The organism is Suilimivivens aceti (genome assembly GCF_025567405.1).
Taxonomy (GTDB): Bacteria; Bacillota; Clostridia; order Lachnospirales; family Lachnospiraceae; genus Suilimivivens; species Suilimivivens aceti.
On the sequence record NZ_JAOQKJ010000010.1, the window covers coordinates 1 to 57,671 of the forward strand.

A 57,671-nucleotide genomic window follows, 5' to 3' on the forward strand; every position below is an offset into this window, starting at 1 on the left:
GTTTTGGAAGATATTTTATGAAAAAGGCTCCAAAGGAAATAAATTCAGTATTTGGATATCGGACTTCGATGTCTATGAAGAACAAAGACACATGGGAATTTGCTCATAAATATTGTGGTAAAGTCTGGTATGTCTGTGGAATGGTTATGTTGCCGATAACAGTAATATTCATGCTTTTAGTGATTGGAAAAAATGAAGATTGTGTTGGGAGTATAGGAGGAATTATCTGTGGTGTTCAACTTATTCCTTTAATTGGGTCTATTCTACCAACAGAGATAGCATTAAAAAAGAATTTTGATAAGAATGGAACAAGACGATAAATTCCAGTTTGCCGAAATATATTTCTAACTTTCCCTATTTTACAGGCTTTCCAGCCTGTGCATTAGCGAAACGATATGTATTTTCCCTTATTTTTGCCCTTATGAGATAATCGTAAGGGAAATAAGGGAAAGTTTTATTTAGTCATTGCCTGCCACTTTATCAAGTAACCTTGCAGATTCCCGCTTGGCTTTTCTTGTAGAGTGTGCATAGACATTCATGGTGGTACTGACATCTGAGTGCCCTAACAGTTCCTGCACATCCTTTGGTGCTGCTCCATTTGCCAGAAGGTTGCTTGTGTAGGTGTGTCGCAACTGGTGAAAATGAAATCCTTCAAATCCATCCAGTTTCTGAGCAATCTTCCTGCAAACAATTCCTAACGTGCTTGGCAGTTCCAAACTTCCATCCGGTCTTAAGCAGACAAAGGATATTTCCTTATAATCTTCTGGAACATTCTCTGTTCCGTCCAGATGATAGAACTCATAGTAAACTCTGTTTTTGTCTTTTACTTCTCTGTAGTAGTTTTTATGGTAAAGTTCTCCGTACTGCATTCGGTTTTTAAGTTGTTCCTTTCGGGCATTGCGAAGAATCTCTGCCAGTGTATCTCCAAAATCAACAATCCTTACCTTTTTTCGTTTGGTTGGTCCGATGATATTCTTGTGCCTTGAACCATCATATCGGATACTGCGTCTGATTGTAAGGCACTGTTCTTCAAGATTCACATCCTGCCATGCCAGACCACAGGCTTCACCGATACGAAGTCCTGCATAATAAGCTATCTGGATTGGAAGTATTGCCGGTGGATTGTAATTCTGTAGAAATTCAATCAGTCTTTCATAATCCTCTCGTGGAATTGGCTGTATATCGCCATCCATGTCATCATCGGAAAACAGGTCAACCTCATCCGTCTGGTATTTCAGCTTAATATACTGCATGGGATTGAAAGTGATATATTGCTTTGGTGATACTGCAAATCGGAATGACTGCTGTAATACTGCCGAGAAAGAACGAATGTAATCTTTGCTGTAACCTTTTCTTTCTGAACCATCTGGATAAGTGCCACCAAAGGAAAGCAGATCGAAGAAGGCTTGTAAATGCTCAGATGTTACATTTTTCAACTTTCTCTCTGAAATTGGATGCTTCTTGATGTTGGTAATGGCACCGAGGTAATTCTGGACTGTCCCATTACTGAGCGTACCGGTCTTTAATTCTTCCTCTGCCCATATATCAAGTAATTCTCCAATTGTAATATTTTCCGACTTTGCAATGAATTTCTTGCTTTCGTAATCGTCCATTGCCTGACGGAGCAGTTTTTCCGTTTCACTTTTACTTTCTGTTCCAGCGTATTCTTTCTGAACCAGATTGCCGCTTGCATCTTCTACATAGAAGCGGTAGTACCATTTCTTTCCTTTTTTTCTTACAGATCCTTTTGCCATAATCGTGTGTCTCCTTTCGATATCAGACAATCGGAACTGATGAAATGCTTCTTGCGTGTAAGTATATCATAACTCCGGTTGTCGTTCTATACCGAATCGGAATCCTCATACAAAACTTCTGATAAAAGATTTTCAAGCCTTTGTTCTGCCATTTCCGGTTTCTTGGAATAAAGCCTTACGATATCTGCCATGTCGTTAAAGGCATTAACAGTGTGGGTGATCTCCCGGAGAAACATAATCTCGTTATATTCATCATTCGATTCAAACCCCATTACTTTTGCAATATCAGCTTCATTCGTGCTGCCCTTGTAATTCTTGCAGGCAAACTGGAATGATTCCAGAAACAGGTTATATTGCTTTAACATCAACAGCAGTAAATCTTTGGAAAAAGCATCTTCCTTTTTACTAAGGTCGAGAGGTAACTGTTTGAGAATATCGCCCATTGCATCACGAATCTGTAATTCTTTCTTATCCGTAATATCGGTTTCGTATTCATCGGTTTCCCCTTTGAGCCATTCAATAGATACATGAAGTGCTTCCGAAAGACCTTCCAGCACCATCTTTTTGGTATTGTCAATCGAACCATTCTCATAACGCAGGATTGTGGAAGCTGTAACTCCCATCTTCTCTGCAACATAAGGCTGTGTCAGATTTAATTCCAGACGACGCTGTTTTGCCCTGCTGCCTATCAGCTTGCGTAGTTCTTTATCTTTCATGCTGATTGCCTCCTTTTTCGGTATGTATGAATTATAGCATGTACCTCACATAATTGCAATATGCAATATAATAATTATTTTTAAAATTTCATAACGCTTGACAACACAATATAAAACCGCTATACTAACAGCACAACAAAAATTGCATAATGCAATTTATAAGGAGGTGACAAGATGACGGAAAGAAAGATTGCATTATCCATCGAGGAAGCAGCCGACTATACAGGAATTGGCAGAAACACTTTGAGAAAGCTGGTTGAATGGAAGAAGCTTCCGGTATTAAAGGTCGGAAGAAAAGTCCTTATTAAAACTGACATTCTGGAAAAGTTCATGGAAGCCAACGAGGGGCGTGATCTGAGGGATAAAGGAAATGTAAAAGCTGTCACAAGAAATGTGGCAACTTAAAAAGGCGGCTTCCTAAGAAACCGCCAAAGGTTCTATCAGACCGAAGCCATGATATACCTACACGCAAGAGGATTATACCATGTGCTTCTCCTGATATGCAACCGGGAACTGTTGTTTATCGGAAAAAGAAAGGATGAAGACGATATGGCGAAATCAACAAAGACTTATGAAGAAAGAATACGTGCATTAGAGAAAAAGGAACAGGAAAGCATTGAAGCTACAAAAAAGCTCATAGCACAGCGGAAGGAACTGGAAAAGAGAAAGAAAGCGGAAGAAGGTAAAAAACGAACCCACAGGCTCTGTCAGATTGGTGGCGCAGTGGAATCGGTTCTTGGCTGTCCGATTGAGGAGGAAGATTTACCAAAGTTGATAGGCTTCTTAAAAAGGCAGGAAACAAACGGAAAGTTTTTCTCAAAGGCGATGCAGAAAGAGCCACTTACAGATATGGAGGAAGTGTAATGGCGGAGGGAGTGGTTTTTCCATTCCCTTCATTGCCTTTGAATGAAGGGCGCACTTATGGACAACCAGAGGTCGTCCTTATAAGTTTGCCACAAGTGGCAACCGGTCTGCGCTTACGCTTGCCGGGCTCGTTCCGTCGGCGGGGCTTTCAGCCAGACCTGCTCATGCCGCAGGGGGCACTCTTGCGCAGAGGGCGTTCCGACAGCTTCACTTCTGCAAAACCAGAAGAAGATGCTGTCGGAAATCAATGCCGGATACGGCAGAAAGGGGGAATCGTATCATGGCGATATTTCACTTTACAGTAAAGATTGTCGGGCGCAGTAAAGGAAAATCTGTCATATCCGCATCGGCATATCTTAATGGAGATGTGATGAAGAATGAGGAAACAGGCAGAATCAGTTACTATACTTCCAAAAAGGAAGTCGTCTACACCAGTCTGATGATGTGCGAAAATGCACCTCCTGAATGGCTGCATGTACCGGAAGAAAATATAAAAAGGGTTCAACAGTCTATCCGTTATAAAAGAGCGGACGATAAAGAAGCCGCACTGGAAAAATTTAAAATCACATTTCAGAAACAGCGGTTATGGAATGAGGTCTTGAAGATAGAAAAAAATGCAGATGCACAGCTTGGACGCTCATTTGAATTTTCCTTACCGAAAGAATGGAGCAGACAGGAACAGATTGATTATACAACCGAATATATTCAAAAAACTTTCGTAGATAAGGGAATGTGTGCCGACTGGAGCATACACGATAAGGGTGATGGAAACCCACATGTGCATTTACTTGTAACCATGCGACCATTCAATCCGGATCATTCATGGGGCAGCAAAGAAGTCAAGGACTGGGATTTTGTCAGAGATACTGACGGAAATATCGTGGTTGATGAATCCCACCCGGACTGGTGGCAGGATAAGAAAAATCCTGACCGGCATGGAATCCGCATTCCGGTACTTGATGAAAACGGAGTACAGAAAGTCGGGGCAAGAAACAGAAAACAATGGAAACGGGTTCTGACCGATGCTACCGGCTGGAATGATCCAAAGAATTGTGAGTTATGGCGAAGCGAATGGGCTAGGATGTGTAACCGGCATTTATCCATAGACAATCAGATTGACCACCGCTCTTATGAAAGACAGGGCAAATTGAAAGTCCCTACGATTCATGAGGGTGCAGATGCAAGGAAGATTGAGGAAAAATATCTCACCGGGCAGATAAGGAAAGGTTCATGGAAGGTCGAGGAAAACCAGATGATAAAAAAACAAAATGCACTGCTGCAAAAGGTAATCACAACCTTTGGTAAGGTATCCGGTGCATTGTCAATATGGAAGGAGTGGTTGAATGACATTAGAAGAAAGCAAAGAAGTAATTCCCATGATGGAAGCAATGATTACACAGATAGAGGAACAGCAGAATATCATGGCAGAGATGCTTCAGGAGATACAGGAAAAGGACGAGAAGCTGATGTGCTTTCAGGAGCAGGAAGAACGATTGCAGCAATTAGAGAAAGAATTGTCAGAGCTGCTACAAATCTTACCGAATACAGAAGAACTGTTGATGCTTCTGGAAGAAAAGACAGACCAGATACAGAAACTCACAGACGAAAATCAGCAATGGCAGGAATTGGCACAGAAATTAAACAGCGAGAACCGGCTATTGCAGAAACAGAACAGCGAATTACTGAACTTGAACAGCAATTAGAGAAAGGAAGGTCGATTGATGAACGAATTAAGAAACTCAAAGAGCGACGATCAACTGGAAGAGTTGCTTCTGCTGACAGAGCAGATGCAGGAAGAACTCGACCAGAAAGACAGGACTATCCGGGAACTGAAAATGCAGCTCGACGAATCGCTGACCTTGAACGAGAGGTTAAACAGCGAGAACAGAGCAGGGAACATTCAAGCCTTAAAGAACGACTTGAGGAAAACAAAAGAATTGTTGCAGAGCGAGAAAGAGAAAACGCACGCTGCCGAAATCATGACAGAGGAATGTCAAGATAAGCTAAGGCAGGCAGAACAGGAACGGGACTATGCACTCTCTCATCAGAAAAAAGTAGAGATACCGGTTGAAAAGCCGGTACTCTATCAAAAGTGTGGGAACTGTAACCTGACAGCTTATCTGAAAGCCAAGGAAAAGTATGATACGCAGAGAGAAAAACTGGCAGGCAGATATAAAACAAAAACAGCCATGTATGAAGCATTGATGTTTCTGCTGATATGGTATTCCGTATCAACTACTCTTTTTCAGATGATACGGTCAAAAATATTTATTTCTGATTGCGTGGTATTCTTTGATACAATCGCCACTTTTATACAGACCATTGCAGGGTGGATTATACTGACAGGAAAGAACATGGCACAGATTAGTAATGGAATATCCAATCCTGTCGTTGCCGGAATTGTATATTGGCTGATAAGAATACTGATCTGCGGTGGATGTTTGGTGGGTGCTGGAATACTTGTAGCATTTATAGAGATAAAGATTGCAGAGTTATATAAGAAGTGCTGTTGGGATATGATTACCATAATGGTAATACTTATAAGCATGGCAACAGCTATCTACTTTGGGAAGTGGATAAAGACAACATTGCCAATCAATCTGCTATTTCTCTTATTATTCGTGCAACTGGTATATGTTGGAATCAGGTGGTATGTAAAGGGATGGCGAGAAACAAGGGGATATCATTAAAACAAAAATACCGATATTTTATTGGTACTATATGCCTTTACTTTCGTGCTAATATATATTATCATATTAGCATGAAAGGAGAATGCGTATGACTCAATTTGAACAATTAGATTTATTGCTGAATGAATATGGAGGAATAATTCAGACCTTTCAAGTTATAGATAATGGAATTAGTAAGCCTGTATTTTATTCTTATGTAAAAGAACGAGGATTGGACCAAGCTGCTCATGGTGTGTATGTATCACCAGATACATGGACAGATGCGATGTATATTTTGCATTTACGTTGTAGTCAGGCTGTGTTTTCTCATGAAACTGCATTGTTTTTCCACGATTTAACAAACAGAGAGCCTTTGAAATATACTATAACTGTAAGAACCGGGTATAATCCGAGCCGTTTGCAGGAAGACGGTTTTCAAGTGTATACAGTTAAAAAGGATTTACATGAAACAGGGATTACGATTATGCAGACACCATTTGGGCATTCAGTTCCGGTTTATGATATGGAGAGGACAATTTGTGATCTGCTTCGCAGCAGGAACAATATAGAAATGCAGGTCTTTCAGGATGCCTTAAAGCAATATGCCAGACGCAAAGATAAAAATTTGAGGACACTTATGAAATATGCATCCATGTTTCATGTTGAAAAGATATTAAGACCATATTTGGAGGTATTACTTTAGATGATAACAACAGCAAGGCAAATATCTTATAACGATAACGAAAGGACTATAATTCATGAGCAGAATACTTTTGTTGGAAGATGACACAATGATTGCTTCGGGGATTCTGTATGCACTTGAGTCAGAAGGTTATGAAACAAATCATGCCACACGTATAAAAGATGCCAGAAGTTTAATTGAACATTATAAGTTTGACCTGGCAATTATAGATATGCAGCTTCCGGATGGAACTGGATTTGATGTAAGTGAGATATTAAAAAACAATGGTGCCTGACACAATAAATCACAGCTTCCTGTAAAAGCGCAATCGAAAACAGTTGCAAATTGAAAGTGCAATCCAATATGGTTGCGAATAGAGTCATAAAATGTGAATTACATTGAAATTGATGTCTGAATATGATAGAAATTGGCACATGGAACTCACACGACAGGAATGGTAACGGTAGTCATGGCAATCGGCTTTATCTGCGTGAAGAATGTACCAATCGGAAGAATCTGTATCGCAGTTGTGTGGGTATGCCACCTGTTATACTTCTTCTTAAGAGTTAAGACAGAAAAGCCTGAAGCTGAAATGGCAGAAAGCGTAGAGTAAGATGGACAAAGTAGAAAAGAAACGGCAGAAAGAACAGTATGTCGTGGAAGAGATGATCCGGCTGTATTGCCGAAAAAAACATCCGAAAGAAAAAAGACAGGAAGGGCAGATGTGTCCTGACTGTCAAAAACTTTCGGATTATGCAAAACAAAGAAGTCAAAAGTGTCCATTCATGGAAGAAAAGACGTTTTGTGCGAATTGTAAGGTACATTGTTATAAGCCGGAGATGAGAGAACAGATCAGGCAGGTTATGCGGTTTTCAGGACCAAGGATGCTGTTGTATCATCCGGTGCTTGCTATCTGGCATCTGGTGTGTAGCAACAAAGAGAAGAAAAAGTAAGGAGTTACTTATGATTAAAACAAGACTGGTGGGGCTGTTGTCCCACGCAAAAAAGTATATCGTGTATACGATTTTGTGGCAGTGGGCAGCCCTCCTGTCGCAGGTATTGGCAGTCTTTTCTATCGCAGATTTACTGGAACGGGTAGTATACCGGGCAGTAACCGTACCGATCATTGAGCGGACAATACTGATTTTAGTTCTGGTTGTGGTGATCCGATTTATCTGTGAACGGATGGGAGCAAGGTCTTCCTATCTGGCGTGTGTGGATGTAAAGCGGATTCTGCGTGAAAAGATTTATGAGAAAATGTTAAAGCTGGGAGCTTCCTACAGTGAGCAGGTATCCTCTTCGGAGGTCGTACAGGTGTCAACTGAGGGTGTGGAGCAGTTGGAAACATACTTTGGAAAATATCTTCCACAATTATTTTACAGCCTGATCGCACCACTGACCTTATTTATCATTCTTTGCAGAGTGAGCCTGAAAGCGAGTGTGATCCTGCTGATTTGTGTACCGCTGATCCCGATTTCTATCGTGGTGGTACAGAAGATTGCAAAGAAATTACTGAATAAGTATTGGAGCATCTATACTGGACTGGGAGATTCGTTCCTTGAGAATTTACAGGGACTTACCACATTGAAGATTTATCAGGCAGACCAGCAGAAAGCAGACGAGATGGATGTGGAATCCCAGAACTTTCGTAAGATTACGATGAAGGTGCTGACCATGCAGCTCAATTCAACCAGCGTGATGGATATTGTGGCGTATGGTGGAGCTGCGATCGGTATGGCGGTTGCGGTATCTGAATTCTTAAAAGGAAATATCAGTGTAGCAGGAACGTTATGTATCGTTCTGCTTGCCAGCGAGTTTTTCCTGCCGCTCAGACTGCTTGGTTCATTCTTCCATATCGCAATGAATGGTATGGCAGCGAGTGATAAGATTTTCAAAATTTTAGATTTGCCGGAACCACAGGCTGGAGAAAAAACACTGCCGGATGGAGCGTTAGATGTTACATTAAAAGATGTGCACTTTTCTTATGAAGAGGACAGAGAGATTTTAAAAGGAATAGGCTTAAATCTTCCGGCAGGAAGTTTTGTATCACTGGTTGGTGAATCCGGATGTGGTAAGAGTACGATTGCCGGAATCCTTGCAGCAATGCTCATGTACGGTAAGGAAGCAAGCAACCGAAAACAAGAGATAGACCGCCAGCACTACACTATTCCGAACCAAAGACCAAAAGATAAGCATTGTGGGAAAATCTAAACTTTTGGATTTTCCTACAATGCCGACTACGGCGGAATCCTTCCCACTCCTTATATCTTTATTTCCGTATACATTGAATTTGTATTTAGTAAATGCTATAATGTCCCTATTCAAATTATAAATGTGTTGAATTAGTTACATGTACATATTTTTTGTGCCGCATAAATACCCTGTTGAGGTTGTCGTTCTTTGTCCAGATGTGGAAACAATAAAAGGAAGGGAACGATACAGGGAGAAAACAGGCTATTCCGGCTTTACGGTTGAAACCTTATACGATACATTTATGCAGACAACACCACGGATCGGCTTTTGGCTGGACAATTCCAACCAAACACCACAGCAGACAGCAGAAACCATTCTGAACGCCAGAAAGTCGGTATGATTGTTACATATAAGGGGAAGAAAAATTTCTTTTAGGTACTTTCTTTCCTAAAACTAATGTGATATAATAGCATCATTCCAAAAAAGGAGTAAAAAATATGCGGCAAGGTATTCTTAAATAAAACTATAATCAAATAGTGGGAACAAAGGATTATGATAGTCCCTTTTGTGGGGGCTTGGTTTTTTGTACCCAATTTAAGAATACTTTTGCCTTATCAATTTTGACATATCCGAAAAACAGCAATCACAAACAGGTGTATGCTGTATATGTGTATGTCCGCAAATTATAATCCCCAGTGGTAAAAGTATTTTACTGCTGGGGATTTTTATGCCCTTTTGGGGCTGTAAAAGGAGGACAATCACATGAAAATAATCAATATTGGAATTCTCGCCCATGTAGACGCAGGAAAAACAACATTGACGGAAAGCCTGCTGTACACCAGTGGAGCGATTGCGGAACAAGGAAACGTGGATAAAGGAACTACAAGAACAGACACTATGATTTTGGAACGGCAGCGCGGAATTACCATTCAGACAGCGGTTACTTCTTTTTGCTGGAATGATTATAAAATCAATATCGTGGACACTCCCGGTCATATGGATTTTTTAACCGAAGCATACCGCTCTTTATCTGTCCTTGACGGAGCTGTTTTAGTCATTTCGGCAAAAGACGGCGTACAGGCACAAACCCGTATATTATTCCATGCGCTTCAGAAAATGGACATTCCGACAATTATCTTTATAAATAAGATAGACCAAAATGGGATCGACCTGCGGCGTGTTTACCAAAGCATTAAAGATAAACTTACCAGTGATATGATTGTCATGCAGGAGGTTTCCCTGTCGCCAAAGATAACCATGACCGATATTTCTGATTTGGACAAATGGGATATGATTATTTCCGGAAGCGATGAACTATTAGAACGATATGTTGCAGAGGATTCTTTGGATATACAGGAATTACAATATGAAAAGTGCAAAAGAACCAGATGCTGCTCTTTGTTTCCTGTTTATCATGGGAGTGCAAAAGACAATTTAGGAACAGAAAAACTGATTGAAGCGATTACAGAAACTTTCATTACAGAAACAGACGATATTCAGTCTGAATTATGTGGATATGTTTTTAAGGTTGAGTATACAGAGCGGAAAAAACGGCTTTCTTATTTACGCCTGTATCATGGGACGCTCCATTTACGGGATACCCTGCTGCTGTCAAAAAAGGAAAAAATAAAGATTACAGAAATGTGTATTCCGTCAAATGGTGAAATCGTCCCGGTTGACCATGCCTGTCCGGGAGAAATTGTTATTTTAGCTGATGATACTTTGAAACTGAACGACATTCTGGGAAATGAAAAACTCCTGCCTCACAAAACACGGATTGATAATCCCATGCCATTACTTCGGACAACGGTAGAGCCGCAAAAGCCGGAGCAAAGGGAAGCCCTGTTAAATGCCCTCACAGAGATTGCTGATACAGACCCTCTTTTGCATTTTGACATTGATACTGTTACACATGAGATTATATTATCTTTTTTGGGAAAAGTACAGTTAGAAGTTATTTGTTCGCTATTAGAAGAAAAATATCATGTGGGCGTGGCTATGAAAGAGCCTTCGGTTATTTATCTGGAAAGACCGCAAAAAAAAGCGAGCTACACGATTCATATTGAAGTGCCGCCGAATCCGTTTTGGGCATCTATTGGTTTGACTGTAACACCGCTTCCTGTTGGAAGCGGAACACAATATAAAAGCGAGGTATCTCTCGGCTATTTAAACCAAAGTTTTCAAAATGCCGTCATGGAGGGTGTGCGTTATGGAATGGAGCAGGGCTTATATGGCTGGGGAGTGACAGACTGCCAAATTTGTTTTGATTATGGAGTTTATTACAGCCCGGTCAGCACCCCCGCTGATTTTCGTTTTCTTGCGCCTGTCGTGTTGGAGCAGGCATTGAAAAAAGCAGGAACACAACTGTTGGAACCATACCTTTCCTTTACCCTTTTTGCACCGCAGGAATATCTTTCACGGGCTTATAATGACGCACCAAAGTATTGCGCAATCATTGAATCAACCAGACTTGAAAAAGATGAAGTTATTTTTAAGGGGGAAATCCCTGCCCGTTGTATTGGTGAATATAGAAATGATTTGAATTTTTATACAAATGGAAGAAGTGTCTGCATTACAGAATTAAAAGGGTATCAGGAAACTTCCGGCGAGCCTGTGTTTCAGCCACGCCGCCCGAACAGCCGTTTAGACAAGATCCGGCATATGTTTCAGAAGATAATGTAACATCTTGCGCAATGCAAACGTTCATTGCTGGCTATTGCGAAATATCATTGATAAAATCAGCATCAGAGAGGAGGAACCATTTTGAACCAGAAACAGACGGATATTACAACAGGAAAGCAAATACGTCATCTGCGAACACAATCGGGAATGACACAGGAAGAACTGGCTGGGAAATTGAATGTTACCCGGCAGGCGCTATCGAATTGGGAGAGAGATGTTAATGAACCCGATTTAAATACGTTGAAAAAAATTTGTTTTCTTTTTGGAGTCCACATGGACGATTTTGCGAAGGAGGTAATAACAAAAATGGAAACATGTGAAAAAAAGAGAAACGACAATTTAATAAGTATGATATGGCAATTGGACTTTTTTATGGTGTCGGGATATTTCTTGGCATTGGTATTTTCTTTGTTGGCGGTTTTATGACAATGTCGGGTGCAGGGTGGGGAGCATCACTATTTGGCGGTGGCTGTTTTTCTCTTGTATTTGGCTTGATATGCCATGCAGTTATTACATTGAGAAGAAATGACAAATGATGACATATCCTGCTTTCTAGTCTTTTCGGTCATATCGCGTAAAAAAGCCGCTGCTTTTGGCTTTCCAATAGCGGCGGCAAAGGGAAATATCCTTTGAATACCTTACAGAAGAAAAGTTTTGCAGCATTATAAAAATAAAAGCCTATACCATTTTGGAAAGAAAAGATACATAATAGTCAAGACGGCAACAATCAGAAGTTATGGAGGGTAACAATGGAATATAGTAAGGAAGATTTAATGGAAGCAAAAAGGCAAATTTTGGGAGTGGGAGAGAACATGGGAACAGAGGAAAGCAAAAAGATCTGGGAGAAAAACGCACAATTTTGGGATGATGCAATGGGTGACGAATCCAATGAATTTCACAGAGAGGTAGTACGTCCCAAAGTAACGGAACTTCTCTCTCCTGATCCTTCGGATTACATTTTGGATATTGCGTGCGGCAATGGAAATTATTCTTCGTATCTTGCACAGAGAGGCGCTTCGGTCGTCGCTTTTGATTACAGCAAAAAAATGATAGAATTGGCTAAAAGACGGCGATCACAATATGCAAAACAAATTGAGTTTTGCGTAGCGGATGCGACCAATAGAGAAAGCTTATTAGGATTAAAAAGAAATCGAGCCTTTACGAAAGCAGTTTCTAATATGGCAATTATGGATATTACGGATATTGAACCGCTTTTTATGGCTGTTTATGAACTATTGGAGGAAAACGGGATTTTTGTCTTTGCAACGCAGCACCCTTGTTTTATCACATTGACTGAAAAATATATGACACCGCACAGTTACTATGATATAGCGATCGAAGGGCAGCCGGAGGAGCAGATTTATTATCATCGTTCCATACAAGATATTTTTAACCTTTGTTTCAGAGCTGGATTTGTCATTGATGGATTTTATGAAGAATGTTTCAAAAACAATAAAGAAATTCCTATGGTAATGATAGTAAGGCTTAAAAAGGTAAAACGTGATAGCTTAAAATAAATTCAAGTTTGCCGGATAAATAGCAAACCCGGCCGAGCCAGTCAACGGTCAAGATGAACGGGCTTCGCCCGCCGTTGACAGCCCCGCCCGGTTTTGCAGTTAGGCAGTCAAGGAGCGACAGCCTAAAGTGCTGCCGCCCCTTACTATCATAAAAAGCAACTACTAACCAGCCACAGCCCTTTTGGGAGGAAAGGGGGATTTTCCATGACCTGTACAGAAGAATATCGGGAACATATCGAGTACACTTTCCATGCCTTTTGCAAAGTCGTTATCCGAAATGCAACGATCAACGCAGCGAGGACACGGAGCAGGAAGCACAAAAGAGAAATATCCCTTGAATACCTCACAGACGAAAAGCACTACCCTTTAGGCACGACAGATGAATATTTCCAAGCCCCGGAGCCGGACGAGGAATACATACTTACCCTTTGCGGCGATACGGTCATTTTCAGCAGCGGTTTACTTGCGGAAGCCCTGTCACGGCTGGACGAACGGGAGCGGGAAATGATTTACCTGTCCTTTTTCAAGCGTATTCCACAGCACGAAATTGGCAGACAGTACGGGCGCAGCCGCAGCACAGCGGGCTACCATATCCGAAAAGCCCTACGGCAGCTCCAAGCGGAAATGGAGGGAATGGCATATGAGAAATAATAGGCTTCTCCCCTATGAAACAATCGTCCAAGCCGCCAGCGGGGAGCCGGAAGCGGTGGGAACTGTATTGCAGTATTACCGCCGCCGCATACAATGTGCCGCCCGTGTGAATGGACGGGTAGACCAAGATACAGAGGACTACATCACCCAGACGCTTCTCACAGCTATTTTCAAGTTCCGCTTTGGGAGATAGCCCTACCGCCTACAACTGAATAACCGCCGCTTCGCCGGCAACCAGAAAGCAGTAAATCTATTCAACAGATTTGCTGCTTTTTTTCGTTCCTGTTTGGCATTTTTGAAAATCCCCAGTATGAAAAAACAAAAGGGAAAATAGCCGCCGCAGTTGGCAAAATCCCTTACTTATCCGTAGAGGGTATCAAAGAAAAAAATACTGCCATTGTCCGCCTATTCCGGCTTGCGTGGTGTTGTAGGGAATAGAGGGGAAATTCTAAAAATCTCCGTCCATTTTGCTTTGCGTGGTGTTGTAGGTAGTGAAAGGAAAATTTTCAAGATAAGCCGGAATAGCGGGTAGCAAAGCCCTTTTGAAACGTTTTGTTAGCGGAAAGGACGGGAGCCGGGGAACGCCGGAGTTTTTCAGAGCAAGATTCTACCGAGGTGCCAAAATTCGCTCTCCGCTTATTTTTGCCCCTGCGGGAATCTTGTTGGGGAGTGCCTTCCCCAAACCCTGCTATGCGCCCTGTCGGGCGAGAAAGGAGGTCACAGACCATGCGAAAGAAATACAATACGCCCCACCGCCGTCATGTGGTAAAGACCCGCATGACCGATGAAGAATACGCCGACTTCACCGGGCGGCTGGCGGCTTATGAAATCAGCCAGTCCGAGTTTATCCGGCAAGCCATACGGAAAGCGACCATACGCCCCATTGTCACCGTTTCCCCGGTCAATGACGGGCTGCTTGCCGCCCTCTCCAAGCTCACGGCAGAGTACGGGAAAATCGGCGGCAACTTAAACCAGATTGCCCGGAGCCTGAACGAATACGGAAGCCCCTACCGGGGGCTGGAAAAGGAAGTGCGGGGAGCCGCCGCCGACCTTGCCGCCTTGAAGTTTGAAGTCTTGCAGAAAGTAGGTGAAGCCGTTGGCGATACTCAAACATATCAGCTCTAAAAATGCCAACTACGGGGACGCTGAAAAATACCTCACATTCGAGCATGACGAGTTTACCATGAAGCCCACCCTTGACGCAGACGGGCGGCTCATACCGAGGGTAGACTACCGCATATCCTCTCTGAATTGTGGCGGGGAGGATTTTGCCGTTGCCTGTATGCGCTCCAATCTCCGCTACGGCAAGAACCAGAAACGGGAGGACGTAAAGAGCCACCACTACATCATCAGCTTTGACCCACGGGACGGCCCGGACAACGGCTTGACCGTTGATCGGGCGCAGGAGCTGGGCGAGAAGTTCTGCGCCGAGCATTTCCCCGGACACCAGGCCCTTGTCTGCACCCACCCGGACGGACACAGCCACACCGAAAATATCCATGTGCATATCGTCATTAACAGTCTGCGGATTGCGGAGGTTCCCATGCTGCCCCACATGGACAGGCCAGCGGACAGGAAAGCAGGCTGCAAGCACCGCTGTACGGACGCAGCTATGAACTATCTGAAAGCCGAAGTCATGGAGATGTGCCACAGCGAGGGGCTTTACCAGATAGACCTTTTGAACGGCAGCAAAGAACGCATTACCGAGCGTGAGTATTGGGCGCAGAAGAAAGGACAGGCTGCCCTTGACAGAGCCAACGCCCCTATTGCTGCGGACGGTATCGCGCCCCGGCAGACCAAGTTTGAAACGGATAAGGCGAAGCTGCGCCGGACTATCCGGGAAGCCCTTGCCGCTGCTTCCGGCTTTGATGAGTTTGCCGCCCTGCTTCTCCGGCATGGTGTGACCGTCAAGGAGAGCCGGGGGCGGCTAAGTTACCTCACGCCGGACAGGACGAAGCCAATTACCGCCCGGAAGCTGGGGGACGATTTTGACCGGGCTGCTGTCCTCTCCGTTTTGGAGCAGAACGCCGCCAGAGCCGCCGAAAAACCCGCAGCCATAGCGGAATACCCCGGCAGTATCAAAGACCGCTTACGGACGAAAAAAGAAGCGAAAAACGCCCCGAACAATGACGCTGTACAGCGCATGGTAGACATAGCCGCCAAGCGAGCCGAGGGGAAAGGACGGGGCTATGAGAAGTGGGCGACCATGCACAACCTCAAACAGATGTCGGCTACCCTCATGCTCTACCAGCAGTATGGCTTTTCTTCCCCGGACGAGCTGGACGCTGCCATTTCCGCAGCCAACACCGCCACGCAGGAGAGCCTTGCCGGACTGAAAGGGCTGGAAGCCGCTATCCGGGAGAAAAAGGAATTGCAGCGCAACCTTTTGGGCTATATCGGCACGAAGCCCGCCCGTGACGGTCTGAAAGCGCAGAAATCGGAGAAAGCCCGGAGAGCCTACCGGGAACAGCACGAAAGCGATTTTATCATAGCGGACACAGCCGCCCGTTATTTCCGGGAGCATGGAATAACCAAGCTGCCAGCCAGCAAAGCCCTGCAAAGGGAGATTGAGCAGCTTACCGTCCAGAAGAACGCCGGATATAACGACTACCGGGAGAAACGCCAGCGGGCGCAGGAGCTTCAGACAGTCAGACGCAATATCGACCAGATTTTAAGGGGCGCACCGAGCCAGCAGAAAAAGCGTGAACAGGAGCGTTAAAGACCGCCCCGAAATGATACCGAAACCCTACAAAAATACAGGTATGATATGAACCCTTACCGCAATACTCCCCGACTTCCAAACGGGGCTTACAGGGCAGAAAAAGCCCGAAAATGATACCGAGAACATACAGAAAATGCCCCCTATCCCGCTACACCGATAGGAACGGCAGAAAGGAGCTTACCATTGCCGAGAATGAGCAAGAAGCGGCGGCTGGAATGGTCTTTCTTCCTCAACCACCGCAACCGTATCACTTACAACGACCTATGCCGGGGCTGCACCCGTGACTGCAAACAGAGCTTCCGGGCGGTTATCATACTATGCCCTCGCTATTATTCCAAACGCTGGAAAAAGGAGGACGCAGCCTATGGCAGATAACCGCAAATATTACTACCTCAAGCTGAAAGAGAGCTATTTTGACGATGATGCAATCGTTCTGCTGGAAAGTATGCAGGACGGCGTTATCTATTCCAACATTCTCTTGAAGCTGTACTTGAAATCGCTGAAAAACGGCGGGAAATTGCAGCTTGACGAGAATATCCCCTACACCGCCCAGATGATTGCGACCATTACCCGCCAGCAGGTAGGTACCGTAGAGAGAGCTTTGAAAATCTTTATGAAGCTGGGGCTTGTGGAGCCTTTGCCAAGCGGCGCACTCTACATGAGCAACATTGAGCTTTTAATCGGCCAGTCCTCTACCGAGGGGGAGCGCAAGCGCAGGGCGCGACTGGCTTTGCAGGAACAAAAAGCCCTGCCGCAGACAGGGGCGGACAAATGTCCACCATATCGAGCGGACATTTGTCCACCAGAGATAGAGATAGAGAAAGAGATAGATATAGAAATAGAAAAAGAGAGAGAGTTAGAAACGGGACACCCCGCCCCCGCCGCCTATGGCAGATACCACAATGTCATTCTTTCCGATACGGAGCTTGACGGGCTGAAAACAGAGCTTCCCGGCAAGTGGGAGTATTACATTGACCGCCTATCCTGCCATATCGCTTCCAGCGGGAGGAAATACAAGAGCCATGCAGCCACGATTTTCAAGTGGGCGCAGGAGGACGCAGCCAAGAAAGCCCCGAAAAAGGGCATACCCGATTATACCTGTAAGGAGGGCGAGAGCTTATGACGAATGGATTTGATGAAATGATTTTGAATATGACCGACACCACGCCGGAGCCGGAGGACTACACCGGCGAGGACGGGCTTTTATACTGCGGGAAGTGCCACAAGCCCAAAGAGGGCTATTTCCCCAAAGAAACCGCCGCATGGCTGGGGCGTGACCGCCACCCGGCAGAATGTGACTGCCAGCGGGCAGAGCGTGAGGAACGGGAAGCCGCAGAGAAACAGCGCAGTCACCTTGAAACTGTCGAGCGGTTGAAGCGGCGGGGCTTTACAGACCCGGCTATGCAGGGCTGGACGTTTGAGAACGACAACGGCAAGTGCCCGCAAATGGAACACGCCCATTTCTATGTGGAGAACTGGGAAACCATGAAAGAGCGCAACATTGGCTATCTGCTATGGGGCGGCGTTGGCACAGGCAAGAGCTATTTTGCGGGCTGTATCGCAAATGCCCTTATGGAGCGTGAAATCCCCGTGTGCATGACAAACTTTGCATTGATATTGGGTGACCTTGCCGCCAGCTTTGAGGGCAGGAATGAATATATCTCCCGACTTTGCAGCTTCCCGCTGCTTATCCTTGACGATTTTGGAATGGAACGGGGAACGGAATACGGCTTAGAGCAGGTCTACAACGTGATTGACAGCCGTTACCGCAGCGGCAGGCCGCTGATCGTCACGACTAATCTCACGCTGGAGGACTTGCAGCACCCGGAGGACACCGCCCACGCCCGCATTTATGACCGTCTGATTGAAATGTGTTCTCCTGTCCGCTTTACCGGGAGCAACTTCCGAAAAGCCACGGCGCAGGAGAAAATGGGACAACTGAAAAAGCTGATGAACAGAAAGGAGAGCCGCCTATGACCAACACCCCAAAGAATGACCGCAGCACCCGCCGCCCGGATTGCGTGACGGAAATCCGCATAGGTAATTCTGTCCTTGTCGTTTCCGGCTATTTCAAGCAGGACACCACCGCCACCGCCGCCGATAAAATGCTGAAAGTGCTGGAAGCGGAAGCTGCTACACAAAAATCGGCAATTTGACGGGACGTAAAGAAGCAGAAAGGACTGTACAGCCAGCCCCGGCGTGTGGTATGATAGTCATACGGAATAGTGGGGCTGGCTGTCGGAAATGGAGGACACTATGTTAAGACAGACCACCCGAAACCTTATTACCGCCCTTTATCCGAGATTATCCCACGAGGACGAGCTGCAAGGTGAGAGCAATTCTATTTCAAACCAGAAGCGTATTCTTGAAACCTATGCGAAGCAGAACGGCTTTTCCAATCTGCAATGGTACACAGATGACGGTTATTCTGGGGCGAACTTCCAAAGACCCGGTTTTCAAGCCATGCTTGCGGACATTGAAGCCGGAAAAGTCGGCACCGTTATCGTCAAGGATATGTCACGGTTAGGGCGAAACTATCTGCAAGTGGGAATGTATACGGAAATGATTTTCCCACAGAAAGGCGTCCGCTTTATCGCTATCAATGACGGAGTGGACAGCGCACAGGGCGACAATGATTTTGCCCCTCTGCGGAACATTTTTAACGAATGGCTGGTGAGAGATACGAGCAAGAAAATCAAAGCAGTAAAACGGTCTAAGGGTATGAGCGGGAAGCCCGTCACGAGCAAACCCGTATACGGCTACTTTATGGACGAGGACGAAAATTTTATCATTGACGGGGAAGCCGCCCCTGTTGTGCGGCAGATTTACAGCTTGTGCCTTGCCGGGAACGGGCCGACCAAGATAGCCCGTATGCTCACAGAGCAGGAGATCCCCACGCCGGGAACGCTGGAATACCGTCGGACGGGAAGCACCCGCCGCTACCACCCCGGCTATGAGTGCAAGTGGGCGACCAATACCGTGGTACATATCCTTGAAAACAGGGAGTACACGGGCTGTCTGGTAAACTTCAAGACGGAGAAGCCGTCCTACAAGACCAAGCACAGCGTAGAGAACCCCATTGAGAAACAGGCGATTTTCGAGAACCACCATGAGCCTATCATTGACACCCAGATGTGGGAGCGTGTGCAGGAGTTACGCAAGCAGCGCAAACGCCCGAACCGCTATGATGAAGTGGGCTTATTCTCCGGCATACTCTTTTGTGCCGACTGCGGCAGCGTCCTTTACCAGCAGCGTTACCAGAACGCCACCCGCAAGCAGGATTGTTATATCTGCGGGAGCTACAAGAAGCGTACCCGTGACTGTACGGCGCACTTTATCCGCACCGACCTGTTGACCGCCGGAGTGACCGACAATCTGCGGAAAGTCACCAGCTATGCAGCGAAGCACGAAGCCCGGTTTATGAAGCTGCTGATCGAGCAGAACGAGGACGGGGGCAAGCGCAGGAACGCCGCAAGGAAAAAGGAGCTGGAAGCCGCCGAGAAGCGTATCAGCGAGTTATCCGCTATCTTCAAGCGGCTGTATGAGGACAGCGTGACCGGGCGCATTTCAGACGAGCGTTTCACGGAGCTGTCGGCAGACTATGAAGCCGAGCAGAAAGAACTGAAAGAGAGAGCCGCCGCTATCCGGGCAGAGCTTTCCAAAGCGCAGGAAGCCACGGTAAACGCAGAAAAGTTTATGAATGTTGTCCGCAAGTACACCAGCTTTGAAGAACTTACCCCTACCCTTTTGCGTGAGTTTGTGGAGAAAATCGTTGTGCATGAGTGCAGCTATGACGAGAACGGCACACGCAGACAGGACATTGATATTTATTACTCTTTCGTTGGCAAGGTAGACCTGCCCGAATGACCGCCCGACCTATCCGGCGCAATGCGCAAACGCCGGATAGGAACGGCAAAATTTTTTACACTTCTACTACTTCTTTATCACACATCAGCAAAAGAACCGGGGATATAACGGAGAAATCATCATCGGTGGCGTACCGCTTAATGAAGTGAATGAAACCAATCTGATGCAGAGGGTTGTTCTGGTTCGCCATAACAGCTACCTGTTCAAAGGTACAGTAGAAGAAAATCTGAAGATGGCAAAACCGGACGCAACGAAAGAAGAGATGGAAGCTGTCCTTCAGAAAGTGAATCTCTTAGGGTTCTTACAAACACAGGATGGCTTGCAGACACAGTTGTTGGAAAAAGCAAGCAACCTGTCCGGCGGTCAGTGTCAGAGACTGGTAATTGCCAGAGCATTGCTTCGGACAGACAGTGCGGTTTATATTTTTGATGAAGCTGCATCCAATATCGATGTAGAAAGTGAAGAACTAATCATGAATGTGATTCACGAACTGGCAAAGACAAAGACGGTACTTCTGATCTCCCACAGACTGGCAAATGTCGTGAAGTCTGACAAGATCTATTTCTTAAAAGACGGAGAAATCAAAGAAAGCGGAAAGCATGACGAACTGATGAGCCAGAATGGTGCGTACAGACATCTGTATGAAAGCCAGATGGCACTGGAAAACTATGGAAAAGGAGGAATGGCATAATGAGTGAAAATACGAATACAACAAAACGCAGAAGTGCCATCCAGATCATGGGAAGTCTGATTGGTCTGGTAAAACCCTTGCTCCATATCATGCTGGCAGCAATCATCCTTGGAACATTGGGTTATTTATGTGCAATCTTCCTGACGATACTGGCAGGACAGGTTATCATGCATGGTCTTCTGACAGGAGTAGCCGGAATGATTGTTCCGGTGGACAATATGTGGCGGGTATTTACTCCAGTAAAAACGATTATTACAGTCATGATCGTAATTGCAGTGCTTCGTGGAATCCTGCATTATGTGGAACAGTATTGTAATCATTTTATCGCATTTAAGTTGTTGGCAATCATCCGTCACAAAGTGTTTGCGGCACTGAGAAAGCTCTGCCCTGCAAAATTGGAAGGACGGGATAAGGGAAATCTGATCTCGATTATTACAACCGATATCGAATTACTGGAAGTGTTCTATGCACATACCATTTCTCCGATTGCGATTGCAACGCTGACCTCAATTATTATGGTGATTTTTATCGGAAGATATCACTGGCTGGCAGGAGTGATTGCTCTGGTAGCTTATCTGATTGTCGGTGTTGTCATCCCGATGTGGAATGGAAAACGTGGAAGCCAGAAGGGAATGGAATTTCGGACAAACTTCGGAGAACTGAACAGTTTTGTTCTGGATTCTTTACGTGGACTGGACGAGACCATCCAGTACGGACAGGGTGAAAAGAGAAAAGAGCAGATGTCTGAGCATTCCAAAAATCTTGCAGGAATGCAGGAGTCATTAAGCAAAATGGAAGGCTCACAGCGTTCATTTACGAACATGGTTATCCTGCTTGCATCTTTTGGAATGCTTGCACTGACGATCTGGCTGTACGACAAAGGTGCGATGGGATTCGAGGGAATCTTAACCTGCACCATCGCAATGATGGGTTCTTTCGGACCGGTAGTAGCATTATCAAGCCTTTCCAATAACCTGAACCAGACACTGGCAAGTGGTGAGCGTGTTCTTTCTCTTCTGGAAGAGACACCGCTTGTGGAAGAAATTCCGGGTGACGTGGAAACTTCCGGTGCAGAGAGCATGGAACATGAATTTACAGGAGCAGAGGCAGAGCATGTAACATTTGCTTATGATAATGAGGTTATTTTAGATAACTATTCACTGAAATTACAGCCGGGTAAAATCACAGGGATTCATGGTGCGAGCGGCTCCGGAAAATCTACGCTCTTAAAACTGCTGATGCGGTTCTGGGATGTGCAGGATGGAAGTGTATCGGTAGACGGTACAGATGTCCGCAAGATTCCGACCAAGCATTTGAGAGATATGGAAAGTTATGTCACACAGGAAACGCACCTGTTCCATGATTCGATTGCAAACAATATCGCAATCGCAAAGCCGGGAGCATCCAGAGAAGAGATTATGGAAGCTGCAAAGAAAGCGTCTATCCACGATTTCATAATGACACTTCCGAAAGGATATGATACAGAAGTCGGAGAACTGGGTGATACGCTGTCCGGTGGTGAAAAACAGAGAATCGGAATTGCAAGAGCATTTCTCCATGAATGCCCTCTGATCCTGCTCGATGAGCCTACATCGAACCTCGACTCTTTAAACGAGGGAATCATTTTAAAATCATTGAAAGAATCGGCCAAGAAGAAAACGGTTGTCCTGGTATCCCACAGAGTATCCACAATGAACGTGGCCGATGTAGTATATGAAATGGAGAACGGCAGAATTTCTTAATAAATTCTTAGAACTGATAGGGTATCTCCAGAAACTGCAAATCATGATGCATGCCGGATGGAACATACAATCAGCGAAGAATCTTTCCAGAAGATTCAGGAACTGGTGAAGAAGATAAAAAAGAAGATTCATCAAAGGAACAAATGGAAAAACAATGGCAATGCCATAAAGTCAGTTGTTCGAAGTTTTGTTCGATAGCTCAGTTGTTGTCAAATATCCGATATTTTGAACTCAAAAAGCCAAAAACAGGTATGCCAAAAAGACAGATGCTGTCCATCTGCCAAAAAGAAGGATATTCAGTTGCAGAACTTACCGATATCCAAAATGAATTGCGCTGATTCCACGGAGAGGCCGTTGAAACTGCCGGAACCTGTCTTTCACTGCGTGGACATATTTCATCATCAGCCGGATAATATCGATGTGCCTTCCAGAATCCCTGCGCATGAAGAACTTTCTGGCTGTTTTTAATGCTGAAGAAAAGTCAAGTTCATAGAGATACTTGTTGCTGCCATCCCGTTTCTTTTTCAGGTTTTCTTCTGCCGCTTCGTTTGCGATAAAAATGCCGAAATTGCATTGGAACAATTGGTGCCTGACACAATAAACTTGCAATAGGCTGCTTTTTTCTGTTGAGCAAGAAGTATCTTTTAATTCATATTTAGGTGGTTTGTCAATAGCAATAATATTTAATGCATAATCTGATTTAAGAGTGAATTTCAAATTTTAGATTTTCAATAATCATGGGATAAAAATAACAGGGAGGATTATAGTTTTCGGAATAAAGCCGATATATAATATTAGAAACAATAAATAATAAAGAACGGATTCAGAGAAGGAGGACAAAGGATATGTCAATGAATGTGAATACAACGGGTACTGTTTATGGAAGTTATCAGAATACCTACAAGGCAGGTACAGTAGATAAGAAAAAAGAAACAGCGAAAACAACAGAAAATGATAAGGTCAAGAAAAATGTGACAGAAAGTATAGCCGAAAAAAATCTAAGTAAAGAGGCACAAAAAATGCTTAAAGATATGCGTGGCTCAAGAACAGATATGGACTTTATGGTTGCAGATTTTGAAAATGGTGATAATGCTAAAGATATTTTAGCACAAAGTGATAAAGAGTTTACGGTTATTTTCTCAAAGGAAGAAATGGAGAAGATGGCATCCGATCCCAAATATTATGCTGAAAAGATGCATAGTATTGAAGGTGCTTTGCGTATGTCGGATGAAATCAATGCTCAGTTTGGATTTGAAAGAGCATTTGGTAAGACAAACGGAATAGAAAACAGTGCAGATACTGATACAAAAATAACAAAGTTTGGTATTTCTTTTAATAGTGATGGAACTACAACATTCTTTGCTCAATTAGAAAAAACATCAGCTAGTCAGAAAGAATATCTTGAAAAAATTCAGGAAAAGAAAGCTGCGGAGAAGAAAGAGGCGAAGAAAAAGGAACAATTAAAGCAAATTGAAGTAAAAAAAGCTACTGTTCAAGCAAATTCAAAAGATGAACTTTTGGATAAAATTAAAAATATTGAATGGAATTCTATCAAACCAGAGGATAATAAAATCGGTGGAAGATTTGATTTTTCAATTTAGTATATTTAGATGGGGATGATTACATAAAGTATGGAGGTAGATTCATTATGAGAAAACGTTTTTTTTCTATTATTGTATGTGTTGTCATGCTTTTTACAATGAATGTCACAGCTTTTGCGGCAGAAACTCAGGAAAATTATTCGGAGACGGAGAAAACAATGACATTTGAAATAACTCCGACAGCATTAACTTCTGGATCATCACGACATTCTGTTGGAATGTTAAATTCCTTTTTTGGAACAAATGATACAGTGGCAACTTCCGCTCTTGGTTCTTTTACAATCAGCAGCACATCTGTTCCGTCAGGCTCCACAATCAGTAAAATAGTGGTTACATCCACAAAAAGTAGTGGAAGTAGTGGAAACATCGAATTATTTGTTGCTAAAGATGAGGATAATGGAGATGGCACATTTGACAGATATACAGACAGCAAAAGTTGGAATAGTTCTCTTACTTTTGCAGATTTTGGCAATTATAATTTAAGCCCTGTTGGAAATTATTATGTTCAATTTGAATCTACAAGGTATTCAACGGGAACTGTTGCAGCAGCAACATTAAAAAATATTTATGTCACAGTATACTATCATTAAAATTTTATAATCCCCATTCTAAACAAGCAAAGATGTTGTTATTCAGTTAGCAGCATCTTTGCTTTTAATTGTATAATTGATATGACTATTGAGTTAGAATGACATTGATAGCGATAGAAAGCTATATATTACAGAAGCAGACTTTGATAAAAAAGCATTTGAGAGATTATATAAATTGAATATTATATAATCAGAGGTATATAGAACATGCACAGAGACACTATATTTCAATATGAAACAATGGTGCCTGACACAATAAAAACGCATAGCCAAACTTCGCTCGGTATAACTGCCTGATTGTGTCGAAATTCGTATTTTATCAATTATATCTGATAAAACTGGATTTGCGGTATTGAAAATCAGTTATAGCCGTGGTACCATATAGACAGTTTCAGAAGGGAGGCTGGTCTACATGATTAAACGAGAAATTTATATGAGCCGTATCCGTCCTTTTATCGGAAATGAGCTGATAAAGGTTCTGACAGGGATTCGCCGTAGTGGAAAATCTGTCATGCTGAGCCTGATCCAAGAGGAACTTGCCCAAAACGGGGTCCAACCAGAACAGTTTATTTCCCTGAATTTTGAGAACATGAGCAATGCACACCTTTGTACGGCTGTTGCATTGCATGATGAAATCCTTCGCAGAACAAAAGAAATCAGCGGCAAGGTTTATCTGTTCTTCGACGAAATCCAAGAGGTGGCTGATTGGGAAAAATGTATCAACTCTTTCCGGGTGGAGCTGGATTGTGATATATACATTACCGGTTCCAACGCCAAGCTGCTTTCCGGTGAGCTTGCCACTTATCTTGCCGGACGGTATGTGGAGTTCGTGATTTACCCGTTTTCATTCAGAGAGTTTATGGAGCTGTATCACACCGTTTACGAAGGTGCAGACGAAAGACAATGCTTTACAAAATATCTGACGCTGGGAGGAATGCCCTATTTGAGCAACCTTCGCTACGACGATGCCGCCAGTCGTCAGTATTTGCGGGACTTGTTCAACTCCGTAGAGCTGAAAGATATTATCAAGCGAAACAATATCCGTGATGTGGATATGCTGGAGAGAATTATTGCTTATATAACTTCCAACATCGGCACTACCTTTTCTTCCACAGCCATTTCCAAGTATCTGAAAAGTGAAGGGCGCTCCGTTTCACCAGAAACGGTACTGAACTACATCAAAGCCTGCACGGACGCATTCCTGTTTTATCAGGTGAAGCGCCAAGACCTCCAGGGAAAGAAAATCCTGACCGTCAACGAGAAATACTATGTTGCAGATCATGGTGTCCGGGAAGCCGTGTACGGTGGCAACATGAAGGACATTAACCTTGTCCTTGAAAATGTTGTCTACATGGAGCTGCTGCGCCGTGGTTATTCTGTGACTGTTGGGAAAGTCTCTGACAAGGAGATTGACTTCGTATGTGAAGATCATGGGAAAAAGCTGTATGTTCAGGTTTCCTATCTACTTGCCTCGGAGGAAACCATCCAGCGTGAGTTTGGGGCGTTTGCCGGTGTTCGTGACAATTTCCCGAAATACGTTGTAACGATGGACGAACTGGATATGAGCCGAGATGGAATCAAACACCGCAATATTCGTGACTTCCTGCTGGCAGAGGAATGGAACTGAAATGTTCTTCTTTCACCAGAAGATATGCAGAAGTTCTTCCAATGCCGAGAATGAAAAAACAATGGTGCCTGACACAATAAATATTATGATATGTCTGTATTTAACCGCTGTATAGAAACCGGGAATGTTCTCTTAATACTGGAATGTTGGCAGGATGTCCACCCGGCGCTTGTCAGTATCCCAGTGAAATGGGAATACAGCTCGCCGTATGGACTTTTGTATGCTCTGAATCCGCCGGATGATGTTATGCAGTTTGAAAACAATGGTGCCTGACACAATAAATATTGTATAAATGTCAATGCTGTTGTGGTACATGTTGTATTCTGCGTAAATGGTATTCATGTTGTGTCTCCTTTAAACCAATAAAAATATAGAAGCATTTCAATCAGTTCACAATGTCACTTTTATTTTGTGTTATACTGTTTTATATAATTTTCTTGCCCTTGTTTTTGCCCTTATCAGAGTTCGTAAACACTGGTGGGACGATATAACGCAAGGGAAACAATAAGGGAAAGCTCACCTGCGATAAACTTTGTGTTTTCAAGGGATTGAGAGATATTTGATAATAAAATATAACAGTTATTAAATCCCTTGGAATATATGAAATCTCAATTCAAGTTTGCAGAACGGATGAGCAAAGTAGAAAATCATAAGCTGGAGGACAATAATATGCTTATAGATTTTAATAAAACGAAGGAAATTACAGTACCGGGAATGAACAACGGAACCGGTATGATGACAGTGAAGATGTATATGGATGCGCAGGACAAGATTATCCTGTGCGCGATTCATAAGGGGGGGGGATTTTTTTGAAAAATGAAATTGTTTTATTTACAGATGGCGATATAAATATTGAAGTTGAGTTAAGTCCGGAATTAGAAACAGTTTGGCTAACACAGAAACAAATGGGAGAATTGTTTGAAGTAAAACAGGCAACGTTAAGTGAACATATCAATAATATTATATCGTCAGGCGAGTTGGATGAGACTTCTATCGGTTTTTCCGATAAAAGTTCCGGAGGACGAAAACCTAAGATATATAATCTTGATATGATATTATCTGTGGGATATCGTGTTAATTCAAAACGAGGCATCGCATTTCGTAGATGGGCTAATTCTGTTTTAAAGAAATATGTGATTCAAGGTTATGCTATTAATGAAAAACGCTTGCAAGCGCTTGAAAGAACGGTTGATATTCAAACAAAGATGCTTGCAAGCACATTGGAGGTTGAAGAATCAGACATTCTAAAGGCTGTTACCTCGTATACAGATGCATTAATGCTTTTAGACCAATATGATCATCAATCTCTTAAAAAACCAGTGGGAAACAGGCCTATATATAAAATAACATATGAGGAATGTAAAAAAATGGTATAGTTGAGGGTATTTTGGCAGCAGTTTATCAGAGTGTGTTTGGTGGAGATGTATATCCGTCATTAGAGGAAAAAGCTGCTAATTTATTATATTTTATGATTAAGGATCATCCATATGCAGATGGATGTAAGCGAATAGCAGCATCGTTATTTTTGGAATTCCTTGCTCGGAATAATGCTTTATATAGAGATGATAATAAGATAATCAGTGATGGAGCATTGGTTGCGATTACGCTTATGATTGCAGAGTCAAGACCAGAAGAAAAAGATATAATGGTGAATCTTGTAATGAATTTTTTGACAATGTAGTTAGTTCATGAAATTTATTATTTAATGAAATTGGTAAATCGGTATTTAAGGAGCATATATGAAGAAACAACAACTTTCAGCGGAACAAAAAAGATTAGAAACAGATCTTTGGATTATAGCTTTGGTAACATTGGGAGTTTTCCTATTTTACGCTGCAACAGGTAAACAACTAATGAGTTTTGTTGCGAACAGCAATATTTCAGTTATTCCAAGATTATTACTTAATGCGGGAGTACAATTTGGCGTAGCTGGATTGGGAATTACAATCGTTTGCATTTTGCGAAAAGAAAGTTTCACGCATTTTGGATTGATACGAAAAAATATTTTCAAAGCAATCATCGGGACGATTATATGCTTTGTCCCGTCCATCTGTTATATTTTTTTATCAGGTCAATTCAATGGCTACCAATCTTTCAGTATTTTAATCACAGATGATGTAATTGCAAGTGGTATTCCATTTTCAATATTAGGAATGGCTCTTATCGTTCTTGTGTGGGGCTTTTTTGAAGGATTTAATTATGTTGTTATTTGTGACAAAATCAATAGAAGATACCCTACTACAAACGAATGGTTAGATTATGGAGCTATTACTTGTGCAATCGTGTGTATACTTTTCCACCCATTTAGCACTTCTTTTTGGGGGATTGTAGAAATAATTACCACAGTTATTGCAATTTACGGAATGTTAATGGTAAAGAAGAAAACTGGCAACGCATGGGGGTGCGTATTTGCCTTTTGTTTTATTTGGAATGCCATATAAATTCAAGCTTGTTGTACAGAGATGAGCCTCTGGAGATTAAAAAATGAAATTGGAGCTTGAAGCGAGAAAGGGGATAGGTATGCGGTTAGCGTTAGTTCAAATGCCGAATTACGGCAGTAAGGATGAAAATTTATATAAAAGTTTGCAGGCAATTGAGATTGCGTCAAAGCAAGGGGCAGACCTTGTACTGTTCCCAGAAGTACAGCTGACAGAATTTTTTCCACAGTATCCAGGTCAGGATGCACATAAGTATGCAGTAACAATTGAGGGAGAGACTGTAAAAAAATTTTGCGACATATGCAGGAACAATAAGATTTCGGCAGTACCTAATCTATATCTTCTTGAAAATGACAGGACATATGATGCAAGTATTTTCATTGATAAAAACGGTGAAGTAAAAGGCACGCAGAAAATGGTGCATATAGCACAGGCAGAGCAATTTTACGAGCAGGATTATTATACGCCATCTGATGAGGGCTTTAAGGTTTTCGATACGGAATTTGGAAAAATAGGTCTTGTTGTATGCTTTGACAGACACTATCCTGAGAGCATACGGACAGAAGTACTGCGTGGAGCAGATTTGATTCTGATACCGACCGTTAATACAAAAGCAGAGCCATCGCTGATGTTTGAGTGGGAACTTCGGGTACAGGCATTTCAAAACAGTGTTATATTGGCAATGTGTAATCGTGTTGGCACAGAAGGAAATATGTGTTTTTCGGGAGAATCCATAGTCGTAGATGCAAAGGGAGATGTTCTTGCAAAAGCAGACGATACGGAACAGATTTTATATGTGGATATAGATATGCAGGAATCCTTAAAAATACGAAATGCAAAACCGTATACACAGCTTAGAAGACCGGATTTTTATTTATAAGAGCCTTGGGGTCAGCTCCTAATAGACGTATGTCTGGCAATTTGATGCAAATGCTGAAGAGTGGGGTGATACAGTGAAAGCAGAAAATCAGCTGTTGAAACTGAAATCCAGGAACTTCAAAAAACTCTCTCCCTCTTAAAATTCAAGTGCTGGTATTATGAAACGGCAATGAAAGATGGTAACGAAGATGGTATAAATGCCATGTTACCTGACAAGCTTCCAAAAAATATACAGAAACTATATGACGAAGGAACAAAAGAGAGGATACTGTAATGGATATATTAGAGCTTATGAAAGAAAGACACAGCGTAAGGCAATATAAAAATCAGACTATCGAATCATCTAAAAGAGAAGAAATCAACTCCCTGATAAATGCTGTCAATGCAGAGAGTAAATTATCAATTCAGGTTTTTTATGACGAACCAAAATGTTTTAATTCTTTTATGGCTCATTATGGGAAGTTTGAAAATGTAAAAAACTATATTGCTATTGTCGGAAATAAAAATGATCAAGAAAAGGCAGGATATTATGGTGAGAAGATTGTGCTGAAGTGTCAGGAACTTGGCCTTAATACCTGCTGGGTAGCAATGACGCATGGTAAATCAAAAGCAGAAATAAACAGAGGACAGAAACTGCTGATCATTATTTCTCTGGGATATGGGGAAACACAGGGAGTTCCACATAAAGGCAAGAGAATAGCAGAACTTGGAAAGGCAGACCAGAGTACAGAATGGTTTGACAGAGGTATGGAAGCAGTAAGTCTGGCACCTACTGCTGTAAATCAGCAGAAGTTCCTTTTTGAACTGAAAAATGGAAAAGTCACAGCCAAAAATCTTGGAGGATTTTATTCTAAGATTGATCTTGGAATTGCCAAATATCATTTTGAGGCAGTAACCGGGCATGAAGTAAAATGATGTAGACAAAGAAAGATATAGATAAACCGACAGCAGATTTTGAGCGGTATCAGAAAATACTGTTTGCTGAAGCTGCATGGGTTTAAGCTTGAACATAATGTGATAAAAAAGAAAATGATAAGAAAGAGAGGTTATTAATAAATGAATTTTATGAAGAAAAACGGGAGTGGCATTCTTGTCTGCCTTGTGATAGCAATTCCGTCGTGGCTGCTTGGAAAGGCTTTTCCGGTGGCAGGAGGACCGGTGATCGCTATTATAGCAGGAATGATCGTTACCATGTTCTGGAAAAATAAAGGGAAAGCAGAATCAGGAATTAAATGGACTTCAAAGGTGATTCTTCAGACTGCAGTTGTTTTGCTTGGGTTTGGAATGAATCTTGGGGTTATCTTTCAGACTGGAAAGCAGTCACTTCCTATCATTATCTGCACGATCACAGCATCTCTTGTCATTGCGTGGATATTACAAAGGGTTCTCAAGGTGCCGGCGAATACATCTGTACTGGTAGGTGTCGGCTCATCTATCTGTGGAGGCTCTGCGATCGCGGCGACTGCTCCCGTCATAGGTGCAGATGATGATGAGATCGCACAGTCCATAGCAGTGATTTTCTTTTTTAATGTGCTTGCAGCCATTTTCTTCCCCATGCTTGGAAAAGCAATTGGGTTCGATACTATACACGGTGATGCATTTGGGATTTTTGCAGGGACAGCGATCAATGATACCTCATCTGTAACGGCTGCAGCATCAACCTGGGACAGTATGTGGAACCTTGGAAGTGAGACACTGAATAAAGCAGTGACTGTGAAGCTTACGAGAACGCTTGCTATCATACCGATCACGCTTGGATTATCATTTATACAGGCGAAAAAGAGTGTACGGGAAGGAAAGCAGGCCGCAAAGTTCAGCTTAAAACGGGCATTTCCAATGTTTATACTTTACTTTGTGATAGCAGCGATCATCACGACAGTCTGTGTACATATGGGAGTCAATGCGGAAGTATTTAAGCCAATGAAGGAGCTGTCTAAATTTATGATCATCATGGCTATGGCTGCGATCGGCTTGAACAGTAATATGGTACAGCTTATCAAAACAGGTGGCAAACCCATTATCGTTGGTGCTTCCTGCTGGTGTGGAATAACGGTCGTAAGTCTGATCATGCAGCATGTGATGAAGATCTGGTAGGTATAAAAATATGGTATACACATGTGGATATAGGTCACCGTTAGGTGATATTTTGATGGCTGCGGATGAAAACGGACTTACCGGTTTGTGGTTTGAAGGGCAGAAATATTTTGCAGATACACTTCCGGATGAGCAGGTTTCACAGGAAACGCCCGTCCTTACGAAAGCCAAAAGGTGGCTGGATATATATTTCTCCGGTGATGAGCCTGACTTTACGCCTCCGCTTCATCCCTCCGGCTCATCATTCAGACAGGAGGTGTGGAAGATTTTATCAGAGATCCCCTATGGACAGACGGTCACATATGGAGAAATAGCACGCAGAATGGGAGAATTGAAAAATATTCCTCATATGTCCGCACAGGCAGTTGGCGGTGCAGTGGGACATAATAAAATTTCCATTATTATTCCATGTCATCGTGTAGTGGGTGTAAAGGGGAGTCTGACAGGATATGCTGCAGGAATTGACAGAAAAATTTCACTGCTTGAGCTGGAACATGCTAAAAACTACACTGATCAACGGCCGTATATGGTCTTGGCAGCAGGTCTGAAAAAGGCATATGTCCGTCACTATGGCGAATTACTTTAGCGAGGCACGAGGATGATAGAGAAACATAAATATTTCCTTAATTATGGAGAGATACTATTTACATAGGTCAAATAGTAGAGTAATCTTTTTAAAAAATATTCAGAGAATGCTGATAACAGGAAAGAGGTAGATTGATAATGAAGAAGAAACTGATGACGATTGTAATTTGTACAATGCTTTGTGCGGCTTTATTTGCAGGCTGTGGACGGGCGGAAGAAAAGGAATTAACGGGAACGATCGATGAGATAAAGGATTTTATGTTTGTCATTACAGATGAAAATGATACGCCATATAGCTTTACCTTTGAGGAGAAGCCGGAAGGTCTGGAGAATGTCAGCGAAGGGGATACTGTAATCGTAAAATATACAGGAACAATATCTGAGGTGGATCCGTTTGAGGGAGAGGTAATATCTGTTGAAAAAACAGAATAAAACCGTTTAAAGGAGATGTTAAATATTTCACAGAAAAAATCAACAGCTTTGACTGTGCTGCTTGTTCTCACGTTTATTATTGAGGGACTTTTTATAAAAGGCTGTAAAGCAGAAACATTAGGAAAAAGGGATTATGGAGTTTTTTTAAATGTAGATGACTCATCTCTGGAACGGCTTGAAATGTATGAAACGATAGTGATCGATGCGCAGTATTTTACAAAGAAGGACATTGAACAGCTGCATGAAAATGGAACGACCGTATATACTTATCTTAATATTGGTTCTATCGAGAACTTCAGGGAATATTATACGGCCTATGAGGAACTGGCAATTGGCAGTTATGAACATTGGGATGAGGAAAAATGGGTGGATGCAGCAAGCCCGGACTGGCAGAGGTTTATAATGCAGCTGGCACGGGAGCTATATGAAAAAGATGTTGATGGTTTTTTTATTGATAATTGTGACGTATATTATTATGCTCCGCGAAAGGATATTTTTGATGGTCTTACAGTCATCCTGCAGTACATCATGACATTGGGAAAAGAAGTCATCATCAATGGTGGTGATATTTATGTGACGGAATATAAGGAACGTTATGGGACTATTGATCCTATTATGACAGGTGTAAACCAGGAGACTGTATGGAGCCATATTGATTTTGCTAAGGGAACCTTTAACGAGCAGAACAGGGAGGAGAGGGAGTATTTCTGCGGATATCTGGAATCATGTAAGGCAGATGGAATGGAAGTGTATCTGTTGGAATATACAGCCAACCGGAAGCTGATCCGGAAAATAGAAAAATACTGCAGGAAACAAGGCTTTCATTTTTATATTTCAGATTCTCTTGAGCTAGAGTAAACGTTAAGTATATATTTATCAAAAATATATGTATGTTTCCACAGAATAACTGGTGTACAGATGAAGGAAATATGAAATTATCCATTATCAGAAATGCAGTCTTCGCAGTAACCGGTATAGGGGTAATCTGTCTGTATGCTATTTCAGGAAATCAAAGACCTGTGCATATATGTGGATCATTGTAATGGGACTTCAGCTTTTATTTTAAAGCTGAAGCGTAACGAAAAGGCAGGACAATATAATGAAAATAGAAAAATTTGTAAAGCTCATGACAGGCTATTTTGATAATAAAGAACAGTTTACCGCGATGAAAAAAGCCGGGAAGATCTATCCGTATGCACAGCATGTGAATACAGTCTGTAATGATAAGGTAAAAAATATTCCTGAAGATTTCGCGGGAATATTCATAGTAGAAGAAAGCTATTATGAGACGGATGGAAGAAAGCATGCGTCACCACATTTATTTCTTATTACAGAGAGTTGCGATGGGATCCTGCTTTCCTCCTATGAATTACCGGCAGGAGAAGACAAGAATACGTTCTCTTATGCTTCTATGAAAACCGTAGACTATAATGAGCTGAAAAAATCTGAGAAGTTTACACCGGCACTATATAAGGAAACAGATGGCGGCTGGGAAGGTGGCAGTGTGAGTCACTTTTCCCCGGTTATGACCTTCAGGTTATGGGAGAGATTTTCTGAAACATGCCTGGAGGTTTCCGAAAGTATGGAAGTGAACGGAAGGAGAACCTTCGGATATGATGCTCCGATTATATACAAAAGGGTATCAGCTCAACAATAAGCATATTTGATGTGGCAGGAAGAAATTTTTTAATTGGAAGGTGAGAGTTTTCTTAATTTTTTGTACCTATATTTATAGAATCATATTAACCAATACCACCAGTGTAAAGGAGGACACTTTATGAGAAGAAAATTTCTTGCACCGGCTCTGGTTTTTATCATGTGTATAGGTATCACCATGACGGCTTATGCCTCTCCACAGGCGGATCAGCTGCAGAACCAGCCACAATTTACAACCAATGCAACTTCTGAAGAACTATCCATTATCAAAACATTATTTTCTGCTGAGGAATATGCTGAATTATATCCTGATGTGGTAAAAGCCCACGGGAATGAAGAAGCTGCTCTTTGGGATCACTTTGCAGCACATGGGTTATCGTAGGGAAGAGCTTTAAGCAAAAGCTTTCACGTGTTTGCATACCGTGCCGCATATGAAGATCTTCAGGAAGCATTCGGGAACAATATCATTGCTTATTATATCCATTATGCCACTCATGGAATGCAGGAAAACAGATCAATTACAACAGTTCCTCAGGCTGTAAAAGCCGGCATAACGGTAACAGGACTACGCGGACAGGTAATTGCCAGACCGGTACCCGTTGTGATTACTCCGACTGAAGAAACAAATCAGGAAGAAACAAATCACGAAGAAACCGGTAACCCTGTTGTCATACCGGAAACTCCTTCTCCAGAGCCTGTTCCTGTCCCTTCTGCTACTGTATGTACCCATCAATATATAACAAAACAACTGGAGAATATAAGAGCACACGCACCGGTGTGTGAAATCTGTAGATATACAGACGAACAAAAGCAGGAGCCCTGCGAAGCAGCGGACGAATACATAATAGATACGATGTACCACAAGCGGAAATGCAAGGGGTGTGACAGGCTTATGGATTCCGATAAGCATCAGTATCCTACTAACGATTTCAAATGCTCGGTATGTGGATATCAGCATGTGCATAATTACTATTACTTTGTAATAAACAATGATAATAAAAATCATATAAAATCATGCACCTTATGCAACTTCGGCTCTTCGGAACCACATAATATCAGTGCACCAACCAGTTATTCTACTATGGAACATAAAAGACAGTGCTCCGATTGCAATTTCTACTATATGGAACCACATACAACACCGGGAGTCTGTGAATGCGGATATAGTTCTTAACAGCCTTTATTATCTATAATACACCATGAGCAGCTGCAAAATCACTGTGGAAAATTTTGAACTCAACGGGAGTGCATTTTAACTGATGCACTCCCGTTTTTTTAATTGTGTACAAAGCAGGAACGCTTTTGGAACGCGCCGGTTTCTTTGGAGGAACGGAAGCTCTGTATAATAAATAACAACAGGCAGCAGAAAATTGCCTGAAATAATTATTCTGGAGGCATTTAACCATGTACTTTGACATTATCGCAAAAATCGTTTCAGAACGCACAGGCTGTGATGTTTCTGTTGTAAAACCGGAAAGCAGATTTTCTGAGCTTGGCATCGACTCGCTTGATACGGTAGAGCTCCTGATGAATCTGGAGGATGAGCTTGGTATTGAGATCGAATTGGACCAGAAGGTAGAAACTGTTGATGACCTGGATAGGTTTATCCAAAGTAAAAAGGGCTAGTATTATGATCAGGTCAACAATTTGTGAAATGCTTGGTATCGAATATCCAGTGCTTCAAGGTGGTATGGCTTGGATCGCTGACGGAAAACTGGCCGCTGCTGTTTCTTGCGGTGGCGGCCTTGGTATTATTGCAGCAGGAAATGCTAAAGGCGATTATGTCAGACAGCAGATCCAGGCTGCCAGGAGTATTACTGATAAACCTATTGGCGTTAATATTATGCTGCTTAGTCCCTTTGCGGATGAGGTAGCAAAGGTTGTTATAGAAGAAAAGATTGAGGTTGTGACCACAGGTGCAGGTAATCCCTCCAAATATATTAAGGAATGGCTGAGTGCAGGAATCAGGGTAATTCCTGTAGTAGCCTCTGTTGCGATGGCAAAGCTGATGACTCGTCTTGGTGCCTCTGCCCTTATTGCAGAGGGCGGTGAAAGCGGTGGTCATGTAGGCGAGCTTACTACAATAGTACTGATCCCGCAGATTTGTGATGCAACTACTTTACCTGTTATTGCTGCCGGTGGTATTGCCGATGGCAGGGGTGTAGCAGCAGCATTTATGCTTGGCGCACAGGGCGTGCAGATGGGAACCCGTTTTCTCAGTGCAAATGAGTGTACCATCCATCCTGTATATAAAGAAAAAATACTTAAAGCAACTGACCTTTGTACGATGGTAACCGGTAAGCGTTTGGGACATCCGGTCCGGAGTCTGAGAACACCCTTTGCAAGAGAATATTCCAAGGCTGAATATGGTGGAATGCCGGATGAGGAGCTGGAAAAGCTGGCAACAGGGGCATTAAGACTTGCTGTGCAGGAGGGCGACGATAAAAAGGGTTGTTTTCTGTCCGGCCAGATAGCGGCAATGGTAAAAAAAGAGCAGCCGGCAGCAGAAATAGTTAAGGAGGTAATGGAGGAAGCTGAGGCTGTCCTTCTGAAGGCATCACAATGGATAAAATAGCATTTGTTTTTTCGGGTCAGGGCGATCAGTTTCCTGGGATGGGGAAAGATCTGTACGAAGAATATCCGGTTGCTCAAAGGATTTATGATCTTTGCGATAGCATACGGCCTGGAACATCCACCCAGTGCTTCAATAGTACAGAAGAGGAACTAAGGGAAACAAGGAATACACAGCCCTGCCTCTTTGCAATGGAGTTAGCTGCAGCAAGCATTCTGATCGAAAAGGGTGTTGTCCCGGATGCATTAGCAGGATTTTCTCTCGGTGAGGTTGTTGCGGCAACGGTCAGTGGAATATTTGACGATAAAACAGGTTTTCGTCTTGTCTGCAAGCGTGGAGAACTGATGCAGGGCGAGGCTGAGAAGTTCGACACAGCTATGGCTGCTGTTGTGAAGCTGACGTCAGAACAGGTGCAGGATATATGCAGAAGATATCCTGATGTTTATCCTGTAAACTTTAACTGTCCCGGGCAGATCACAGTATCCGGTATTTCCTCTCAAATGACAGATTTCCTTGCAGATGTAAAAGCAGCCGGTGGCAGAGCAATCCCGCTTAAAGTAAAGGGAGCGTTTCATTCACCTTTTATGAAGGCGGCAGCAGAGGCTTTTGAAAGAGAGCTGAACAAGGCGGCTATTAAGGAAAGAAACATAGTACTTTATTCGGATGTGACCGCTGAAGTCTATACCAATGATGTGGCAGGACTGCTTTCCAAGCAGATATGCAGTCCGGTACAGTGGGAAAAGATTATCCGTAATATGATCACAGATGGAATTGATACCTTCATTGAAATAGGTCCTGGCAAAACGCTTACTAACATGATTAAGAAAATAAGTACAGACATAAAGGCTGTAAATGTTATCGAATATCTTGCGGAGGTGGAAGGATGTTGAACGGAAAAACTGCAGTTGTGACAGGAGGCTCCCGTGGCATTGGTGAAGCGATCGTATATAAACTGGCTTCAATGGGTGCCAATATAGCCGTTATTTATGCAGGTAATGCTGCCGCCGCAGAGAAGGTGTGTAAAAAATGCGGCCAGAGTTACAGTGTAGAAGCGCGGGCTTATCAATGCAATGTTGCTGATTTTTCGGCTGTCAAGGAAGCTGTGGTAAAGATCAGGGCTGATTTTGGTGCGGTACAGTTCCTTGTGAATAATGCGGGAATTACGCATGACGGACTTCTCGCCATGATGAAAGAAGAAGATTTTGATGCGGTTCTGGACACCAATCTTAAAGGTGCTTTCAATATGATCCGCCATATGACAGGACTGTTCATCCGGGCACGTGAAGGCTGTATTATCAATATCACATCAGTTTCGGGCATGATGGGCAATGCAGGGCAATGCAATTATTCCGCATCAAAGGCTGGGCTGATCGGACTTACAAAGTCCGTAGCGAAGGAGCTTGCACCAAAAGGTATCCGTTGTAATGCGGTTGCTCCCGGATTTATCGCAACAGATATGACAGGAAATCAGACAGACAATCCTCTTTTGGATATGATCCCACTCGGTAAGATGGGTGAACCAGAGGATGTGGCAGACGCAGTTGCATATCTTGCAACTGCAAAATATGTAACCGGCGAGGTGCTCCGTGTCGACGGAGGCATTGCTATGTAAGGAGAAAAACTATGAGTGAAAACAGACGAGTTGTTGTTACCGGTATCGGTGCAATTACCCCTTTGGGAAACAGTGTTTCTGATACCTGGGAGAATATGAAGAACGGTAAAAACGGCATTGGATCCATTACGCTTTTCGATACAGAAAAATTCAAAGCAAAGCTGGGAGCTGAAGTCAGGGGCTTTGATCCCAAGGAGTACCTGGAGGTTAATGAGGTGCTCCGTACTGACCGCTATGCACAGTTTGCTGTTGCAGCCACACAGCAGGCAGTAGATGATAGCGGTGTTGAAGGCAATGTTGAGCCAGAACGCTTCGCAGTTATCTTTGGTTCAGGCATTGGTGGTATCAGCACCTTTGAAACAGAGCATACAAAGCTGATAGAGAAAGGACCGCGTCGGGTTTCTCCTTTATTTGTGCCCATGATGATCGGTAATATGGCAGCCGGTACGATTGCTATCCGTCATGATTGCCGGGGATCTGTCATGCCTGCCGTTACTGCGTGTGCTTCTGGTTCCAACGCCATCGGTGAAGCAATGCGCCTTATTCGTCACGGTTATGCTGATGCTGTGATCACAGGCGGTGCTGAAGCTGCTATTGTTCCTTCTGCTATCGCAGGCTTTGTCAATATGCAGGCACTCTCCACAGCTGAAGATCCAGATGCGGCATCTCTGCCTTTTGATAAACGCAGATGCGGCTTTGTTATCGGTGAAGGAGCTGTTGCGCTTATTCTTGAAGAGTATGGGCATGCAAAGGCACGCGGTGCAAAAATTTATGGCGAGGTATGTGGCTATGGTTCTACCTGCGATGCCTGTCATATCACGGCCCCTCATCCAGATGCGCGCGGAGGTGCACAGGCAATGAAGGATGCTATGAAAGAAGCCGGATACACAGATAAAGATACTGTTTATATCAATGCACATGGAACGGGTACACCGATGAATGATGTAATTGAGACATCTGCTATCAAGAAAGCCCTTGGAGAAGATAATGCAAAGAAGGCTTATGTAAGCTCCACAAAATCCATGACAGGACATATGCTTGGGGCAGCGGGCGCTATTGAAGCACTGGCTTGTCTTTTTGCACTGAATGAGAGTATTATTCCGCCCACGATCAATTTGGATGAACAGGATGAAAATTGTGATCTGAACTGTGTCCCGAAAATTGCTGTAAAAGCAGATATCACGCTGGCACTTTCCAACTCCCTTGGATTTGGTGGTCATAATGCATGCCTTGCTTTCAGAAAGGTGTAATAAGATGAAAGAAACAAATATCCGCAAATATGCCGAGCTGATGAAGGAGCTTGGGCTGACAGGACTTGAAATTACAGAGGAAAACAGTAAGGTCCGTCTGGAGCGTTCCATTGCAGCGCCTGCAGAAGAAACTTTATATTCTGTTCCCGGTACTGCTGCCAATATGCAGACAGCAGCTGGGTCAAAGGATTATATCAGCGTAAAATCACCTATCGTTGGTATATTTTATACGGCACCGGCAGAAAATGCCGATCCCTATGTTTCTATTGGTGATACAGTGAAAAAGGGACAAACTCTCTGCATTGTGGAAGCAATGAAGCTGATGAATGAGATTGCTTCCAATGAAGATGGTGTCATCTCGGAGATCTGTGTTACTGACGGGCAGGTTGTTGAATATGGAACAGAGCTTTTCCGTATCAGGAGATAGGAATATGAACAGAGAAGAAATAATGACTATATTACCTCACAGGGATAATATGCTGCTTCTTGACGATGCAGAAAATAAGGAGAGTACAGCTGTCGGGCATTATACTGTTCGTGGCGATGAATTTTTCCTTAAGGGACATTTCCCGGATAATCCTGTTGTGCCCGGAGTTATTCTCTGCGAGATACTGGCTCAGTCTGCATGCGTACTGATGAAGGATAAAATGAGCGAAGGGAAACTGCCTGTTTATACAGGGCTTAACAATGTGAAATTCCGTTCTCCTGTTAAGCCAGGGGATACAGTCGAAGCACAGTGCCGTATCAAACGCGCAAAGCATCCTTTCTACTTTGCAGAGGGTACTGTTACAGTGGATGGAAGACTTTGCGCTTCAGCTGAATTTTCCTTTGCAATCACAGGAGTGTAAACTATGTTTTCAAAAATACTGATCGCCAACCGCGGCGAAATTGCTGTCCGTATCATCCGTGCCTGCAAGGAAATGGGTGTGGCTACGGTTGCTGTATATTCTGAGGCGGATAAAAATGCCCTTCACGTGGCTCTTGCCGATCAAAGCTATTGCATCGGTGGTCCCGAGGCTTCGGAAAGTTATCTGAACGAAAATCAAATTATAAGCACCGCTATTTTGGCGGGAGCGCAGGCAATTCATCCTGGCTATGGTTTTCTTTCTGAAAATGCACACTTTGCCCGTGCCTGCAGAAAGAACGGATTGGTATTTATCGGCCCGGATCCCGAAAGCATGGAGCGTATTGGTAATAAAGCACTGTTGAAGGAACTGATTCGAAGTACGTGCCTGACGGTCATTCCCGGAACAAAAACAGTAGCTTCTGCCGCAGAAGCAAGGCAGGCAGCTGACGGAATCGGATATCCTGTTATGCTCAAAGCCTGTGCAGGTGGAGGCGGAAGGGGAATCCGTCTGATTCATTCGGAGGATGAACTGGAGGATGCCTACTATCAGGCAACCAGTGAAGCGGTCAGTGCATTTGGCGACGGCAGTGTGTATCTTGAAAAATATATTTTTCCTGCAAGACATGTTGAATTGCAGATTCTTGCTGATGAATACGGAAATGCAGTGTGCCTTGGTGACAGGGACTGCTCTCTCCAAAGAAGAAACCAAAAGCTGCTGGAAGAAACTCCTTCTCCTGCCGTTAATGACGGGCAGCGTCAGGGGATTATAGAGCTGGCAGTGGATGCTGTAAAAAAAATTGGCTATGTAGGTGCGGGTACGCTTGAATTCCTGCTTGACCGGGAGGGAAACTTCTGGTTTATGGAAATGAATGTGCGGCTGCAGGTTGAGCATTGTGTAACAGAAATGTTGACAGGCTTTGATCTTGTAAAATGGCAGATCCGCATTGCAGCTGGTATACCGCTGAATTTTATACAAAAGGATGTTAGAATAAAAGGCTCTGCCATTGAATGCCGTATCAATGCAGGCAGCTGTGGAGCGCTGGAAATGCTTCATGTTCCGGGCGGACCGTCTGTACGGTTTGATACCTGTCTGGTCACAGGCACTGTCGTATCCCCGTATTATGATTCATTGCTTGGCAAGCTGATCGTATATGCTAAAACACGGGAAGAAGCCCTCCGCAAAATGAGGGCAGCACTTTGCGAATTGGTAATTGGCGGCATATCGACTAACATTGAGGAACAACTGCGGATTGTAGAGGATGAGCGCTTTATATCCGGTAATTATGATTTAGCGTTTATGGGAAACAGGTGATGAAATGGCATTACTTAATTTTTTGAAACCTAAAAATCAATTAGAAGAAGGCGGACGTTCTTCTGCTCCTGTCCAGCGTGATGACGGTGAGCCGGAAAAGAAATGTCCGAATTGTCACAAGGATGTTCCGCTGAGCCGCCTTTGGGCAAATGATCTTGTCTGTTCCTGTGGTTATCATTTTCGTATGAAAGCACGTCAGCGTATACAGATGATCACGGATAAGGGAAGCTTTCATGAGCTATATCCTAATATGAAAGCTGATAATCCGTTAAATTTTCCCGGATACAAGGAGAAGCTTGAAACTGTCCGTGTAGCAAGCAGCGAAAAGGAGGCCGTGGTCTGCGGTACGGCTGCTATTGGGAAACAAAAATGCTGTCTGTTTGTTATGGAACCGTACTTTATGATGGGTAGCATGGGTAGTGCTGTTGGTGAAAAAGTAACGATACTATTTGAGTATGCCGTGCAGCACCGCCTGCCGGTTATCGGCTTTACTGTATCTGGCGGTGCCCGTATGCAGGAAGGTTTATTGTCTCTGATGCAGATGGCCAAAATAAGCGCAGCGGTAAAACGGCATAGTGATGCAGGTCTTTTGTATATTGCTGTTCTTACTGATCCGACAACGGGTGGTGTGACGGCGAGCTTCGCTATGGAAGCAGATATTATTCTTGCTGAACCCGGTGCAACTGTCGGGTTTGCAGGGGCAAGAGTGATTGAACAGACGACAAGGAAGACTCTGCCGGAAGGATTTCAAAAGTCTGAATTTGTACTGAAGCATGGATTTATTGACAGCATTATTCAACGCTCCAGCCAGAAAAAGTATCTGAATGAGCTGCTGAAAATGCATGGTGGAGGATTATGATATGAGCCTGACTGCTTATGAACGGGTGAAGCTTGCCCGTGATAGTAAAAGACCGACAGGGCTTGACTACATTAAAAATGTTTTTGGCGGCTTTATTGAATTTCATGGTGATCGCCGTTTTGCAGATGATCCCGCTGTTGTGGGTGGCATTGCAAAGCTTTGTAATATTCCCGTGACGGTAATTGCAATTGAAAAAGGTCATACGGCAAAGGAGCGTTCCTATCGGAATTTTGGTATGCCTCAGCCTGAAGGCTATCGCAAAGCCCTGCGGCTTATGAGACAGGCTGAAAAATTCGGCAGACCAGTTATTTGTTTTGTCGATACATCCGGTGCATACTGTGGAGTCGGGGCTGAGGAACGGGGACAGGGACAGGCGATCGCTGAAAATCTGCTGGAAATGTCCACGCTTTGTGTTCCGATCATTTCTATTTTAATTGGTGAAGGTGGTAGTGGAGGTGCTCTTGGTCTTGCAGTTGCCGACAGAGTCTGGATGCTGCAAAATGCCGTATATTCTGTCATTTCCCCAGAAGGCTGCGCAAGTATTCTATGGAAAGATGCTGCAAAAGCAGAAATGGCAGCAGCAAGCTTGAAATTAGCGGCTGAAGATGCAAAAAGTATCGGTGTGATTGAACGCATCCTTTCCGAAAATGATATCGGGAAAAAGGAATTCTATGACCGTATCCGCACCCTACTGATGGAAGAGCTAAAAGTATTGTCTGAGGAAGCTGACCTGATTCAGAGCCGCTATGACAGATTCCGTAAGCTGGGTGTAAGCGCAGTTGTTAAGGAGTGAAAATGAGTATATATAAACAATACTGTAGTGAAATTGTTGATGAAAACGGCAGGTTACAAAAAATAACACTGAAATATCCGGATAACTTTAATTTCGGTTATGATGTTGTTGATAAAATTGCAGATGAAACACCGCAAAAACGTGCGCTGGTCTGGTGCAATGTAGAAGGTGAAGAACATATTTTTTCATTTGCAGATATAAAAAAGTACAGCAATCAGATGGCGAATGTGTTTCAAAGTGCAGGAATAGGCCACGGAGACCGTGTTATGCTGATCCTGAAGCGGCACTACGAATACTGGTTTGCTGCAGTGGCACTGCACAAGCTGGGTGCAGTGATGATACCGGTAACGCATATGCTGACGGTCAGCGACCTTGTATATCGCATGAAAGCTTCTAAGGCAAAGGCATTTGTATGCACTACCCAGAACGAGGTCCCCGGAAAAATTACCGAAGCGCTGGAAGAGGCTGGCATGACAGCAAAGCTCTGGTGTGTACAGGGGGATGCAGACGGCTTTGAAAATATGACAGAAGCTATGAAAGAAGCTTCTGAAGAATTTGAACGTGTGCAGACCCTGGCGGCGGATCCTATGATGCTGTATTTTACATCCGGCACTACAGGATATCCTAAAGGTGTAATTCATGATCACAGTTATCCGCTTGCACATATCGTCACGGCAAAGTACTGGCATCAGGCAGAGGAAGACGGCCTGCATTTTACTGTTGCGGAAACAGGATGGGCAAAAGCATCCTGGGGTAAGCTTTATGGACAATGGCTGGTTGGCTGTGCGGTTATGGTGTATGATTTTGATAACTTTGAGCCAAAGCAGCTGACTGCAGTTATCAACCATTATGGTGTAACCTCCTTCTGTGCACCTCCCACAGTTTATCGTTACCTTGTGCGTAAAGGCATTCCTGACATGCCAACACTCAGACATGCGACCACAGCAGGTGAAATGTTAGCCCCTGAGGTGTTTCATAAGTTTACAGAACGTACCGGACTTCAACTCTGTGAGGGCTACGGACAGACTGAGACAACATTATTAATGGCAAATTTCAAAGGCTATGATGCCGTGGAGGGTTCCATGGGAACACCGTCCCCCTTTTACAATCTTGAGCTTCGGGGAAAGGACGGAAAACCTGCAGGGATTGGCGAAATAGGGGAGGTTGTTATTATTCCCGAAAAGGCTGGTAAACAGCCGGGTGTATTTACTACATATTTAGACGATGATGAACAGTACGGATATGTCTGGCGTGATGGGGTATATCATACGGGTGATGCGGCATATATGGATGAACATGGCCATTACTGGTTCCATGGACGTTTTGATGATATCATCAAGACAGGCGGCTTCAGGGTTGGACCTTATGAAGTGGAAAATGTGCTGATGGAGCATCCTGCCGTTGTAGAATGCAGTGTGATCGGCGTACCGGATTCTCTGCGGGGTCAGGCGATCAAGGCAGTTGTTGTTCCTGGGGCAGGGTATGAGCCGTCACAGGAGCTTGAGCTGGAAATTAAAAATTTTTGCAATCAGAAGCTTTCAGAATACAAATGGATCCGTTTCGTGGAATTCATAACTGAAATGCCTAAGACCATCAGCGGTAAGATACAAAAGACGGTGCTTCGTGGTCAGAAATAGCAGGTACCGCATTAGTTGTAATATAACATGGATTGATTTATAATACCGTTGGCAGAGGAGGAAACTCTGTAAAAGGAGATAGTATGAATAACGCATTGAATAACATGGAGAAAATACTTGACCATCAAATATGTGGTTTTCATCAGTATATATTGACATCTCCTGTACACCTGAATTATGTCAGCTGTAATCTGTGTGCAATGCTTGGGATCCAGCAAAATGAACTGTTGGATGACAGAACAGATCTTTATGCAAAAATGGTACATCCTGCAGATCTTGAAAAGTATCTTGATTTTATCCAGAATATAATTCTGAAAGAGCAGACGTTTACAGGTGAGTACCGTCTTATAAAAAAAGATGGTACAGTTATCTGGGTAAGAGATACCGTTACACCCGGGAGACTGGATGATGGAACACTCATCGGGCATTCTGTTTTAACAGATATCACCGATATAAAAAACAGGAATACTGATCTGGTATTTTTGAATGAAACTGTTCCTTGCGGAATTTTAAGATATACCTGTGAAAAACAGCCGAGAATTACATATATCAATTCAAAGATGCTTGAAATCCTGCGTTTTCCAGAAGCAAAAGAGGGGGAAATTGATTATCTGGAAATGTATAAAAGCAATATCTTCCTGATGATCCCCATGGAGGAACGACGCAGATTTTCAAAATATCTGAACCGTGTTTTTTCTGCGGATGCTCCAATCGCCGGAGATATGACATTGCTTTGCTGTGATGGATACCGTGCACATGTTTTCGGGTGGGTTACGAAGTGTGTCAATGAACATGGGGAAGCAGAGTTTCAAAGTGTTTGCATGGATATTACGGAGCGTTATCAGGCACGGAAGGCGAATGAAAGCAAACGCTATCTGCGGGCTCTTACTGATGTTTATGATAAGATTTTTGAATTTAATTTTGATGCCGGCACCGTGAAATGCCTGTATTGTGAAGAGACATCTTATTTTAAGAGATTTGAAAATATAGCAATGCAAATTGAGGATGCACTGGAAAAGTGGCTGATCGCATCCGTAAATATAGAACAGCAGGATATTGTGCGGCATTTTTTCAGGGATTATTGTCAAAAGAGGCTGGATGGAATTGACGGCAGACCGCCGCAAGTCATCTATAAGGCCCGTTCTACCAATAACAGCATCAGGCAATATACGGGTATATTTATCAAAGTTGATGAATCGGTCAGTCTCTATTGCTGTCGAGAGACAAAAGAGACGGGGAATTCTGCTGCACTGAAGGAAGAAAACAATCAGCTGAAAGAAAAAATGCGAAATTTAGTCACAAAATTTTCGGATGGCATTGCAGCTTTTGAAGTTACAGCAAAGGGTCTGGTAAAGCCGCTGTATGCAACTGAAAATGTCTGTGAATTTTTTGGCTATACGGAGGAAGAATGGCTTCCACTGATGGAATGCTTCACTCCCTTAGAAAGCTTTGTTGCATACAGCGAAGTTCCTTATGAAAAATATATGGAATTACTAAGAGCCGGGGAAGCAGAGTTTGCTTATTTTGATTATCAGTCTGAGAAAGAATGTAAGATCAAGGCAATTTGTTCCGAAAAAGAGCCAAACACAAATTTTTCCCGTTATGTTATGCTTTATTCAGTAGATGGAGGTCTGGAACCGGACAGATCGACCTTGGCAGAGAAACGTACGGTGTCCATCCGCACCTTTGGTTACTTTGATGTGTTTGTAGGGGACACGCCTATTGCATTCCGCAACAAAAAATCCAAGGAGCTTTTTGCACTGCTTGTTGATCGTAAAGGGGGATATGTTACTTCTGAAGAGGCTGTCAGTTTTCTGTGGGAGGATGAGCCGGCAAATACGCTGACTCTTTCGAGATACCGGAAAGTTGCGCTGCGTTTGAAAAGCACACTGGAGGAATATGGAATTTCCGGTATTGTGGAAGCTGTCGATGGAAAACGACGTATTGTCATGGATAAGGTCGAGTGTGATCTGTATAATTATCTTTCAGGGAAAGAGGAATATTCACAGCTATTTAAGGGAAGCTACCTGACGAACTATAGCTGGGGTGAAACAACGTTGGGAGAATTGATGAATGACGAAAGGTGAAAGCTTTTGTGGGCAGAAGCAGCCCAAGTATTATCAGCTTATGACAGATCTGAAGGAGAAGGTGACAAAGGGCGAGATCCGCCCAGGCGATAAGCTTCCCTCTGAAAATGAACTGTCAGCGGCTTACCAGATCAGCCGTCAGACGGTCAGGAAAGCGCTGGCAGTACTTGATAGTGAAGGCTATATTTATGCCGAGCATGGCAGGGGAACATTTTGCCGGGAAAGAGTGATGCACACAGGAAATTCCAGAAATATTGCTGTTGTCACTACTTATCTGTCGGACTATATTTTTCCTCGGGTCATTCAGGGGATCGATGAGGTACTGACCAGAGAGGGATACAGTATTATCCTGAAAAATACAAAGAACTCCAGAAGCCAGGAGGCGAAGTGCCTGGAGGAGCTTTTACAGAAGGACATTGAGGGGATCATCATAGAGCCAAGCAAGAGCCATATTTACTGTCGTCATACGGAGCTTTATGGGAAGCTGGAGGAATACGGGATTCCTTATGTGTTTATCCAGGGGTGCTTTGATCAGCTCAGTGAAAAGCCAAAGGTGCTGATGGACGACTGCCTTGGTGGCTATCTGATCACGAAATATCTGATCGAGACCGGGCACAGGAATATCATTGGCGTGTTCAAGTCAGATGATATGCAGGGACAGAACAGACACCGTGGCTATGTACAGGCGCTGCAGGAGGCCGGACTTGTCTATGATCCGGACAGGGTGATCTGGTTTTATACGGAGGACAGAAGGGTGCACCCTTATGATGGGATATGCAGGCTGGTACAGAAGCAGGCTGCCATGGACAGTGTCGTATGCTACAATGACCAGATCGCCATGAAGGTGATACAGGCACTGCAGGATATGGGAAAAAGGGTGCCGGAGGACATTTCTGTTACCGGCTACGACAATTCCTTTATGGCTGCAGGTGACGGCTTTCACCTGACGACCATTGTTCACCCGCAGGAAAAGCTGGGAGAGATGGCGGCAGAGCTTCTGCTTGATCTGATCCACCACAGGGAAGGTCTGGAGAGCGAACAGATCCTGATTGAGCCGGAGCTGGTGATCGGAAATTCCTGTCTTGACAGACGCTGACAAGGATGGCGGCGGCGAAAAAACAACTTGTAAAGATAAGCATACAAGTTATACCATTACAGTATAAAAGACGATTATTTCATGTATTGTAAGGAGGTATCTTGTATGTTACAGAAAAAGAATTATGTATTTTGGTTTTGCACCGGTTCCCAGGATCTTTATGGAGAGGAGTGCCTTGCAAAGGTAGCAGAGCATTCCCATAAGATCGTAGATGCACTGAATGCATCCGGACTTCTTCCCTATGAGGTGGTCTGGAAGCCTACGCTGATCACTAATGAACTGATCCGCAGAACCTTTAATGAGGCAAATCTTGATGAAAGCTGTGCCGGTGTGATCACATGGATGCATACCTTTTCACCGGCAAAATCCTGGATCCTGGGTCTGCAGGAGTATCGTAAGCCCCTGCTGCATTTCCATACCCAGTTCAATGAAGAAATTCCCTATGACAGCATTGATATGGACTTTATGAACGAAAACCAGTCTGCCCACGGTGACAGGGAATATGGTCATATTGTCAGCAGAATGCGGATCGAGAGAAAGGTAGTTGTTGGCCACTGGTCTGATCCTGTGGTAGTCGGCAGAATCGCATCCTTTATGAGAACAGCGGTAGGTATCGTGGAGAGCAGCCATATCCGTGTCATGCGTGTGGCAGACAATATGAGAAATGTAGCGGTTACCGAAGGTGACAAGGTAGAAGCACAGATCAAATTTGGCTGGGAAGTAGATGCATACCCTGTAAATGAGATCGCAGAAAGTGTGGATGCGGTTTCTGCTTCTGATGTCAATGCGCTGGTGGATGAGTATTATGAGAAATACAATATTCTTCTGGAGGGAAGAGATCCGGAGGAATTTAAGAAGCATGTGGCTGTCCAGGCACAGATCGAGATCGGTTTTGAGCGTTTCCTGGAGGAAAAGAACTATCAGGCGATCGTAACGCACTTTGGTGATCTTGGGAAATTGAAGCAGCTTCCCGGACTTGCCATCCAGAGACTGATGGAAAAGGGCTATGGCTTTGGTGCAGAGGGTGACTGGAAGGTGGCAGCCATGGTCAGACTGATGAAGATCATGACCGGTGACATGAAGAATCCGAAGGGAACTTCCATGCTGGAAGACTATACCTACAATCTGGTGAAGGGAAAGGAAGGCATTTTGGAAGCCCATATGCTGGAGATCTGCCCTTCTATCGCAGATGGCCCTATCAGTATCAAGTGTCAGCCCTTAAGCATGGGTGACAGAGAGGATCCGGCAAGACTGGTATTTACCTCCAAAGAAGGAAGCGGTATAGCAGTATCCCTTATAGATCTCGGCAACCGGTTCCGTATGATCATCAATGATGTAGACTGCAAGAAGGTAGAAAAGCCCATGCCAAAGCTTCCCGTTGCGACCAATTTCTGGACACCACAGCCGGATATGTATACCGGAGCAGAAGCGTGGATCCTGGCTGGCGGCGCCCACCATACAGCATTCACCTATGACCTGACAGCAGAGCAGATGGGTGATTTTGCAGCTGCTATGGGTGTAGAGGCTGTTTATATTGACAAGGACACAAAAATCCGTGATTTTAAGAGAGATTTGATGCTCGGAGAGGTGTTTTACCGCTAAATTTTGTGGTATGGTAATAAGAGAAGCAAAAGGAGGTTACTTGCGAAATGGAAGCAAAAAAATTAATTGAAGAGGGAAAATCTTTCCTCGGAATAGAATTTGGTTCTACCAGGATCAAAGCAGTTGTGATTGATGAGGAAGGAAAGCCCCTTGCCAGTGGAAGCCATGAGTGGGAGAACCGCTTTGATAATGGGATCTGGACCTATACCCTTGAGGATATCTGGGGCGGGCTTCAGGACTGCTATCAGGATCTTCTGAAGGATATTGACAAAACCTACGGCGTTTCTGTCAGTAGATTTGAGGGCATCGGATTTTCAGCCATGATGCACGGCTATCTGGCATTTGATGCAAAGGATGAGCTGCTGGTACCGTTCCGTACCTGGAGAAATACCATTACAGAGGAAGCGGCAGAGAAGCTGACAAAGGAATTCTCCTTTAATATTCCACAGAGATGGAGTATTGCCCATCTGTATCAGGCGATCCTGAATCAGGAAGCACATGTAAAGGATATCGCATTTTTGACCACACTGGCAGGCTATGTGCATTATAAGCTGACAGGGGAAAAGGTGCTTGGTGTGGGTGATGCATCCGGTATGTTTCCGATTGACAGCACCACCGGCACCTATGATGCGGAAATGGTGGATAAGTTTGATAAACTCATCGCATCCTGTGGATTTTCCTGGAAACTGACAGAGATCCTGCCGGGTGTCCTGACAGCCGGAGAAAAGGCTGGCGTCCTGACAAAGGAGGGAGCAGCACTTCTGGATGTCAGCGGCAGACTGGAGGCGGGAATTCCGCTCTGTCCTCCGGAGGGAGATGCAGGAACCGGTATGGCAGCAACCAACAGTGTCGGGGTCAGAACCGGTAATGTATCTGCAGGAACCAGTATCTTTGCCATGATCGTACTGGAAAAGGCTCTGTCTTCTGTTTATCCGCAGATTGATATGGTAACTACACCGGATGGGGCACCCGTTGCCATGGTACACTGCAACAACTGTACCTCTGATATCAACGCATGGGTCAATATTTTTGATGAATTTGCAGAGAGCATTGGCCACAAGGTAGACAAGAATACCTTATATACTACTTTATTTGAGAAAGCACTGGAAGGAGATGCAGACTGCGGCGGTCTTGTTTCCTACAATTACTTCTCAGGAGAACCGGTTACCGGCTTTGAAGAAGGGGCTCCTCTCTTTATGAGAAAGGCTGAGGATCACTTTACCCTGGCAAACTTTATGAGAACCCATATTTATTCTTCCCTGGCAGCATTAAAATCAGGACTTGATCTGCTGTTTGAGAAGGAGGATGTGAAGGTTGACAGGATGTTTGGCCACGGCGGTCTGTTTAAGACCAAAGAAGTCGGACAGAGGATCGCGGCAGCAGCCATGAATACACCAGTTTCTGTCATGGAGACAGCAGGAGAAGGCGGTGCATGGGGAATCGCTCTCCTTGCAGCTTATATGCAGGAAAAGGAGCAGAACGAAGAGCTGCAGGCATTTCTAAACAGAGTGGTCTTTGCCGGAGAAAGCGGCAGCAGTATTTCACCGGATCCTGCTGAGGTGAAGGGCTTTGAAAGCTTCATGGAGCGTTATATGAAGGGGCTTTCCGCAGAGAGAGCAGCTGTAGAGGCATTGAAGGGCTGAGCTGTTTCAGGGCAGTCGGCTCTGCAGAGGAAAAGAAGAATCCGGAGGACAGAAGAATGTTAGAAGATTTAAAGCAAAAAGTATACGAAGCGAATATGCTGCTTCCAAAGTATGGACTGGTTACCTTTACCTGGGGAAATGTCAGCGCCATTGATACCGAGAGCGGATTGTTTGTCATCAAGCCAAGCGGTGTGGATTATGAGAAGATGACACCGGCTGATATGGTTGTCATGGATCTGCAGGGAAATAAAGTAGAAGGAGATTTGAGGCCTTCATCAGATACTCCTACCCATCTGGAGCTATATAAGGCATTCCCGGAGATCGGAGGGATCGTACATACTCACTCTTCCTATGCGACAAGCTGGGCGCAGGCAGGCAGAAGTATTCCCTGCTATGGAACGACCCATGCAGATTATATTTACGGCGAGGTTCCGTGTCTGCGCTGCCTGACAAAGGAAGAGATCGATGAGGCTTATGAAGAGAATACCGGTCATCTGATCGTCAATGAATTCCAGAGAATGAATAAGGAGATCATGGCAGTACCGGCAGTTCTGTGCAAGAACCATGGTCCCTTTGCCTTCGGTAAGGATGCCATGGATGCGGTACATAACGCAGTTGTTCTTGAAGAGGTTGCCAAGATGGCGTACCGGACAGAAACCATCAATCCTAAGGTTGCACCGGCACCGCAGGAGCTGCAGGATAAGCACTATTACAGAAAGCATGGTGCAAATGCCTATTACGGGCAGAACTAGGAACTTACTGTTTGACCGGGGAGATGATACAGGAATAAGAATCTTGTCAGCTGTTGCCTCTGTAAAGAAAATGTTAAAAAATAGTCTGAATAATTAAAATTCTGTAAATCCGCTTAATGTGAGCAATTTCTTATGTTATACTGAAAATCAACAAAGGAAAGAGCATAACAGAAAGGCGACGATTATTATTGAGAATTAACAGATCGAAATTCAAAGAAAAATTTGTAGAAACCCTAAAGGCAGTATTTCCTATCATAGCGATTGTACTTCTGCTTTGCTTTACCATTGCGCCGATCTCACCAAGTATTGTGATGGCGTTTCTTATAGGCGGAGTGCTTCTGATCGTGGGAATGCTGCTTTTTTCTATTGGTGTGGATCTTTCCATGACACCTATGGGAGAGAGGGTTGGAACAACAATGACAAAGAGTAAAAAGCTGAGCATTGTGATTCTGGTTGGCTTTATCATGGGATTTGTGATAACGCTTTCAGAACCGGATCTGCAGGTGCTGGCACAGCAGGTTCCTTCTGTTCCCAATATAGTACTGATCCTGGCGGTAGCGGCAGGGGTCGGCTTCTTTCTGGTAGCAGCATTGCTCCGTATGCTGCTTTCTATTTCACTTCCTAAAATGCTGGTGATCTGTTATCTGATCGTTTTTGGTCTGGCGTTGTTTGTACCGGCAGATTTTCTGTCAGTTGCTTTCGACTCCGGAGGTGTGACGACAGGACCTATGACAGTTCCCTTTATTATGGCTCTTGGTATTGGTATCAGTGCGATCCGAAGTGATAAGCATGCCTCAGATGACAGCTTTGGCCTGGTGGCACTCTGTTCTGTCGGACCGATCATCGCTGTATTGATCCTTGGACTTATTTATCATCCGGACAGTATGGATTATGTACCGCAGGCTATTCCGGAAATCCAGGACTCTGTAGCGCTCTGGCATATGTTCGCGACAGAAATTCCGGAGTATATGAAAGAAATGGTGGTCTCTCTTCTGCCGATCATTGTTTTCTTTGGCATTTTTCAGCTGATCGCAAGGGATATCAAGAAAAAGACTCTGATCAAGATCGGGATTGGTCTTGTTTATACATATGTAGGTCTGGTATTGTTTTTAACAGGAGTCAATGTAGGATTTATGCCGGCCGGCAATTATCTGGGACAGGTGATCGCAGGACTGCCCTACCGGTTTATTATCGTACCGATCGGTATGATCATCGGTTATTTCATTGTACAGGCGGAGCCGGCAGTATTTGTCCTGACCAAACAGGTAGAGGAGCTGACGGATGGGGCAATTTCGGCAGGAGCCATGGGAACCAGTCTTTCTGTTGGTGTGTCAGTTTCCATAGGCCTCGCAATGATCCGGGTACTGACAGGGATTTCTATTATGTGGTTTCTCATTCCCGGTTATGCCGTAGCATTGATACTGACCTTTTTTGTACCGAAGATCTTTACAGCGATTGCCTTTGACTCCGGTGGTGTGGCAAGCGGACCTATGACGGCAACCTTCCTGCTGCCCTTTGCCATGGGTGCCTGCAGCAGTGTGGGTGGTAATATCATTACGGACGCCTTTGGTGTAGTGGCCATGGTAGCCATGACACCGCTGATCACGATCCAGATCCTTGGTGTGATCTACAGAATTAAGGCAGAGAATCTGAAGAAGCATGCAGCAGGTATGGCAGCGACACTGGAAGCCTATGGAGATATGGAGATTATTGAATTATGAGTAAACTAAATCTGATGACAACGATCGTGGACAGGAACCAGGTCAGAAAATACCTTCATCTTTATGAGGAGGAGGGGCAGCAGATCATGCTTGTCACCCTGGGAGATGGAACTGCCTCAGGAGATGTGCTTGATTATCTGGGACTGGAAGCGACAGAAAAGGCAGTGATCTTTTCTGTACTGACAGATGAGAATTTTTATAAGACGAAGAAGAGTCTGCAGAAAAAGCTGCAGATCGATGCACCGGGAGGCGGTATTGCCTTTATCGTGCCCTTCAGCAGTATCGGGGGGAAGAAAGCACTACAGTTTTTCACAGTGGGTCAGGATTTTCAGAAAGAGGAGGAATCAGCCTTGAAGGATACTACATATGAACTTGTGATTGTGATCGCCAATCAGGGATATATTGAAATGGTTATGGACGCAGCAAGAGGAGCCGGAGCTTATGGCGGCACGGTGATCCATGCCAAGGGCACCGGTATGGAGCAGGCCGAGAAATTTATGGGCGTGTCTCTGGCGGCCGAGAAGGAAATGATCTTTATCGTGGCAAAGAAGGAGCAGAAGAATGATATCATGAAGGCTGTGATGGAACAGGCAGGACTGGATACCAAGGCAAAATCCATCGTATTTTCCCTGCCTGTTACTGATACCGCAGGCCTGCGACTGCTGGAGGATTAAACAGCTCAGACATCAGTCATAAATATCCACTTTGATCCTGTCCTCATAGGGCTTTATCAGCTCGTTAACGGCCTGATAAGCCAGAGAGCGGGAATCTTCTATGATCTCATGGCAGTTTGCCTCTGTGACTTTGTGATCATTCCTGATCATACTGTCACAGATGTACTGGTTGATCTCCGGGGAGAAGTGAAGCAGATCCATATAGTTGTCCAGATCTGTTACGATCTCTCTGTCATTCAGGAAATAATACAGTTCCACATTCTCATAAGTAAGAAGTTTTTCCATGGCCTGTTCCATGTTGTACAGGTAGCTTTCCGTTTCTCCGTTCCGGTAGATATTGTCCCACCAGAGCATGGAATATGGTGGAATGGAAATTTTAAATTGTGTTTCAGGGTGGGCCTCGATCTCTGCACAGAGCAGGGCAAGATTTCCGTCAAGCTTATCCTGATAGCAGGTTTCCGGCTTCATGTCTTCAATGTTCATTTTCCGGATATAAAGTCCCAGGATCATATCCTCATTAAAGGATTTCCACTGAGCCCAGTTGTAGGAGTTCCCCTCGTCGTAGTCACCGGTCAGTGATTGGGCGATCATGTAGGGGATCTTTTCAAAAAGCACATCCTTATTCAGGAGATATTCAATGTCGTTCAGATGGTTGTCATCATAGAGGTACATAGGACAGCCGGTGCTTTCAAAGGTAGTGACCGGGTCGGCGCAGAGGGCGGAGGGGTCCAGGTTATAAAAAACATAATTTATCGAATGATCCTGGAAAGCGATATCGAGCAGATAGCAGAGATCTGCGGTAGCGCCATAAGACCGGATCGCCTTGATGGAGGTGCAGTTAAAACCTTCGTCGAACCAGTGATTATTGTAGTTTTCAGATACAGAAGAACCGGCGATCACGGCATCGTAGTCAAAGTTCTTCAACGAGCCTGCGCACTGGTATTCCTTGTCTGTCAGAACTGCCTTCAGTCCAGGCAGGGGCTTGTGATACTGATAAAAGGGATCAAATGTCACAACCAGAAGGATACACAATAAAAGTAAAACTGCAGTTCCTGTAAAAAAATATTTCAAAAATCTTTTTGCCATCATAAAAATCCTTTTAAAAATTAAAGTAAATAAAGGTGCTGACCTGAGAGAAGGAAATGATGCACCAGCAGAAGAGAACAACGATCACCAGAGAGAATTTTCCGGTCAGGGATTTCTCCTCTACGAGCTGCAGGGCATTTTTCCGGCTGATCAGAACAGCACTGATCACAAGCAGCAGAACAAACAGGATCAGGTAGGCAGTGTTCAGCAGGGAAGGCTGGAACAGATTGATCGCCTGTCTGATCAGGTAAAACTCAGGGATATCGAGCTGAGCTGCAATCTTTGTCAGATATCCGGTAGAACGGAAGGAGAAAAGATTACGGAACATGGTAAAGGCATTTGTCATGCTGTCGCTGCGGAAAAAGAACAGGGACAGATTGAAAAAGGTAAAGGTAAAGAAAACACCAAGCCATTTTGGAATATAAAATCTGGCTTTTTCTTTTTCGTTGCTGCCTCTGACACCGATCAGATGCAGATTGTCAAATACCACAAGAAGTCCCTGCATGGAACCCCATGCCACATAGGTCCAGTTGGCGCCATGCCACAGACCACTTAAGAAAAACACGAGGAAGGTATTGATCAGGGTCCGCACCTTTCCCTTACGGCTTCCACCAAGGGGAATATACACATACTGGATAAAGAAACGGGACAGGGTGATATGCCATCTCTGCCACAGTTCCTTGACCGTACAGGCCTTGTAAGGGGAATTGAAGTTCACCGGCAGCTTGATATTGAACAGAAGACCAAGGCCCATGGCCATATCACTGTAGCCGCTGAAATCAAAATAAATTTCGAAGGTATATGCCAGGATCACAAGGAGTGTAGAGGGCGAATCCAGAAAAGCAGTGTTGGTAAAACCATAATTTACAGGGAGAGCGAGAACGTCTGCCAGCAGTACCTTTTTGGAAAGTCCAAGAGTAAAGAGGGCGATGCCTTTTGCAAAATTCTCCCGATTGAAGCTCCGAAGATGTTTATCGGCAAACTGCGGCATCATTTCTTTGTAAAGAACAATAGGACCGGCAACAAGCTGTGGGAAAAAGGTAACAAAGGTGACGTAATCAATGAAAGGATAATGTTCAGCCTTATGCTGGCATCTGTCTACGATGAAGGAAACCTGCTGGAAGGTAAAAAAGCTGATACCAAGAGGCAGCAGGATATTATGCATGGCCACATTTGTATGGAAAACGGTATTGATGTTTTCAAAGAAGAAATCATAATACTTGAAATAAAATAAAAAGCCCAGATTAAAGGCAAGTCCTGCCAGAAGAAAAATGCGGTCGGACAGCTTTGTCCTGGAAAACCTGAGCAGGAAGCTGAGCAGATAATTGCCGAGTATGCTGACCAGTATGATACCCAGATAATACGGATTAAAATAGCCGTAGAACCAGAGTGACATGGCGGCAAGAAAACAGGTGGCGGTCTGATAGAAGCCTCTGCTATTCAGGAAGTACCAGCCAGCCAGTACGAGCGGCAAAA

Annotated in this window: 62 protein-coding genes and 5 pseudogenes (1 of these 67 running past the window's edge); 63 read left to right on the top strand and 4 right to left on the bottom strand. The window is 43.9% G+C overall.

Annotated elements, in window-relative coordinates; translation table 11 throughout:
* A partial coding sequence (locus tag OCV77_RS12165) for an SdpI family protein (RefSeq protein WP_262575285.1) occupies positions 1-320 on the top strand: 320 nt, incomplete at its 5' end.
* 138 nt (positions 321-458) lie between these two features.
* On the opposite strand, the gene OCV77_RS12170 is transcribed toward OCV77_RS12165, so the two are convergent.
* Together OCV77_RS12170 and OCV77_RS12175 are read right to left on the bottom strand one after the other, a co-directional pair.
* Positions 459-1,754, bottom strand: coding sequence for a tyrosine-type recombinase/integrase (locus OCV77_RS12170; RefSeq protein WP_003505396.1), 1,296 nt, complete (start codon positions 1,752-1,754; stop codon positions 459-461).
* 86 nt (positions 1,755-1,840) lie between these two features.
* Positions 1,841-2,470 carry a helix-turn-helix domain-containing protein gene (locus OCV77_RS12175; RefSeq protein WP_015530039.1) on the bottom strand — a complete coding sequence of 210 codons (630 nt, stop codon included), beginning with the start codon at positions 2,468-2,470 and terminating at the stop codon, positions 1,841-1,843.
* Positions 2,471-2,644: 174 nt separating this feature from the next.
* On the opposite strand from OCV77_RS12175, the gene OCV77_RS12180 reads away from it, so the two are divergent.
* The 62 genes and pseudogenes from OCV77_RS12180 to OCV77_RS12485 all read left to right on the top strand — a co-directional run bounded on the left by OCV77_RS12180 (position 2,645) and on the right by OCV77_RS12485 (position 55,109).
* Positions 2,645-2,875: a helix-turn-helix domain-containing protein gene (locus OCV77_RS12180; RefSeq protein WP_003505382.1), complete on the top strand. Its 231-nt coding sequence runs from the start codon at positions 2,645-2,647 to the stop codon at positions 2,873-2,875.
* 144 nt (positions 2,876-3,019) lie between these two features.
* Positions 3,020-3,334: a DUF3847 domain-containing protein gene (locus OCV77_RS12185; protein ID WP_227222048.1), complete on the top strand. Its 315-nt coding sequence runs from the start codon at positions 3,020-3,022 to the stop codon at positions 3,332-3,334.
* Positions 3,334-3,639: a hypothetical protein gene (locus OCV77_RS12190; protein WP_005345966.1), complete on the top strand. Its 306-nt coding sequence runs from the start codon at positions 3,334-3,336 to the stop codon at positions 3,637-3,639. Before OCV77_RS12185 ends, OCV77_RS12190 begins: the two co-directional genes overlap by 1 nt.
* Complete coding sequence (locus tag OCV77_RS12195; protein WP_262575288.1) at positions 3,615-5,336, top strand: MobA/MobL family protein; 1,722 nt, start codon at positions 3,615-3,617, stop codon at positions 5,334-5,336. Before OCV77_RS12190 ends, OCV77_RS12195 begins: the two co-directional genes overlap by 25 nt.
* The gene (locus OCV77_RS12200; RefSeq protein WP_003505369.1) at positions 5,314-6,024 is read left to right on the top strand and encodes a DUF6040 family protein; all 711 of its coding nucleotides are present in this window, start codon (positions 5,314-5,316) and stop codon (positions 6,022-6,024) included. The genes OCV77_RS12195 and OCV77_RS12200 overlap by 23 nt, the downstream gene beginning before the upstream one ends.
* Before the next feature lie 88 nt (positions 6,025-6,112).
* Entirely contained in the window at positions 6,113-6,706 is a 594-nt protein-coding gene (locus tag OCV77_RS12205; RefSeq protein WP_154267578.1) for a type IV toxin-antitoxin system AbiEi family antitoxin domain-containing protein, read from the top strand.
* Positions 6,707-6,761: 55 nt separating this feature from the next.
* Positions 6,762-6,980 carry a response regulator gene (locus OCV77_RS12210; protein WP_262575290.1) on the top strand — a complete coding sequence of 73 codons (219 nt, stop codon included), beginning with the start codon at positions 6,762-6,764 and terminating at the stop codon, positions 6,978-6,980.
* A 132-nt stretch (positions 6,981-7,112) separates the two neighbouring features.
* Entirely contained in the window at positions 7,113-7,298 is a 186-nt protein-coding gene (locus OCV77_RS12215; RefSeq protein WP_330417239.1) for a hypothetical protein, read from the top strand.
* Position 7,299: 1 nt separating this feature from the next.
* Positions 7,300-7,638 (top strand): nitrous oxide-stimulated promoter family protein, encoded by a 339-nt coding sequence (locus OCV77_RS12220; protein WP_117527746.1) that lies wholly within the window; start codon positions 7,300-7,302, stop codon positions 7,636-7,638.
* A 10-nt stretch (positions 7,639-7,648) separates the two neighbouring features.
* A pseudogene (locus tag OCV77_RS12225) lies at positions 7,649-8,788 on the top strand (ABC transporter transmembrane domain-containing protein); the annotation flags it as partial.
* Between the two features lie 247 nt (positions 8,789-9,035).
* Entirely contained in the window at positions 9,036-9,278 is a 243-nt protein-coding gene (locus tag OCV77_RS12230; protein WP_005946711.1) for a hypothetical protein, read from the top strand.
* Between the two features lie 362 nt (positions 9,279-9,640).
* Positions 9,641-11,560, top strand: a complete 1,920-nt coding sequence (gene tet(32) / locus OCV77_RS12235) for a tetracycline resistance ribosomal protection protein Tet(32) (RefSeq protein ID WP_002602099.1) — start codon at positions 9,641-9,643, stop codon at positions 11,558-11,560.
* Between the two features lie 81 nt (positions 11,561-11,641).
* Positions 11,642-12,096 (top strand): annotated as a pseudogene (locus OCV77_RS12240) (helix-turn-helix domain-containing protein).
* A 213-nt stretch (positions 12,097-12,309) separates the two neighbouring features.
* Positions 12,310-13,077 carry a class I SAM-dependent methyltransferase gene (locus OCV77_RS12245; RefSeq protein ID WP_002602097.1) on the top strand — a complete coding sequence of 256 codons (768 nt, stop codon included), beginning with the start codon at positions 12,310-12,312 and terminating at the stop codon, positions 13,075-13,077.
* A 204-nt stretch (positions 13,078-13,281) separates the two neighbouring features.
* A complete protein-coding gene (locus OCV77_RS12250; protein ID WP_002602096.1) occupies positions 13,282-13,728 on the top strand; it encodes an RNA polymerase sigma factor in 447 nt (148 codons plus the stop codon).
* Positions 13,718-13,921, top strand: a complete 204-nt coding sequence (locus OCV77_RS12255; RefSeq protein WP_002602095.1) for a helix-turn-helix domain-containing protein — start codon at positions 13,718-13,720, stop codon at positions 13,919-13,921. Before OCV77_RS12250 ends, OCV77_RS12255 begins: the two co-directional genes overlap by 11 nt.
* A gap of 533 nt (positions 13,922-14,454) precedes the next feature.
* Positions 14,455-14,853 (top strand): plasmid mobilization protein, encoded by a 399-nt coding sequence (locus OCV77_RS12260; protein ID WP_002602094.1) that lies wholly within the window; start codon positions 14,455-14,457, stop codon positions 14,851-14,853.
* Positions 14,825-16,447, top strand: a complete 1,623-nt coding sequence (locus OCV77_RS12265) for a relaxase/mobilization nuclease domain-containing protein (RefSeq protein ID WP_002602093.1) — start codon at positions 14,825-14,827, stop codon at positions 16,445-16,447. Before OCV77_RS12260 ends, OCV77_RS12265 begins: the two co-directional genes overlap by 29 nt.
* A gap of 186 nt (positions 16,448-16,633) precedes the next feature.
* Positions 16,634-16,825 (top strand): hypothetical protein, encoded by a 192-nt coding sequence (locus tag OCV77_RS12270; RefSeq protein ID WP_006058351.1) that lies wholly within the window; start codon positions 16,634-16,636, stop codon positions 16,823-16,825.
* On the top strand, positions 16,815-17,573 hold the full coding sequence (locus OCV77_RS12275; protein WP_002605636.1) for a phage replisome organizer N-terminal domain-containing protein: 759 nt from the start codon (positions 16,815-16,817) through the stop codon (positions 17,571-17,573). The genes OCV77_RS12270 and OCV77_RS12275 overlap by 11 nt, the downstream gene beginning before the upstream one ends.
* Positions 17,570-18,427 (top strand): ATP-binding protein, encoded by an 858-nt coding sequence (locus OCV77_RS12280; RefSeq protein ID WP_002605635.1) that lies wholly within the window; start codon positions 17,570-17,572, stop codon positions 18,425-18,427. The genes OCV77_RS12275 and OCV77_RS12280 overlap by 4 nt, the downstream gene beginning before the upstream one ends.
* The gene (locus OCV77_RS12285; protein ID WP_002605634.1) at positions 18,424-18,606 is read left to right on the top strand and encodes a transposon-encoded TnpW family protein; all 183 of its coding nucleotides are present in this window, start codon (positions 18,424-18,426) and stop codon (positions 18,604-18,606) included. The genes OCV77_RS12280 and OCV77_RS12285 overlap by 4 nt, the downstream gene beginning before the upstream one ends.
* A 100-nt stretch (positions 18,607-18,706) precedes the next feature.
* Entirely contained in the window at positions 18,707-20,317 is a 1,611-nt protein-coding gene (locus tag OCV77_RS12290; RefSeq protein WP_002605633.1) for a recombinase family protein, read from the top strand.
* Between the two features lie 21 nt (positions 20,318-20,338).
* Positions 20,339-20,422, top strand: a pseudogene (locus tag OCV77_RS16915) (Maff2 family mobile element protein); the annotation flags it as partial.
* Positions 20,409-21,008 (top strand): annotated as a pseudogene (locus OCV77_RS12295) (ATP-binding cassette domain-containing protein); the annotation flags it as partial. The pseudogenes OCV77_RS16915 and OCV77_RS12295, both read left to right, overlap by 14 nt.
* Positions 21,008-22,750 (top strand): amino acid ABC transporter ATP-binding/permease protein, encoded by a 1,743-nt coding sequence (locus OCV77_RS12300; RefSeq protein WP_012740517.1) that lies wholly within the window; start codon positions 21,008-21,010, stop codon positions 22,748-22,750. The pseudogene OCV77_RS12295 and the gene OCV77_RS12300, both read left to right, overlap by 1 nt.
* Positions 22,751-22,807: 57 nt before the next feature.
* Entirely contained in the window at positions 22,808-22,948 is a 141-nt protein-coding gene (locus tag OCV77_RS16715; RefSeq protein ID WP_081458329.1) for a hypothetical protein, read from the top strand.
* Positions 22,949-23,595: 647 nt separating this feature from the next.
* Positions 23,596-24,351 (top strand): DUF6033 family protein, encoded by a 756-nt coding sequence (locus OCV77_RS12310; protein ID WP_171029228.1) that lies wholly within the window; start codon positions 23,596-23,598, stop codon positions 24,349-24,351.
* Between the two features lie 47 nt (positions 24,352-24,398).
* Positions 24,399-24,941, top strand: a complete 543-nt coding sequence (locus OCV77_RS12315; RefSeq protein ID WP_008116573.1) for a hypothetical protein — start codon at positions 24,399-24,401, stop codon at positions 24,939-24,941.
* Between the two features lie 412 nt (positions 24,942-25,353).
* Positions 25,354-26,568, top strand: a complete 1,215-nt coding sequence (locus OCV77_RS12320; RefSeq protein ID WP_008116575.1) for an ATP-binding protein — start codon at positions 25,354-25,356, stop codon at positions 26,566-26,568.
* Between the two features lie 78 nt (positions 26,569-26,646).
* Positions 26,647-26,841 (top strand): annotated as a pseudogene (locus OCV77_RS16720) (LysR family transcriptional regulator); the annotation flags it as partial.
* A 357-nt stretch (positions 26,842-27,198) separates the two neighbouring features.
* Complete coding sequence (locus tag OCV77_RS12325) at positions 27,199-27,381, top strand: hypothetical protein (RefSeq protein WP_262575304.1); 183 nt, start codon at positions 27,199-27,201, stop codon at positions 27,379-27,381.
* Positions 27,378-27,944: a RhuM family protein gene (rhuM, locus tag OCV77_RS12330; RefSeq protein ID WP_262575305.1), complete on the top strand. Its 567-nt coding sequence runs from the start codon at positions 27,378-27,380 to the stop codon at positions 27,942-27,944. The genes OCV77_RS12325 and rhuM overlap by 4 nt, the downstream gene beginning before the upstream one ends.
* 11 nt (positions 27,945-27,955) lie before the next feature.
* Positions 27,956-28,249 (top strand): type II toxin-antitoxin system death-on-curing family toxin, encoded by a 294-nt coding sequence (locus tag OCV77_RS12335; protein WP_262575306.1) that lies wholly within the window; start codon positions 27,956-27,958, stop codon positions 28,247-28,249.
* 58 nt (positions 28,250-28,307) lie between these two features.
* Positions 28,308-29,009: a hypothetical protein gene (locus OCV77_RS12340; RefSeq protein WP_262575308.1), complete on the top strand. Its 702-nt coding sequence runs from the start codon at positions 28,308-28,310 to the stop codon at positions 29,007-29,009.
* Between the two features lie 79 nt (positions 29,010-29,088).
* Positions 29,089-29,886, top strand: coding sequence for a carbon-nitrogen hydrolase family protein (locus tag OCV77_RS12345; RefSeq protein ID WP_262575309.1), 798 nt, complete (start codon positions 29,089-29,091; stop codon positions 29,884-29,886).
* Positions 29,887-30,158: 272 nt separating this feature from the next.
* Positions 30,159-30,800: a nitroreductase family protein gene (locus tag OCV77_RS12355; RefSeq protein ID WP_262575310.1), complete on the top strand. Its 642-nt coding sequence runs from the start codon at positions 30,159-30,161 to the stop codon at positions 30,798-30,800.
* Between the two features lie 141 nt (positions 30,801-30,941).
* Positions 30,942-31,979 (top strand): YeiH family protein, encoded by a 1,038-nt coding sequence (locus OCV77_RS12360; protein ID WP_262575311.1) that lies wholly within the window; start codon positions 30,942-30,944, stop codon positions 31,977-31,979.
* Positions 31,980-31,989: 10 nt separating this feature from the next.
* The gene (locus tag OCV77_RS12365) at positions 31,990-32,565 is read left to right on the top strand and encodes a methylated-DNA--[protein]-cysteine S-methyltransferase (protein WP_262575312.1); all 576 of its coding nucleotides are present in this window, start codon (positions 31,990-31,992) and stop codon (positions 32,563-32,565) included.
* A gap of 137 nt (positions 32,566-32,702) precedes the next feature.
* Positions 32,703-32,996, top strand: a complete 294-nt coding sequence (locus OCV77_RS12370; protein WP_262575313.1) for a hypothetical protein — start codon at positions 32,703-32,705, stop codon at positions 32,994-32,996.
* Positions 32,997-33,011: 15 nt separating this feature from the next.
* Positions 33,012-33,854 (top strand): endo alpha-1,4 polygalactosaminidase, encoded by an 843-nt coding sequence (locus OCV77_RS12375; protein ID WP_262575314.1) that lies wholly within the window; start codon positions 33,012-33,014, stop codon positions 33,852-33,854.
* A gap of 238 nt (positions 33,855-34,092) precedes the next feature.
* Entirely contained in the window at positions 34,093-34,653 is a 561-nt protein-coding gene (locus OCV77_RS12385) for a hypothetical protein (protein WP_262575380.1), read from the top strand.
* A 120-nt stretch (positions 34,654-34,773) separates the two neighbouring features.
* Entirely contained in the window at positions 34,774-35,034 is a 261-nt protein-coding gene (locus OCV77_RS12390; RefSeq protein ID WP_262575315.1) for a hypothetical protein, read from the top strand.
* A 27-nt stretch (positions 35,035-35,061) separates the two neighbouring features.
* On the top strand, positions 35,062-35,826 hold the full coding sequence (locus tag OCV77_RS12395) for a hypothetical protein (protein WP_262575316.1): 765 nt from the start codon (positions 35,062-35,064) through the stop codon (positions 35,824-35,826).
* 230 nt (positions 35,827-36,056) lie between these two features.
* Entirely contained in the window at positions 36,057-36,278 is a 222-nt protein-coding gene (locus OCV77_RS12400) for an acyl carrier protein (RefSeq protein ID WP_118798483.1), read from the top strand.
* A gap of 7 nt (positions 36,279-36,285) precedes the next feature.
* A complete protein-coding gene (fabK, locus tag OCV77_RS12405; RefSeq protein WP_334307704.1) occupies positions 36,286-37,227 on the top strand; it encodes an enoyl-[acyl-carrier-protein] reductase FabK in 942 nt (313 codons plus the stop codon).
* Positions 37,215-38,114 carry an ACP S-malonyltransferase gene (fabD, locus tag OCV77_RS12410; protein ID WP_262575318.1) on the top strand — a complete coding sequence of 300 codons (900 nt, stop codon included), beginning with the start codon at positions 37,215-37,217 and terminating at the stop codon, positions 38,112-38,114. Before fabK ends, fabD begins: the two co-directional genes overlap by 13 nt.
* Positions 38,108-38,836, top strand: coding sequence for a 3-oxoacyl-ACP reductase FabG (gene fabG / locus OCV77_RS12415; RefSeq protein ID WP_262575319.1), 729 nt, complete (start codon positions 38,108-38,110; stop codon positions 38,834-38,836). Before fabD ends, fabG begins: the two co-directional genes overlap by 7 nt.
* Before the next feature lie 11 nt (positions 38,837-38,847).
* Complete coding sequence (gene fabF / locus OCV77_RS12420; protein ID WP_262575320.1) at positions 38,848-40,086, top strand: beta-ketoacyl-ACP synthase II; 1,239 nt, start codon at positions 38,848-38,850, stop codon at positions 40,084-40,086.
* 4 nt (positions 40,087-40,090) lie between these two features.
* On the top strand, positions 40,091-40,513 hold the full coding sequence (locus OCV77_RS12425; protein ID WP_262575321.1) for an acetyl-CoA carboxylase biotin carboxyl carrier protein: 423 nt from the start codon (positions 40,091-40,093) through the stop codon (positions 40,511-40,513).
* 4 nt (positions 40,514-40,517) lie between these two features.
* Positions 40,518-40,934, top strand: a complete 417-nt coding sequence (gene fabZ, locus OCV77_RS12430; RefSeq protein WP_118798594.1) for a 3-hydroxyacyl-ACP dehydratase FabZ — start codon at positions 40,518-40,520, stop codon at positions 40,932-40,934.
* 3 nt (positions 40,935-40,937) lie between these two features.
* Entirely contained in the window at positions 40,938-42,245 is a 1,308-nt protein-coding gene (locus OCV77_RS12435; protein WP_262575322.1) for an acetyl-CoA carboxylase biotin carboxylase subunit, read from the top strand.
* A gap of 4 nt (positions 42,246-42,249) precedes the next feature.
* The gene (accD, locus tag OCV77_RS12440) at positions 42,250-43,104 is read left to right on the top strand and encodes an acetyl-CoA carboxylase, carboxyltransferase subunit beta (RefSeq protein ID WP_262575323.1); all 855 of its coding nucleotides are present in this window, start codon (positions 42,250-42,252) and stop codon (positions 43,102-43,104) included.
* A 1-nt stretch (position 43,105) separates the two neighbouring features.
* A complete protein-coding gene (locus OCV77_RS12445; RefSeq protein ID WP_262575324.1) occupies positions 43,106-43,897 on the top strand; it encodes an acetyl-CoA carboxylase carboxyltransferase subunit alpha in 792 nt (263 codons plus the stop codon).
* A 2-nt stretch (positions 43,898-43,899) separates the two neighbouring features.
* Entirely contained in the window at positions 43,900-45,534 is a 1,635-nt protein-coding gene (locus OCV77_RS12450) for an AMP-binding protein (RefSeq protein WP_262575325.1), read from the top strand.
* 83 nt (positions 45,535-45,617) lie between these two features.
* Positions 45,618-47,621, top strand: a complete 2,004-nt coding sequence (locus tag OCV77_RS12455; protein WP_262575327.1) for a PAS domain-containing protein — start codon at positions 45,618-45,620, stop codon at positions 47,619-47,621.
* Complete coding sequence (locus OCV77_RS12460) at positions 47,608-48,717, top strand: GntR family transcriptional regulator (protein ID WP_262575328.1); 1,110 nt, start codon at positions 47,608-47,610, stop codon at positions 48,715-48,717. Before OCV77_RS12455 ends, OCV77_RS12460 begins: the two co-directional genes overlap by 14 nt.
* Positions 48,718-48,822: 105 nt before the next feature.
* A complete protein-coding gene (gene araA / locus OCV77_RS12465; protein ID WP_262575329.1) occupies positions 48,823-50,319 on the top strand; it encodes an L-arabinose isomerase in 1,497 nt (498 codons plus the stop codon).
* Between the two features lie 47 nt (positions 50,320-50,366).
* Complete coding sequence (locus tag OCV77_RS12470; RefSeq protein ID WP_262575330.1) at positions 50,367-51,962, top strand: xylulokinase; 1,596 nt, start codon at positions 50,367-50,369, stop codon at positions 51,960-51,962.
* 56 nt (positions 51,963-52,018) lie between these two features.
* Positions 52,019-52,714, top strand: coding sequence for an L-ribulose-5-phosphate 4-epimerase (locus OCV77_RS12475; protein ID WP_262575331.1), 696 nt, complete (start codon positions 52,019-52,021; stop codon positions 52,712-52,714).
* A 188-nt stretch (positions 52,715-52,902) separates the two neighbouring features.
* Complete coding sequence (locus OCV77_RS12480; protein WP_262575332.1) at positions 52,903-54,435, top strand: DUF1538 domain-containing protein; 1,533 nt, start codon at positions 52,903-52,905, stop codon at positions 54,433-54,435.
* Entirely contained in the window at positions 54,432-55,109 is a 678-nt protein-coding gene (locus tag OCV77_RS12485; RefSeq protein WP_262575333.1) for a P-II family nitrogen regulator, read from the top strand. Before OCV77_RS12480 ends, OCV77_RS12485 begins: the two co-directional genes overlap by 4 nt.
* 12 nt (positions 55,110-55,121) lie before the next feature.
* On the opposite strand, the gene OCV77_RS12490 is transcribed toward OCV77_RS12485, so the two are convergent.
* Together OCV77_RS12490 and OCV77_RS12495 are read right to left on the bottom strand one after the other, a co-directional pair.
* On the bottom strand, positions 55,122-56,198 hold the full coding sequence (locus OCV77_RS12490; RefSeq protein ID WP_262575334.1) for an SGNH/GDSL hydrolase family protein: 1,077 nt from the start codon (positions 56,196-56,198) through the stop codon (positions 55,122-55,124).
* Between the two features lie 10 nt (positions 56,199-56,208).
* Positions 56,209-57,671, bottom strand: the 3' portion of a protein-coding gene (locus tag OCV77_RS12495; RefSeq protein WP_262575335.1) for an MBOAT family O-acyltransferase. The gene runs 34 nt beyond the window's last position; the window shows 1,463 of its 1,497 coding nt (coding positions 35-1,497); its start codon lies off the right edge, out of view — the gene reads right to left on this strand; it ends in the stop codon at positions 56,209-56,211.

Bases quoted from the DNA above. Each gene is read 5' to 3' on its own strand.
- OCV77_RS12170 (WP_003505396.1), bottom strand. From the start codon at position 1,754: ATGGCAAAAGGATCTGTAAGAAAAAAAGGAAAGAAATGGTACTACCGC.
- OCV77_RS12175 (WP_015530039.1), bottom strand. From the start codon at position 2,470: ATGAAAGATAAAGAACTACGCAAGCTGATAGGCAGCAGGGCAAAACAG.
- OCV77_RS12180 (WP_003505382.1), top strand. From the start codon at position 2,645: ATGACGGAAAGAAAGATTGCATTATCCATCGAGGAAGCAGCCGACTAT.
- OCV77_RS12185 (WP_227222048.1), top strand. From the start codon at position 3,020: ATGGCGAAATCAACAAAGACTTATGAAGAAAGAATACGTGCATTAGAG.
- OCV77_RS12190 (WP_005345966.1), top strand. From the start codon at position 3,334: ATGGCGGAGGGAGTGGTTTTTCCATTCCCTTCATTGCCTTTGAATGAA.
- OCV77_RS12195 (WP_262575288.1), top strand. From the start codon at position 3,615: ATGGCGATATTTCACTTTACAGTAAAGATTGTCGGGCGCAGTAAAGGA.
- OCV77_RS12200 (WP_003505369.1), top strand. From the start codon at position 5,314: ATGACAGAGGAATGTCAAGATAAGCTAAGGCAGGCAGAACAGGAACGG.
- OCV77_RS12205 (WP_154267578.1), top strand. From the start codon at position 6,113: ATGACTCAATTTGAACAATTAGATTTATTGCTGAATGAATATGGAGGA.
- OCV77_RS12210 (WP_262575290.1), top strand. From the start codon at position 6,762: ATGAGCAGAATACTTTTGTTGGAAGATGACACAATGATTGCTTCGGGG.
- OCV77_RS12220 (WP_117527746.1), top strand. From the start codon at position 7,300: ATGGACAAAGTAGAAAAGAAACGGCAGAAAGAACAGTATGTCGTGGAA.
- OCV77_RS12230 (WP_005946711.1), top strand. From the start codon at position 9,036: ATGTACATATTTTTTGTGCCGCATAAATACCCTGTTGAGGTTGTCGTT.
- OCV77_RS12245 (WP_002602097.1), top strand. From the start codon at position 12,310: ATGGAATATAGTAAGGAAGATTTAATGGAAGCAAAAAGGCAAATTTTG.
- OCV77_RS12250 (WP_002602096.1), top strand. From the start codon at position 13,282: ATGACCTGTACAGAAGAATATCGGGAACATATCGAGTACACTTTCCAT.
- OCV77_RS12255 (WP_002602095.1), top strand. From the start codon at position 13,718: ATGAGAAATAATAGGCTTCTCCCCTATGAAACAATCGTCCAAGCCGCC.
- OCV77_RS12260 (WP_002602094.1), top strand. From the start codon at position 14,455: ATGCGAAAGAAATACAATACGCCCCACCGCCGTCATGTGGTAAAGACC.
- OCV77_RS12275 (WP_002605636.1), top strand. From the start codon at position 16,815: ATGGCAGATAACCGCAAATATTACTACCTCAAGCTGAAAGAGAGCTAT.
- OCV77_RS12280 (WP_002605635.1), top strand. From the start codon at position 17,570: ATGACGAATGGATTTGATGAAATGATTTTGAATATGACCGACACCACG.
- OCV77_RS12285 (WP_002605634.1), top strand. From the start codon at position 18,424: ATGACCAACACCCCAAAGAATGACCGCAGCACCCGCCGCCCGGATTGC.
- OCV77_RS12290 (WP_002605633.1), top strand. From the start codon at position 18,707: ATGTTAAGACAGACCACCCGAAACCTTATTACCGCCCTTTATCCGAGA.
- OCV77_RS12300 (WP_012740517.1), top strand. From the start codon at position 21,008: ATGAGTGAAAATACGAATACAACAAAACGCAGAAGTGCCATCCAGATC.
- OCV77_RS16715 (WP_081458329.1), top strand. From the start codon at position 22,808: ATGGAACATACAATCAGCGAAGAATCTTTCCAGAAGATTCAGGAACTG.
- OCV77_RS12310 (WP_171029228.1), top strand. From the start codon at position 23,596: ATGTCAATGAATGTGAATACAACGGGTACTGTTTATGGAAGTTATCAG.
- OCV77_RS12315 (WP_008116573.1), top strand. From the start codon at position 24,399: ATGAGAAAACGTTTTTTTTCTATTATTGTATGTGTTGTCATGCTTTTT.
- OCV77_RS12320 (WP_008116575.1), top strand. From the start codon at position 25,354: ATGATTAAACGAGAAATTTATATGAGCCGTATCCGTCCTTTTATCGGA.
- OCV77_RS12325 (WP_262575304.1), top strand. From the start codon at position 27,199: ATGAGCAAAGTAGAAAATCATAAGCTGGAGGACAATAATATGCTTATA.
- OCV77_RS12340 (WP_262575308.1), top strand. From the start codon at position 28,308: ATGAAGAAACAACAACTTTCAGCGGAACAAAAAAGATTAGAAACAGAT.
- OCV77_RS12345 (WP_262575309.1), top strand. From the start codon at position 29,089: ATGCGGTTAGCGTTAGTTCAAATGCCGAATTACGGCAGTAAGGATGAA.
- OCV77_RS12355 (WP_262575310.1), top strand. From the start codon at position 30,159: ATGGATATATTAGAGCTTATGAAAGAAAGACACAGCGTAAGGCAATAT.
- OCV77_RS12360 (WP_262575311.1), top strand. From the start codon at position 30,942: ATGAATTTTATGAAGAAAAACGGGAGTGGCATTCTTGTCTGCCTTGTG.
- OCV77_RS12365 (WP_262575312.1), top strand. From the start codon at position 31,990: ATGGTATACACATGTGGATATAGGTCACCGTTAGGTGATATTTTGATG.
- OCV77_RS12370 (WP_262575313.1), top strand. From the start codon at position 32,703: ATGAAGAAGAAACTGATGACGATTGTAATTTGTACAATGCTTTGTGCG.
- OCV77_RS12375 (WP_262575314.1), top strand. From the start codon at position 33,012: ATGTTAAATATTTCACAGAAAAAATCAACAGCTTTGACTGTGCTGCTT.
- OCV77_RS12390 (WP_262575315.1), top strand. From the start codon at position 34,774: ATGAGAAGAAAATTTCTTGCACCGGCTCTGGTTTTTATCATGTGTATA.
- OCV77_RS12400 (WP_118798483.1), top strand. From the start codon at position 36,057: ATGTACTTTGACATTATCGCAAAAATCGTTTCAGAACGCACAGGCTGT.
- fabD (WP_262575318.1), top strand. From the start codon at position 37,215: ATGGATAAAATAGCATTTGTTTTTTCGGGTCAGGGCGATCAGTTTCCT.
- fabG (WP_262575319.1), top strand. From the start codon at position 38,108: ATGTTGAACGGAAAAACTGCAGTTGTGACAGGAGGCTCCCGTGGCATT.
- fabF (WP_262575320.1), top strand. From the start codon at position 38,848: ATGAGTGAAAACAGACGAGTTGTTGTTACCGGTATCGGTGCAATTACC.
- OCV77_RS12425 (WP_262575321.1), top strand. From the start codon at position 40,091: ATGAAAGAAACAAATATCCGCAAATATGCCGAGCTGATGAAGGAGCTT.
- fabZ (WP_118798594.1), top strand. From the start codon at position 40,518: ATGAACAGAGAAGAAATAATGACTATATTACCTCACAGGGATAATATG.
- OCV77_RS12435 (WP_262575322.1), top strand. From the start codon at position 40,938: ATGTTTTCAAAAATACTGATCGCCAACCGCGGCGAAATTGCTGTCCGT.
- accD (WP_262575323.1), top strand. From the start codon at position 42,250: ATGGCATTACTTAATTTTTTGAAACCTAAAAATCAATTAGAAGAAGGC.
- OCV77_RS12445 (WP_262575324.1), top strand. From the start codon at position 43,106: ATGAGCCTGACTGCTTATGAACGGGTGAAGCTTGCCCGTGATAGTAAA.
- OCV77_RS12450 (WP_262575325.1), top strand. From the start codon at position 43,900: ATGAGTATATATAAACAATACTGTAGTGAAATTGTTGATGAAAACGGC.
- OCV77_RS12455 (WP_262575327.1), top strand. From the start codon at position 45,618: ATGAATAACGCATTGAATAACATGGAGAAAATACTTGACCATCAAATA.
- OCV77_RS12460 (WP_262575328.1), top strand. From the start codon at position 47,608: ATGACGAAAGGTGAAAGCTTTTGTGGGCAGAAGCAGCCCAAGTATTAT.
- araA (WP_262575329.1), top strand. From the start codon at position 48,823: ATGTTACAGAAAAAGAATTATGTATTTTGGTTTTGCACCGGTTCCCAG.
- OCV77_RS12470 (WP_262575330.1), top strand. From the start codon at position 50,367: ATGGAAGCAAAAAAATTAATTGAAGAGGGAAAATCTTTCCTCGGAATA.
- OCV77_RS12475 (WP_262575331.1), top strand. From the start codon at position 52,019: ATGTTAGAAGATTTAAAGCAAAAAGTATACGAAGCGAATATGCTGCTT.
- OCV77_RS12485 (WP_262575333.1), top strand. From the start codon at position 54,432: ATGAGTAAACTAAATCTGATGACAACGATCGTGGACAGGAACCAGGTC.
- OCV77_RS12490 (WP_262575334.1), bottom strand. From the start codon at position 56,198: ATGATGGCAAAAAGATTTTTGAAATATTTTTTTACAGGAACTGCAGTT.